This is a genomic window from Streptococcus penaeicida, assembly GCF_002887775.1.
GTDB classification, from domain to species: domain Bacteria; phylum Bacillota; class Bacilli; order Lactobacillales; family Streptococcaceae; genus Streptococcus; species Streptococcus penaeicida.
Genome location: NZ_LOCM01000027.1, coordinates 1 through 57,671 on the forward strand (window position 1 = coordinate 1; position 57,671 = coordinate 57,671).

Here is a 57,671-nt window from a genome sequence, read left to right on the forward strand (position 1 = left end):
AGAATCTCTTCTTAGCTGGTTTCTAATCTTTTATAAATTTATAGATTTTTTTACAACTACTTCTTAGTCGTTTTCATTACGTTTCTTACCAGCAAGTCCTAATGCTGCTAAAATCGCTAGAGCTGCTGAACCATAAAGTCCTGTGTTTTCTGCTGCTCCTGTATGTGGAAGAGCTGTTGCACTAGCTTTTGGTGCTTCTGAAGCTTTAGATTGACTAGTTGAAGTTGATTGTGTATGAGATTGTGATTGAGATGTTGAAGTCGTTGTTGACTCTGAAGCACTTTCGCTTCCTGGTGTCGGTACTTCTTTAACAAATCCTGAATCTAAAGTAAGATCATTTGCGCCATGGATAGTTACAGTTACTGTTGCGCCATCTGAATCTTTAGAATCATCACCATTGTTTGAAACAGTTGGTTTGTAACCATTTGGTGTTTCAAAAGTTACAGTATAAGTTTCACCATCATTAAGACCTGTGAACTCATAGTAACCATTTGTATCAGTAGTTGTTGTCTTAGTTGTTCCATCTGGATTTGTAAGTGTTACTGTTACACCTGGAATTCCTGGTTCTCCACCATCTTGGATACCATCTTTGTTAGTATCTTCCCAGACATAGTCACCAATAGTGTATGATTCTTTGACAAAACCACTGTCAATTGTTGGGTTATCGTTACCTTTAACAGTTACTTTAACGACTTGACCATCTGAGTCTTTTGTATCATCACCTGTATTTGATGTTGTTGGTGTGTAGCCTTTTGGTGTTTCGAAGGTTACAGTATAATCACCATCAGGTAGATCTGTGAATTCATAATGACCATTTGTATCAGTGGTTGTTGTCTTAGTTGAGCCATCTGGATTTGTAAGTGTTACTGTTACGCCTGGAATACCTGGTTCACCACCATCTTGGATACCATCTTTATTAGTATCTTCCCAAACAGTATCACCGATAGTATGAAGATCTTTAACAAATCCTGAGTCTAAAGTAAGATCATCCGCGCCATGGATAGTTACAGTTACTGTTGCGCCATCTGAGTCTTTAGAATCATCGCCATTGTTTGAAACAGTTGGTTTATAACCATTTGGTGTTTGGAAATCTACTGTGTAAGTATCACCATCATTAAGACCTGTGAACTCATAGTAACCATTTGAATCAGTAGTTGTTGTCTTAGTTGTTCCATCTGGATTTGTAAGAGTTACTGTTACACCTGAGATTCCTGGTTCACCAGCATCTTGGATACCATCTTTGTTAGTATCTTCCCATACATAGTCACCGATATTATAAACTTTTGGTGTTTCTGAGCCTGTATTTGAAGATGATTCACTTAATGATGTACTTGTTGATGTTGACGTACTTTGAGAGTTTGAAATTGATGTAGAATCTGATACTGATGTTGAATCAGATACGCTTGTTGATGTGCTTACTGAATCTGAAACACTTGTTGATGTTGAGATTGAGTTTGACAAGCTTGTTGAATCGCTATCTGATCCTGAATTTTGTGATGCTGATGTACTTGTTGAATCAGAGAGACTTGTTGAAGTACTTACTGAATCTGATAATGATGTCGAATCAGAAATTGATGTTGAAGTACTTGTTGACTCTGAAACAGATGTAGAGTTTGATAATGATGTCGATGTGCTTGTTGAGTCAGAAACACTTGTTGACGTGCTTACTGAGTTTGATAAGCTTGTTGAATCGCTATCAGAACCTGAATTTTGTGATGCTGATGTACTTGTTGAATCAGAGAGACTTGTTGAAGTACTTACTGAATCTGATAATGATGTCGAATCAGAAATTGATGTTGAAGTACTTGTTGACTCTGAAACAGATGTAGAGTCTGATAATGATGTCGATGTGCTTGTTGAGTCAGAAACACTTGTTGACGTGCTTACTGAGTTTGATAAGCTTGTTGAATCAGAGAGACTTGTTGAAGTACTTACTGAATCAGAGAGACTTGTTGAAGTACTTACTGAATCAGAGAGACTTGTTGAAGTACTTACTGAATCTGATACTGATGTCGAATCAGAAATTGATGTTGAAGTACTTGTTGACTCTGAAATTGACGTAGAATCAGAAATTGATGTTGAAGTACTTGTTGACTCTGAAATTGACGTAGAATCAGAAATTGATGTTGAAGTACTTGTTGACTCTGAAACTGACGTAGAGTCTGATAATGAATTCACTTCAGAGGTACTAGTGCTTGTAGAGTTTGATTCAGAGGTACTTACTGAGATTGAAGTTGTTGAATCAACTACAAATCCAGTATCCAATGTCATATCATCTGCACCTTGAATAGTTACTGTTACACTAGCTCCATCTGAATCAAGTGCATCAGTAGTTGCGCCTGTATTTGAGATTGTTGGTAAGTACCCAGTGGGTGTTTCAAAACTTACTGTATATGTTTCACCATCTGTGAGTCCAGTAAATTCATAGTAACCAGTCGCATCTGTACGAACAGCTTTAGTAGACCCGTCAGGGTAAGTTAAAGTTACTAACACATCAGCTAAACCGGTCGTGCCACCTTCATTTTGAATACCATCATTGTTTGTATCAACCCAAACATAGTTACCAATTTTATATGATAAAGTACCCGAACCACCTGAAGTGTCTGAATTGAACTGAAGTCCATTAGTATATTCAGCTCTGACACCAGAAGTAATGATTGTACCAGTTTGAATAACTGGATCCGGACTAATAGTGTCATAATTACTTACAACTCTAATTACATAGGCACTTGAATCTGAGCTAAGAGTTGGATCTAAATAAAAATTAGCTTCATTAGTCCCAGAAGGTTCCAAGGTTACTGGCATTTTTGTTAAAGCACTATAATCAATACTTTCCATACTGTCTGGTAAATTATATCCAGTAGGTACTCGATAAACTTCAATGACAGTATTTCCATCAATTACATTTGCAGTAGGTGCGTTTAGATCAGTTGTCAAGTTAAACATCGGATAACTCATTGTATAGTTATCTTGGTTAACATAAAAAGTTTGTTCAATTTGTCCAGTCGTTTCATTTACAGAAGTGAAACTTGAACGAATTTCAGCAGGAGCATTAATCTCTGGTGTTGAATAGACAACATTATAGTTTGCAGTAGAACTTGTCGTACCAACTGTGTATGTTACTGGTACAGATGTATTATTTTCTAAAACGACATCACGATTAATATACTTTTCTAGATGTAAGACTGCTTTTACATTCTCATATTTATCTACATAACTTGTAAAAGTATATGTAATTAATTTTGTAGTTGGATCATATGTACCTGTTGCAATTACTTCACCAGAAGCATCTGTGATATCAATTGGAGTGTATACTTCGCCAGTATAGGCTAAATCGTTAGTTTTTACAGTATCTGAAAATTGAACTGTAAATTGATCACCCGCAGTTGCCGCATCAACAACATTAAAACTAATATCAAATGCGATTGCTTCCCCGTCAGTAGGCATTACTGTCCCATCACCGGCGGAACCAGCAATAAAATTACCATTGATATCATAAGCACCCAAATCTGTTTGAGTAACAGTAACATTTGTGATAGCTTCGTTAACAGCTAAACCACTTGTGGTTGCTGCCGCAACTGGTGCTGTTGTGGTATTAGAAGTTTTTGGAGCTAAAGCTTGTGAATTTAAAGCGGCACTTGATTGGCTAGCAGATGTGCTTGTTGCTAAAGATTCTGAGCTACTTGTTGATAAAGAAACAGAATTACTTTGACTTTCAGATTCAGATTGACTGATTGAAGCTGAAGTACTTTGTGAAGCCAGTGTTGTGTCTGATGCACTAGCTGAAGCGACTACAGTTGAATCAACTTGTGTTGTTCCAGTAGTTGCTACTTCTGAAGTTACTGGTAAAGTACTTGTTGTTTCTGCTGCATAAGCTGTTTGCGTTACTGCAGCGCCACCGATTAGTGCACCTGCTGCAGCTGCACCTTTAAACAAATGGGCAGACGAAAAGCCTACTTCAAGATTCAGTTCAGTATCTAAAACACCTTCTTCTGTTTTAGCACCTCTAAATAAATGAAGTAAGCCAAATGAATTAAGGGTTGTTTTAACCCAGTTTTTACCCGACTTGTGTAATTTTACACGTGATTTAGACTCGGTTTGGATATAATCCGAGTTAATTTGTTTTTTCGACATTTTTTGTCCTCTCTCTCTCACCTTAAATGAACATAGTTTTTATTCTCCACTAAAAAAACTATCTTAAATATAAAAGGTAATTTCATTTTATGATAAGAATTTATAAAAGTCAATCAATATAGATTAAAAAGAAAAACTGTATTTCCACAGTTTCCCTTATTTCATTAAAATAACCTGTATAAAGTGTTAAGCAATCCCATAATAACACTGATAACTATGACCGAACCCAGTAAAACATAAGCGTAATTTCGGACATCATTTTTCTTCTTTTCAGGCAGTTTCTGTCGTGATTTTTTTAATCTTTTCTCAATATCATCCTCCAAAAATGATAAATTCTTTTTATCATCCATCAGCCAATAACCTCCTTGTATCTTTCCGGACTTGTATGATTGGCAAAGGCTAATTGACGTTTCACAAGTTCTTTATAATGATTTTGATCTTTTAATTTAGCCATAGCTACCATCATTTCAGTCACTTGATTTGGACTAAAAATATTTTCAGGCAAAGTATAAAGTTTCTCGTGTTGCGTATTATTAAAAGCAAAAATTGGCATCTGATGCTCGAAAGCAAGACGATTAGCATTCAAAATCTCATTGCCGTGATTAATATCCAAATAGACAGCACAATGTGCCCAAAGATCCTTAATCGTCGTTTGCGATACATTCGGATAAAGCGAAACATTATCACGTTGACCAATAGCCTGTAATTTAGGCGACATCTCCGTTAAGGCTCCAATGTGGAATTGAAGATCAGGCAAGTTAGTAGCTAAATTTTCAATTTGTTCAATCTGATCACTATTGGTGAAAATCAAGGCATGCGCTGACCATTCTTTTTCAGCAGACAGAGGATATAAATATCCCAAAGAATCCACTTTGTCATGCTGGCCATGATTCAGATCAAGAAAAACTTGATAATCATTAGGATCAGGAATAATGACTTGATTGCTGCGATTAACCGTACCATTCAAAATAGCCTGCATATTGCCTGGAATTGAACCTCGGAATGGCTCTTGCCAGACTAAAATATCATGGCCAGGCTTATCCAAATTAATTGAAACTTGGAAAGGAAGGGCGAGAGAGTTATAGATGATTTTATCCAAATCAAACCCTCGTTTTTGCAAGTAATAAATGACAAATTCTAATTTCCCTTTAAAGATTTTGATTTTGCCACCTTCATTTAAAATAATGTCATTGGTCACAAAGTTTTCAACGATTTTCTCTTTACCTTCTTGGTCATAATAAGTCTTAATTACTTCTTCCTGATTGACATTATAAACGCTTTGAGCATAAAGACGACCATTTTTATTATAGAACTCAACCAAACGGACTTTTCCAGAACGGTCTAACCATTCAACTGCTCTAACCAAGCGTTTATGAGTTGGTTCAGCATAAAAGATATTGGCCCGTTTGATATCGTGATCAACAATTTCTCCATTGGAATTATTGGATTGGATTTCCCAAAAATTAGGAGCTTTTATTTGGTTAAAGAAGCGTGCTCTTGTTTCTTCAACATCTTCGTCACCCATAAAATAGGCATAAGGTGTTGTCACAGAGGCTGGTAAAAAACCATTCTCATTCAAAATAACAGTTGGATGTGTATAACCTGACATGACTAATGAGTAATGCAAGTCTTGAGCAGCTTGGTTGTATGTATCAAATATATTAAGCATGAGCAAACTCCTTTAAAAACTCTTTCCAGTCATTAGCAATTTCTTGACTTAAGAATTTCTCTGCAATTTGGTAGGAATGGTCTTGCCATTCTTTGATGTCAAAATCTTGATACATGGATACAATTGCGTCTGCAAATTGACGGACAATGTGATCCACTTGATCTGATTCATCTTTAGGAATTAAAATACCATTTTTCTCATGGTCAACAAAAGTGATATTTCCATAAGGAACGTCAAAACCGATAATTGGCAAGCCAGAGCCGACCGCTTCCATTAAGGTTAAGCCAAAGCCTTCGCTGGTTGAGCCAGCAAGATAGGCATCGTAATCTTGATAAATAGTGGTCAAATCAGCATGTCCCATTAAACGAATATAGTCTTGAGCATGATGTGTCTTAATTAATTCTGTCAGTTTAGCTTCTTCGCCACCCTTACCATAGATATCAAATTGCAGTTCTGGAAGGACTTTTTTAGCTTCAACAACGGCAAGGACCAACCAGTCAATATGTTTTTCACTGGCTAGACGTGATGCTGTCATCAGAGAGAAAGCCTTACGCTGCTCAGGACGATAAAGGTGATCAAGTGACCCTACTGGAATGGTCAGAACGCGAGGAGAACCCCCCTGATATTTCGCAAATTGTTCCTGAAGTGTTTGAGTTTGAGCATCCGTCGAGCAAATAAAGAAATCGATTTGATCAGCATGCGAGAACTCATACTCATAATAATTATTCCAGAGAATAAAATCATCATCTGTGGAATTCTTGCTGTAATGCTCCGCATGGACAACACTACCCATTTTGGCTTTGCCTCTTTCTTCCAAAGCAGCCTGACCAATCTCACTTGAGCGATCCAATATGACAATATCATCTTCCCCAAAGTTGAGAGACTTAATAAAATAGGTTAAAAGCTCACGTCTTGATAAGAAAATCTGATCTGGAAAACGGTAAATCTGGTTATCACCATCGACAATTTCGTCAAAAGCTGTGCTACCATCTTCGTTAAAGTAGCGTCTTTGGTAAAGATGTGCCTTGTTGTCTTTTGGCGTGAAATACTCAGTGCAGTAGCGGGTATAATTATAGTAATCCTTACGAATCAAACAACCGTTGACGACAAACTCTGCCCGGTCAACAAAATCCTTACTTTCATCAGTCAAATAGCAAGTCACAAATTGTTTGTTATTATCATAGAAGTAGCGACGGATTTTTCCTGAAATTTCTTCCTTTTCAATTTTGTAAGGAATAGACTTTTGCACATCTTGTAAAGTGTAACTAGTCGGTGCTAATTTGATATCCGTAAAATAATGATAAAGCCAGATAACTTCATCGTCTTCAAAGCCGATATTTTTAGTCAAATGCTGCACATTTTCATTTAAAATTAAATCGGTGAAAACAAAAATCCCTTTCTCACCAATCATTCTCAGGAGTTTGGCCCGATAGATTTGAGCATACTCAACACCTGAGCTGGCCCATCCAATCCCCATATTAATATTATAAAGCGTCATTATTTCTCTCCTCTAATCTTCAGCTCTAGGCAAAGTAGGCAACTAACTCGCCTTTAGGGTTATAGGCTAGCATACTTAAGGCAAGGTTACGAATAATACTTTCTTTAACCCGAAGTTCCAGCTCTTGGAAGGTGAGCAAGGCTTCGCGGTGAAATTCGTAGGTTGTATTCCTTTGGGCAGAATTACGACTGGCCACTAAAATCCGAAACTGTTGCAAATAATCAACTTGTTCAATCCAAGCCTGGTCAATAGCCTTAAGAATGGCCATCCTTTGGAAATTAATATAGTCTTTCTTATCTCCAAACTGCACCTCCTTGTCTTCCATTTCTTTTAAGAAGATACGGCGAAGAGCCTTTTTCATAGAATCCTGACTATCATAATCAATCTCATGGTCATCAAACTGATAGGACAGGTTATCAAAGACATAGCGACTCAATTTTTCCTCGGTCATTTCCTTCTCTTGATTGAGGAAATTGGTCAAGACTTCATCTAATATTTCTAATAAATTAACATCTTCCAGCTTCTCTTGTTCAATCAACTGATTCCGTAAACTATAAATCATCTCCCGTTGCACCTGGATACTCTCATCCATCTCAACCGAATTCTGACGGGCTTGGCGACCATGACTATCACTAGCTTCCTGAGCTTGATTCAAAATGCGGTGGTAGCGACTAGATTTCAAAAGTTTTGGATTTTCAGGCTCCATTTTGGGTAATTGCTTGCGCAGATAATCAAGCAACCAGGCTGGTCCCCATTTAATGAGTAAGGCATCTTCTAGGGACGCAAAGAATTGACTCATTCCAGGGTCACCTTGACGGCCTGAACGGCCTCGCATCTGTAAGTCAATGCGTTTAGACGGCATCCGCTCTGTACCAATTACCGCTAAACCACCCAAGTCGACAACACCCTTGCCAAGCTTGATATCTGTTCCCCGACCGGCAATTGCCGTAACGACCGTTACATTGCCTTTTTGGCCAGCTTCAGCAATCATCTCTGCTTCTTTTGCTGTATTGTAGGCATTGAGGACGCTATGGGCAATCCCCTCTTTTAAGAGTAAGTGAGAATAGATCTCTGACATCTCAACTGTTGCCGTAACCAGCAAAATAGGTTGCCCTGTGGCGTGAACTTTTTTCAAAAATGCCATTGAAGCAACAATTTTTTCAGGCAAGCTGGTATAGATTAAATCTTTATGGTCAATTCTCTGGATCGGACGGTTGGTAGGAATAGTGATAACCGGCATATCGTAGGTTTCGATAAATTCATCATCAGCAACGCGACCTGTACCAGTCATTCCACTTAATTTATCAAATAATTTAAAAAGATTCTGATAGGTAACACTGGCCATTGCCCTGGTTTCCGGAGTCCGCTCAACAGCTTCTTTGGTTTCAATAGCCTGATGCTGACCAGCTTGTAACTTAGTCCCTTCTAAGCTTCGTCCACTAATAGCGTCGAGAAGAATGATTTCATCGTTTTCAACAATATAGCCTTCTTCACGTTCATACAAGTGGTGGGCTTTTAGGCTAAAATAATATGTCTGACAATTTCTGTATGCTTAGCATCAAATAAATGATCAAGACCAAAGAATTTTTCCGCCTCAGCAATACCCTTGTTGGTTAACCAAACATTTGCCCGTTCATCATCAAACTTATAGTCACGGTCTTCTTCTAAAGTTGTGATAAAGGTATTGGCAACGTTATAGTAGTTGGATTGAACCCGAGGAGAACCAGAAATAATCAGCGGTGTCTGGGCACTATCTAGAAGCACTTCATCAACCTCATCGACAATGGCATAATTAAAATCACGAAGAAACTGCTTAGCTGCCGAATCCGCCAAATTCTGAATCAGGTAATCAAAGCCTAGAGTTGAATGTGTCGTATAAACAATATCTGAAGCATAGATTGCTCTTTTTTCAGGAACAGAGAGCTTTTCTAACGGGTCTTCTGGCACACCTAGTGCTACTGTTAAGCCCATCCAACGATAGACATCTCCCATCTCTGTACCATCACGTCTCGAAAGGTAAGAGTTGGTTGTGACCAGCATGACACCTTTACCTGACAAGGCATTTAAGTAAAGAGGCATGGTCGCAGTAAGTGTTTTTCCTTCTCCAGTGCGCATTTCAGCAATAAATCCCTGGTGTAGAGCAATAGCTCCCATGACCTGAACATCATAAGGGAACATACCTAAAATACGTCGATCCGCTTCTCTGACCGCAGCAAAAGCCTCAGGCAATAGATCATCTAAGGTCTCTCCATTCTCTAAACGGTCTTTAAATTCTTGCGTTTTAGCTTGCAAGTCTTTATCGGTCAACTTAGCCATCATCTCTTGATAGCTATTGACTTTGTTTAAAGTTTTTTTGATAGCCCTTAAACGGAGGCTATTAATACTAAATTTTTCGCTTAAGCTCCCCAAAGTAAGCTCCTTTTATTATTTTTCTTGAAATTGTGCCAGATAGTGGTTTTTGGCCAAAAGACCCTCTACCAAAGAATCTTTCTTTTGATGAATCGCTTCCGCAGTTGAAAGTGAGGGATTGTTTTGAAGTAGCTCCTTCACCCATTCCAAAGCTAATTCTGATGTTTCAATGCTTGCTCTCAGCTTTTGATCAAATGTCACGGGGCCAGTCAGGCTGGATGAACCCTTTTCAAAAGCATTTTCCAAAAGAATAGCCACGCGGTCAGACTTAGGACCACTGCCAATAAATTGAAGCCCTTGGTCCAGTGCCTCTGGAGCGTGTTTGTGAATGGCTTTCGCGACATAATCCACGAAGGTGTCCGTCAAGTAAGCCAATTGATCAAGCCTTGTTAAACCAACGATTAAACTTGGGCCAACCTTTTTGAGATAAGATTCTGTAAAAGGCATCACTTGTCCTTCTTGATTTTCAAGGAGGAAAACCTTTAATGGTGCACTTTCCGCTTTATTTTCAAGCCCTGACAAGACAAAGTAAGACTGGCTTAAATGGTCTTCCATTTCTTTGGCATAAAGTAAAATACTATCGAAAACAAAACTTTGACTACCAGCATTAATTAAATCAATCTTATAGCTGTAGCAATCCTTAGGCAAGGAAAATTCAGCTGAATCCTCTTTAATAATTTTATAGGCGACAACTTCTTTACGACGATTAAAAAAGGTTAATCTTAGATAAGGTTGGTGTCCCGTAACTGTTTCCAAGTTTAATTTTAAACAGTAATCTTGCCCACGCTTTAGTAGTGGTAGCCTGGGAATATCCCGACGGTCCTGATAATTGACCTCAGAAAGCCAAGTATGGATAACAGTTCCAATAGGTAAAAATTCTTGGTGGAAGGAAACCCGTCCATCCTTTAGAAAGTCTAGGTCAACACCATACAGGTAACTGGCATCACTGAGCAGGCCCCAATTAATTAGACTGATATCTCTCATTTGTGTCTGCATTATGATTTCCTCCCAAAGTCTAAACTCATGATTCGGGCATATTGATTTAAGAACCATTGGTTAATGGAAGCACTATTATCATTATGGCGTCCCTCAATTCCCTTGGAAATGACTTTAATATTTTTACCCTGTGACCAGTCTAAGAAGTCATAATAAGCATTATTATCATAATCATCATGTTTCATATAGGCCATGGCAAAGAGAGTTTTAGAGAAATCAGCCTTTTCGATAGCTTTCCAGAATTTCTGGTTAACTTCTTCCATCGATTCTTTCGTTAACTGATTAGTCAAAGAGTGGACCATATCAAATGCTGTTCCAAATTCATCTGGTCGGATTTGAAAACCGTTTTTAGCTATGGTTCCTAAAGAGAACAATGGTTTACCAATGATAACAGCATGTGGTTCTAATTGGCTGGCATAATAAGATGCGCCAAAAGTTCCCATTGATAGGCCTGAGAGAATCATTTGTTTCTTGTTGAATCCTAAATACTCCAGTTTGTCTTCAATAAAATCCGTCACTTGATTTTCCAATTGATCACTGCCCATATAGAAGGAGCCCCCTTCTAAACGCGGGTCGCCAATCAAGATAAAAGGCGACTTCATTTTGGACATCATCCAGTAACCCTCAAAACCTTCAGCAGTCCGATATCCTGAGAAGTAAACATTTAATGGTGGTTTTAGGTCTCCTGGGCTAAAGTAGGCAATTAATTCTTGCCGTTGATCGTCCACCAGCCTTTGGCCCCCTGCAATATACTCTCCATATGCGTTACGAGCTCGTCTTTGGTGTAGTGGACCCAGTTTTAAAGTACCATTGCCTTTGGCATAAAGAACAAAAGAAAGGTAATGCTCTTTTTCTTTTGAGGGAATGGTGACCTGTTTTTCCATGTCAATTTCGGTAAAGGTATAGGAATCATCTAAATCTGAGCTACCGCCGATAAAACGATAGGCTTTAAGAAGTAGATTGACCTCTCCCTCTTTCAAATATTCCAACCAAAAGTCTAGTGTTTGACCTGGTCGGGATGAAATATTGTAGCGCCAGGTTAAGAGGGGCTTAAAGTCTTCCCCAAAATCGCCTTCAAGATGGATAAAGCTATTGCCCTGATAGCTGACTTTGCCTTTGAAATCCTCATAAATATTGACATAGCGGTTGTCTGCTTTGGCTCCTTCTTGTCCGGAGAAAAAGTCATGTCCCAATTGTGGAATCAAATGTTCTGGGTTTGACATATCCATTGGTTTAGCTACCCTTGAGATGAAGAGGCTTTCTGGGCCTCCCAATCACCTAAGTTCTTATTGTAGAAAACGGAGTAGGGTGTCGCAAAATAAAAGAGATCATCGAAACTTTCTTCATAAGTCGTCTCATCTGTAAATAGTATCAGTGAGAAAGCACGAACTTTTTTCCCCTTCTCATCAAAGAGCAAGTGACGATAATTATCTGGACGTCCATAAGACCATTCCATATGTTCTGGAATATCATATTTTTGACTCCAGTCTTCTTGTCCAATTTGAAGGACTCTTACATCAACTTCTGTCATCTGTTATTTGTCCTTCCCCTTGATTTTTCCATTTATCAATTAATGCTGGACCCGTATTTTCAGCGATTTTCTCAATCGAATAGACTAAGGAACGGTTCCAATGGCTTAATCCCTTGAAGAAGTATGACAAGCCTTTTTCGATACCCTTAATATCTTCCACGATGTAGCCGTTCTCTTTATGGGTCACATAATCTGTCTGAACTTGGTTAATTTGTGGAATACCCGATGAAATAGCCGCAATCTGGTGATACAAGTCCGGTTTCATCCCCATGTCAACAATAATCCGACTGGTTTTAAAGGCCGCGATGACATCATTTTCTTCTTTAATGATTAAGAATTTAGCGCGTGGCTCTTCTTCTTCAACCACTTTATCTGGCAATTGATCTTCTTCCGGAATTTCTTCCTTAGGAACATAATGCTCCGTCATTTCTTCAAGCATGTTTTCAATCATCTGATTGCGATCACCATAACGTTGATAGCTTCCTAGCGTCAAGGTAATCAAATCATTTTTGCGCATTTCCTTAAAAATAACCTTACAAATAGCTTTTAATTCAGCATCATCAAGATTGTCCACAAAAAGGTAGACTTCTAATTCTTTCTGACGAATACTTAAACCTAATTCAAAGCGGGTATCAAATGGAGACACCTGAATGATGTTCGGAAAGTTTCCTTCTTCTGCAAGTAATCGCAGAGCCTGGGTCGTTTTTTTGATCATCAGAGACCAAGAATTCTGCTTGCGAAAAGAGTTCCTTCTCGGCTGCGCTAGCAGAATCAAGGTCTTGACGCTCTTGATAAAAGGAAAAGATTTTAGGCTGTTTCGTTTCTTTGAAAAAGTCGTTGTGTTGTTTGTGAGCAGCAATGACTAACCTATCGTCTGCAGGCAGTTGACTGATTTCAGCTTCTAGCGTTTCGGAAATCAGCTCTTCCCAATTAGCATAAGCTAATTTTTTTAGCGGTGTTCCTGCTTCAGGGTTGACGCTAATTCTGTCAGCGGCAGCTGGGTCTAAATGCTCTCGTAAGCACCATTGGCCCGCCTGATTGAAATAATCCTGATGATCTGCTTGGCCATTTTCAAAAACTAAAAGACTAGATAAAAAGCCTCGATCATCAAAAACCAGCTCTTCTTTTAAGGACTTACCATCTTTTTCATAGCGGAGGATTCGGAAGAGATGCCCATTTGTGGCAAATTGGATTTTGGCATAAGGTCTTTCATGGCGCAAAGCCGTTACTGTAAATGGTGAGTAGATGAAACTTGTCCCCTGAGGCCAATCTAATTTGCGCCAATCCAACGGAAAGGATTGTAGATCCTGAAAATTCTGCAAATGGTCGAATAAGGACCAGACGGGAACTTCAAGCAGACCCTTTTGGTGTAAGAAGGATCTTAAGTTTGGTGCATAATGAAGAACCATGACCCGAACTGGCTCTTGGTTTTCATAAAAAACACGGATTTGGTTAACACTATCATCAAATTGTAGAAATTGATTGACGTGCGTCCATTCTTGTGTATCGTCAAACCAAACACGGTCTTTGCGATACCAAGCAGGAATAAAATGGTACATAATGTTCTCTCTCAATTATAAAATATCATGGTATTGTTTGTTTATACGTAACATATCGACTTGATCAAAGATTGTAAATAATAAAGTAGACAAAATCAAAATGGTTCCTGGTAAAGTTGAAATCGTCGAATCAATTTTATAGATATGTCCAAGAACTAGAGGGATACCAATGATAAAGCAGGTGTAAAAACCACCTAAAAAACCAACTTGTTTAACAATGCGATTAAGGAATTTAAAAGTCGGTTTGCCAGGTTTAATTCCATGAATATAGTCTCCCATTTCTTGAAGACTTTCGGTTAACTTATCTGGTTTCACATTAACCAGCGCAAAGCCTATGGTTAAAAGGAATAAAATCACTAAATAAACACTTAAACCAATGGTTTTTGATAAAGTAAGATTTGAAACTAAGTAAGATAAGGTTTTATTGTCTGGATATAACATCTGTAGGCCCGAGAATAAGTATTGAGGTAAAACCAATAAAGTCATCCCGTACATAATCGCCATCCCACCCGCAACATTCATTTTGATTGGGATATAAGATTTATGGGCGAAGTCATTATGAATCATAACCCTTTCTAAGGGTATCCGATATTCCGCTCTCTCTAGGAAAATAGTGACCACTAAAGCAATAATCGCAAAGGCAACAATAACGCCATAGACCCACAAGTGCTGGTTCATGTGACCGTCTTTACTAATAGCCTTTGACAAACGAGCTGGTAGGGAAGAAATTAAACCCACCAGAATGATAATTGAAGAGGACCCAATTCCAAACATCATGTTTAAATTGGCCAACCACATAATAATAAAACATCCTGCAATGGAAAGGAAAGCGACAATCATTAGAAAACCAATCCGTTCAAATGGCAGAATCCAAGTTTGAAACTTCATGAAACTGAGCAACCCTAAGGACTGGATAATACTAATAATAATCATGATGATTTTACGCCAGCGGTCTGAAACGACCATAGACATTTTTTGTAAATTCAATCGTTTACTCGTTGAGAAAAAGCCCCAGAGAATCATGGTCGACATCCAAGGGCCTAGCCCAATGTAAAAACAGAAATTTGTGAAAAATCACCACCTGATACTAGACTTGCAATGTTCATTAATTCTCGGTTAATGCCACCGAATGCTGAAGCATCCACATCGACTAAAGGAAGTGGAATATGTCTACCAATCAGATAGACCAGGATGATGAGAAAAGTGGTCGCCACCTTTTTCTTTAAAGGTGACTGAACCATTTGCCTTTTGGCTTGCATATTAGAACCCCAATTCTAATTTTTTGATTTTTATATATACGTCTCTATTGTAACATAAAGGCGACTATTGTTCGTCTAATTTATCCAAAAAGAGTTGAAAATTAGAAATGCTTTGGTTTTAAAATTATACAAAAAAATGACGACTTTAAAAGTTAAAAAAAGCCGTCATTTTGACGGCTTAAAAAGACTCTCTTACTAAAATCAGTCTTAAAAATTTCAAAATTTATAGTAATGAGGAAAACTGTCTACTTGACTTCTAATCTGATAATAGGGAAGAAACTCCGTTTCATCTATCTCCATAAGCTCAGTAGGCAAAAAAAGGGATGCCAACAGCTTTATGGCTGTTGAGCATCTCCTTTGTATTCTTGGTTAATGAGGAAAACTCCGTTTTCCTTATCTGCCACTTCAGTTGACAAATGGTTGACTTCAATAGCTTAAAATCTGGTTGTAAGGAAGAAACTCCGTTTCTTCTATATCCAACCTCCGTAGGTGATAAAACTGAAATGAGTAGCTTCATAGCTTATTGTAATGAGGAAACCTCCGTTTTCCTTATCCAAAACCCTCAGTCGGGCAAAACTGTCTACTAGACTTCAAATCTTGTAGTAAGGAAGAAACTCCGTTTCTTCTATCTCCATACGCTCAGTAGGCAAAAAAAGGGATGCCAACAGCTTTATGGCTGTTGAGCATCTCCTTTTTTTAGCCTACTGACCCCTCCATCTCATACGATATTAAGCGATTGAGTTCGACGGCGTATTCCATTGGTAATTCTTTGGTGAAGGGTTCGACGAAGCCCATGACGATCATTTCGGTTGCTTCTCCTTCTGTTAAGCCACGGCTCATGAGGTAATAGAGTTGTTCTTCTGAAATTTTTGATACTTTGGCTTCGTGTTCTAATGCTACTTGCGAATTGTGGATTTCATTGAATGGGATGGTATCCGATTTGGAGATGTCATCCATCAAAATAGTGTCACATTCAATATGGGAAACCGACTTTTTCGAATTTTTATTGAAGGTAACTTGTCCACGGTAGTCTACTTTTCCGCCACCTTTGGCAATTGATTTAGAGACGATTGATGATGATGTATGTGGTGCGTTATGAATCATTTTTGCACCTGTGTCTTGATGTTGACCCGCATTAGCAAAGGCTATTGACAACATGGTTCCACGCGCCCCTGGTCCATCTAAATAAACAGATGGGTACTTCATGGTTGTTTTAGCTCCTAAGTTGCCATCAATCCATTCAACCGTAGCATCCTGCAAGGCACGCGCCCGTTTGGTAACCAAATTATAGACATTGTCAGACCAGTTTTGGATAGTAGTATAGCGCATATAAGCCCCATCCAGCGCAAAAATCTCAACAATAGCTGCATGAAGACTGTTACTTGAATACGTTGGCGCCGTACAGCCTCAACATAATGGACACTAGCACCCTCGTCAACGATAATCAGCGTCCGCTCAAACTGCCCCGTATTCTCATTGTTGATCCGGAAATAAGTTTGCAAAGGAATATCCACCTTAACACCCTTAGGCACATAAATAAAGGTACCACCAGACCACACTGCTGAATTTAAAGCAGCTAGTTTATTATCCGTTGGGGGAACTAACTTTGCAAAATATTGTTTAAAGAGGTCAGGGTACTCCTTCAAAGCAGAATCCGTATCAGTAAAGACGATGCCCAACTTCTCGAATTCATCTTTCATGTTATGATAAACCACTTCAGATTCATATTGTGCAGAAGCTCCCGCTAAATAAGCACGTTCTGCCTGGGGAATTCCAATACGTTCAAAGGTTTCTTTGATTTTCTCCGGAACATCATCCCATGAACGAGCTGGTTTGTCAGAGGCTTTTTGATAATAAATAATATCATCAAAATTGATATTTGACAAATCTGCACCCCAAGTCTGCATGGGCATTTTATTGAAGGTTTCTAAAGATTTTAAACGAAACTCCAACATCCATTCTGGTTCACCTTTAGCAGCTGAAAGTTCTCTGACAACAGCTTCACTCAAACCTTTACCAGTAGAGTAAATCGGCTCAACATCATCATGAAAACCAAATTGGTAATCTCCTAAATCAATAGGAGTTGGTTCTACCTTTTCATTTGTTTCAGACATATCTATTCCTTTTCTTTCTATCTTACTTTGCTTCTTCTTGGTGACGTTTAATAGCTTTTTCTAAGGCGTGCCATGCTAAGGTCGAACATTTTATCCTTTGAGGAAATTTGGAAACACCCGCTAACAGCTCCGCTTCTCCTAATTCTTTCTGTTTAGGATTGTCTTGACCTTGGACCATCTCTGAGAAGATTTCAACCAATTCCAAAGCTTCAGCCTGAGTCTTCCCCTTAACAGCATCCGTCATCATACTAGAAGAAGCTGTTGAAATTGTGCAACCATCTCCCGCAAAAGCAATATCTGCAATTCGGTCACCCTCAAATTTGACACTTAAGGAAATGACATCACCACAGGTCGGGTTATTCAAAACAACAGACTCTACCCCTTCAATCGTACCATGATTGTGGGGATTTTTAGAATGGTCAGCCACAACCGCCATATAAAGACTATTCAGTCTAGAGAGTGCCATCAAAAAACTCCTTCGTTTTCAGAATCGCGTCAATCAAACAATCGCAATCCTCTTTTGAATTGTAAATGTAAAAACTTGCCCTAACAGCCGAGGAAATCTCCAGATGTCTCAAGAGTGGCTGTGCACAATGATGACCCGCCCTAACAGCAATCCCTTCGTAGTCCAAAGCTGTCGCGACGTCATGAGGGTGAATCCCATCTAAATTAAAGGCAAAAACCGCAGCATGCGCCTCTGGCTGACGCGGACCATACAGGGTTAGACCCTCCACGGCCAACAATTTAGGCAAGAGATAATCCACTAGCTCCTGCTGGTGCACCGCAATAGTGTCCATACCTATTTCATTAAGGTAGGAAATCGCCGCACCCAACCCTATGGCTCCCGCAATATTTGGCGTACCGGCTTCAAACTTCCAAGGCAATTCCTTCCAAGAAGCTTCTTGTTCGTAGACGAAATCAATCATTTCACCGCCAAATTCAAGGGGCTCCATCTGATTGAGCCATTTCTCTTTACCGTATAAGACACCAATCCCGGTTGGACCCATCATTTTATGACCTGAGAAGGCATAAAAATCACAATCTAAGTCCTGAACATCAATGGCCATATGCGGAACCGCCTGAGCGCCATCAACTATCATTAGCGCCCCCTTTTCATGGGCTAAGGCAGCGATTTCCTTGATAGGATTTTGACAGCCTAAAACATTTGAAACATGTGCAAGACTGACTATTTTCGTTTTATCAGTCAGCTTAGTCCTCAAATCATCCATGTCTAAAGCATGCTCTTTAAGATAAACATAAACCAGTTCCGCCCCAGTCGCTTGACAAACTTGTTGCCAAGGAATGATATTGGCATGGTGTTCCATGATAGAAATAAGGATTTGGTCTCCTGGTTTGAGAATGCTTTTAGCAAATCCTGCCAGCCAGTTGAGTCCAGTAGTAGTCCCTCTGGTAAAAAGAACTTCCTTACTAGATTTGGCATTAATAAAATCACGGACCAAAGCGCGACTGGCTTCATAGTCACGTGTCGCTCGTTCAGCTAAGGTATGAACACCCCGATGAACATTGGCGTTATCCTGATGATAATAGGCCATTATCCGGTCTAGTACTACTTGCGGTTTTTGAGTCGTCGCAGCATTATCCAAATAAACCAAGGCTTCATCATTAACCTCTTGCTCTAATATAGGAAATGCTTTTTTGATGGCTAAACTATCAATCATTCCGACTCCTTTTTATCTTAATTTCTAGCGGCTAATTTCTGATCTAATACATCGATAATGCTATCACGAACTTCTTTGACAGGAATTTCTGTAATAACAGCTCCTAAGAACCCTCGGATAACAAGTCTTTCAGCCGTATCTTTATCCAAACCACGACTCATGAGATAATACATATCTTCAGGGTCTACTTGACCAATTGAAGCTGCATGTCCCGCAGTCACTTCATTTTCATCAATCAATAAAATTGGGTTGGCATCACTTCTTGCCTTATCTGAAAGCATTAAAACACGGCTTTCTTGTTGAGCATCAGCTCCTTTAGCACCCTTAATAATGTGTCCGATTCCATTAAAGGTCAAAGTGCCACGTTCCAAAATAACCCCGTGTTGAAGAATATGACCCACAGAATTCTTACCGTAATTGGTAACTCGTGTATCAACCCCTTGCACTTGACGGCCACTTGAAGCAGCGACAACTTTTAAATCAGCATGACTGCCATCACCAAACAAGTCACTATCAAAGTCAGCAACCACATTACCTTCGTTCATCACACTTAAAGACCAATCAATCATAGCATTGTTAGACAAACGACCACGACGGCTAATATAGGTTGTCACTGATTCACCAAGGCGGTCAATCGCAGAAAACTTAACACGACTACCTTCTTGAGCAAGAATTTCAACACTGATATTGGCACTGGCTTTTTGACTGCCTTGACCAAATGATTCAAAACGTTCTAAGTAAGAAAATTGACTTTCCTTGCCAGCAATAATTAAGACATGCTTATTAAAGGGCACTTCACTATCACTATCTTGTAAAAAGATAGCTTCTAAGGGCCTTTCAATTTCCACAAAATCCGGAACATAAAGGACAGCTGCACTATTAAAATAAGCCGTGTGGTAAGCACTTAATTTATCCTGGTCATCTGCCACGGCAGTTCCAAAATAAGTTTCGATGATTTCTGGAATTTCTTCAAGGGCTGAATAAAAATCAGTGAAGACAACTCCCTTGTCATGCAAATCCATAGGTAACTGTTCGAAAACGGTTTGAGTTCCATTTTGAACCAAGGTTGGATTATCGCCTAAGGCAATAAAATCAGGGACATTTCCCGTCATAGGACTTTCAGAAATGCTACCATCTCCTAGGTTCCAACGGTGATATTTCACCCGTTCAATTCTTGGTAATTCCAGTTGATCAATTAATGTAAAAGCCTTTTGGCGTCTTTCTTGCAACCATGCCGGCTCTGCTTTTCCCTGAGAAAAAGCCAAAATATTTTCTAATGTCATAATGATGTATCCTCTTTCTCTCTATAATAACTAGACTCTTTTAGCAAGACATCATTAGACTTCTTCTTTGTAATCAATTCCTAGCTCTTCGGCAATACCAGCATAACCTTCTTTTTCAAGTCGAGCGGCTAATTCAGCGTCCCCCGAAAGAACAATACGGCCATCCATCATGACATGAACACGGTCAGGGGTAATGTAGTTCAAAAGACGTTGGTAATGGGTAATAATCATGGCACCAAAATCTTTTTGACGCATTTCATTGACCCCTTTTGATACCACTTTTAGGGCGTCAATATCAAGACCAGAGTCGATTTCATCTAATAAAGCAAACTTAGGTTCAAGCATCAACAATTGAAGGATTTCATTACGTTTTTTCTCACCACCAGAGAAACCTTCATTGAGGTAGCGCTCTGCCATTTCTTCTTTCATGCCCAAGAGTTCCATTTTTTGGTCCAATTTAGTAATGAAATCACGAACCGAAATTTTATCTTCATCAGCTTTACCAGCATTCATGGCAGCACGCATAAATTCAGCGTTGGTAATACCAGGAATTTCTGATGGGTATTGCATGGCCAAGAAAAGTCCCATCCGGCACGTTCATCAACTTCTAAATCAAGAACGTTAACGCCATCAAAAAGAACTTGACCTTCAGTCAACTTCATAGTTAGGATTGCCCATAATGGCAGCTGATAAGGTGGATTTCCCAGTTCCATTTGGTCCCATGATAGCCGCAATTTCACCTGTTTTAAGGGTTAGATTAACCCCTTTTAAAATCTCTTTATCATCAATTGAGACATGGAGATTTTTAATTTCGAGAATAGACATGATTTACCTCATTTTTCTATATTTTTCTCTCTTGCTAGTAAGCAAGTAGACGCAAAAAAGCTATTTTAATATTTACATAAATTATAACAAAAAAAGCCATCTTAGGCTTTATTTCTGTTCGGAAGTCAGTCTTTCTGCTTCCTTTTTTCCAATTGTTGACGGCGAAACTCACTATTACCGATAAATTTTAGTAAATTAAAGAGTGGTGTCCGTTTTTCACCCCAAATTTCCAATCCTTCAATCAAGACCTCTAGTCCGAATAAGAGACCAAACATGAGCAGAACCCCACCGATACGACTCGAAACATTCAATAAGAGGGAAATCAATGAGAAGAGCATGGCAATACCATATACCACAAGCACAGCACCACGATGAGTGAAGCCCATTGAAAGCAAACGGTGGTGTAAATGCATTTTGTCAGGTTCGTAAAATTTTTTTCCTGATAGGCTCCTTCGGATAATCGCTACCGCAGTATCCATAATTGGTACCCCGAGAATGATAACCGGGGTGACAACAACAACCGCAGTTGCATTCTTCAGACCTTGCAATGACAAGACACCAATCATAAACCCGATGAAAAGAGCTCCGGTATCTCCCAGATAAATCATTGCTGGGTGATAATTATAAGGGAAAAAACCTACAATTGAAGCAATTAAAATCAAAATGGTGACCGTTAAAAAGAAGTCTGGCTGAGGCAAGAAGAAGTAGGATACAATAGCCATGGTTAAAAGGCTAATGATTGACACTCCAGAAACTAGGCCATCCAAGCCATCAATTAAATTGATAGCATTGGTAATAGAAACTATCCAAAGTATAGTTAAGATGAAAGTGACAATCGGCCCAAAGAAAACCAATGGTCCACCAAAAGGTACTTTGAAACTATCAAATCGGAACTCAGTGAATGCCCAAATAATAAAAGCACCAAAAAAAATGCCGAGCATTTTTAATTTGGGACTGATTTCAAATAAATCATCTATATAGCCTGTCACAGTAATCATCAAAGCCGCCATGACAACTGGAAAAATATAAACAAAATAGCTTTGTTTATCTATTAATATCGTTTCTGAAACTTTAGGCATCAAAATGAGAGTTGTGATGAAAAAGGAAATGAAGATTGCTAGTCCACCACTACTTGGCATGGTTACCTTATTTACCCTTCTGGCGTTTGGTTCATCTACTGCTCCAACTTTAAAAGCTAGTAGACGAACCAGTGGGGTTAAGAACAAGGAAATCAGTAAGGCCCCTATTAGGATCAGAACATAATCAAATGTAAATGGAAACATTCTTTTACACCAATTCAATCTCTTTCAATTGTTCTACTGCTTGATCTTCAAGTAAGAGTGTCGCATGTTCTTGTAGATAGGCTCTCGTTTTCGTTCCAGGTAAAGCATGTTCAATCAAGCGAGCGTAGGTAATATTAGCAAAGTAAGGCGCTTGATTTTGCACATCAATCAAAATAGTCATGTGGTAACGATTGGCATCTTTATATAATTCAGAAGCTTCAATTGGGAAGTCAACTGTTTTTGCAAAGTGCACTGTTTCTTCAATAGAAAGAAAATCAAAAACATAATGAACATAATCCAAAGGCTCAATCGTTTCATCAACCATTTCTTCAGAGTCGTTACTTGCATTTGGTTGATTCTCTTCCACAGCTTCTTCTAACATCTCTTCAATTTTTTCCAATTTTTCATGAGCATTGACATCGCCTTTTTCCATCATACTTTTTTCAATAGTTTTGAAAAAATCTTCTGGAGACATCTGCGAAACATCTCCTAAATCAGCCAAGTCTTCAAAATCAATTTCTTTAGAAAGTTCTGATTTTGTCACGAAGACATCTAGGCGGTCTTTACGAGGTGTCACTCTGAAACTCAACATGCCACTATCTTTAAAGTTTTCTGGAAGATCTAATTCATCCATAACATTATAGAAGAATTCTTCAGTTTTTTCTTGAGGAATCAAGAAATCTTTCAACTCCATCCCTCTTTCTTCTAAATCATCCATACTAATTGTAATTTTTAGCGTCGTTTCGCTGATTTGTTTCATTTCCATAGTATATACCTCGCACGCGTAGTCATTCTATTATACTCGAAAAGCAGGAATTTCGCAATTTTGTGATTGATTCCAAGTTGGAACAAGAATTTTCACTCATTTTCCATAAAATTTAGGGATACCAAGAGAAAGAAAAAGCCTTCCGAAGAAGGCCTAGATTTAAACAAATAGAGTAATAAAGAAGTAAACAATTAGGAGACTTCCCAAGACAATACGATATTTCCCAAAAATGGTAAAGTCATGTTTCTTAACATAATCTGTCAAGAATTTAATAGCTAGAAGACTGACAAGAAAAGCTGTCAAGCTTGCAACCAATAAGATTAAGAATTGTGAAAAAGCCAAATGGTTGCCATCAAGGAAGAACTTCACAGCTTTTAAACCACTATAGCCAAACATGGTTGGAATGGCTAAAAAGAAAGTAAAATCAGCAGCAACCGGTCGACTTGTTCCCAAAATAATGGCGCCTAAAATTGTCGCACCAGAGCGACTTGTTCCTGGAACAATACTTAATACTTGGAAGCAACCTATGAGAAAGGCTGTTTTATATGACATTTTAGCTAAATCAGTGACTTGCGGAGCAACTGTTTCATTCCGTTTTTCAATCCAAAGAAATGCAAAACCATAAAGAATTAGCATCAAAGCAACAACAATAAAATTATAGAAGTGGGCTTCCATCCAATTATCCAACAATAAACCAAAGATAGCTGATGGAATACAGGCTATCACAACTTTCAACCATAGTTGCCATGTTAATTGCACCTCACGCTCCGTCTTACCAGGTTGGAAGGGGTTTAAGCGATTGAAATAAATGACAATTACGGCAATAATAGCCCCAAGCTGAATAACGATATTAAACATGTCCATAAAAGACTTGTCTTGCTGCATTTTTACAAATTCTTGAACAAGGATCAAATGTCCTGTACTAGAAATGGGTAACCATTCCGTAATACCTTCAATAATCCCGAAAAAGATAGCTTTTAATATTTCAAAAAATAACATAATTACTCCTCATTTTCAATAGAACTATTGTAACAGAATCTATCTGAAAATGTTAGTTTTGTGAATAAAAAATATTAGAGAATCTAGTTGGTACCATACCTAGCTTAAAAGGCACCCCCACCGCCGCCTCCGCCACCGCCGGAGAAGCCACCACCTGAAAAACCACCTGAACTACTTCCCGACGAAACGCTAAAGTGACTAGCATTTGCCGCTGCCATACTTGAGCTGGTCAAATTATTAGTCATCCCATACATAAAGGGATGAATCTGAGAGTATTGATGACCCAAGTTCTTATCTTCCAATTGAATACCATGAAGAATCATATATTTCTCAACCTGATCAGCAAAACCAAACATACTAGCATAAACCAGCATTCTATTCCAAACAACCAAGCTTTCAACTTCTGCTTTTTCAAAATGGTCAATGTCTTTAAGCATCTGAATAAAAGCATCCCAAGGCTGACGGGCAACTTGACCTTCTTGAGTTATGACCCCTTGTAAAATATCACCAGTCGGTTTTTTATTGATTTTAAAAATACATACGATAGCAATTAAGGCAAGTACAATATCGATAATCAAATGACGACCACCAGCTACTGCCATCACATAAAAGCCAAGGCAAATAAGGACGCCAACAACGCCAACTAAGAAGAGATTAGCCAAACCAAGATAGACTTTTTCTTTACCATTCATGGGACGGTAATAATTATCACTTTCTGTGCCAATACTAATTTTAACCGAATCCGTCAGATTCCGGAAGGCACGGTTAAGTTTGTCTAAATGCTCCTGGCCACGCGCATTCATCTGGCGTTGCAACTCTTGACCTGAGTATTGCTTTTTGAGCTTACGCTCAATTCCAGAATCAAAGAAATAATCTGCAAATAATTGGTTTGGTTTTAGCTTTTTCTCATCCCCAAAAGCCATGCGGACGAAGGATTTTTCAAAATCAGCCAAATGACTCTCATCTAATAATGTCAGGTAATAGCCGTCACTTTCTTTTTCCATGATAATCGCTTTGCGATCAACCAGGTCAAGCAAGGTAGCCTGAATGAGATTTTCAAAAGAAATGTCATCATCCTTGAAAGTTGACTGACTAGGGTTTAGCTTGTGAAGATTTAAATGGAATATCTTTTCGGCAATAATTAGTGGGGATTGGTCGCCCGGCAAGGCATAAAGACGTTGATCTTTTTTATTGCTGTATTTATAAACAGAATTTTTAAAGAGGAACCAACAAAGAGCTGCAAGAGCAAACAAGATAGCTACTATAATATAGACGTAATAATTGACAATATTATGGGCTAATTTAGTGTTTTTAGCAATGTTGGTTTCAGTTGTTTTGAAGCTCGATAAATAATTTTGGTCCAGAGCTGTTCCAGAGATGATAGCACTATCCCAATAACCATGTAATTCTAAAACACCATTTACCTCTGAAGCCTTAATATTAATTTTGTCTTTATTTTTTACATGAGCACCTGATGAAAAGTAGCCACGATGCATGTACATTTCTTGCTCTTGACTAGACTTTTGACTATCAATGGTGAAATGAACCTGATCAATGGACTTATCCCAATCAGATATTGGTTTCCAATTTAAGACAGCAATATCCTTATACTTGTATAAAATATTTGTCAGTTTCCATTTAACAATAAGTTTAACTTTGTCAGAAGAATCTCCAGCGTTGTAGACCTTTAAGCGATAACCATCGCCAAGATCTTCTAAAAAAGTGCTAACCTCTACTTTTTGATCATTTCTATAGGCTTCCACTTGTGGCTCAGCTTGAATAGTAAAACCACTAGGCATATTGCCAGCTTTCCCAAGACTGACGTACTGACCGCCATAACTGGTGCTAAAGATATAGGTAACTTCTTGAGTAAAGTCAGCACTATTATCCTCATTGATATGTAGATGACCTTCATAAAGCGGTATACGATAATCTACTTCACCAGCAAAAACAGTGCCGGTCAAAAAAGATATGATCAAAACTAAGCTCAATAAGAAGCGTTTTATAGTCATGCGATTACCCTACTTTCTAGCTCATATTTTATCACAAAAAATAAGGTAAATAAAAGAATTACTGGATTATAAAATTCTTATTTTTAATCAATCATTTGTATATTTTTCCATCTTTAAACAAAAATGATTGAAATCACTATCCATTTGCTGTAAAATAGTTGGATATATTATGAAAGTTGGAGTTTTTCTATGAAAAAGCTATTACTGAGCTGCTTCGTTGCCTGTCTATTTCTTTTTGGAAATGTCAGCCAAGCTCAAGCAGATTCCTATTTACGTGTCGGAATGGAAGCCGCATATGCACCATTCAACTGGACACAAGATACAAATGCCAATGGTGCAGTTCCAATCGAGGGCACCAATCAATTTGCCAATGGTTATGACGTTCAAGTTGCTAAAAAAGTTGCCAAGTCACTAAATAAGAAACTATTGGTTGTCAAAACATCATGGACTGGACTTATTCCGGCCTTAACTTCTGGTAAAATCGATATGATTGCGGCAGGGATGAGTCCTACAGAAGAACGCAAAAAAGAGATTGCTTTTTCGGATGCTTATTATACAAGTGAGCCAGTTCTCGTTGTTAAAGCAGACAGCAAATTCGCTAAAGCTAAATCTTTAGAAGATCTTTCTGGGGCAAAAATCACTGCTCAACAAGGGGTTTGGCACGTTAACCTGATTTCTCAAATTAAAGGAGTAAAGGCACAAACACCTATGGGAGACTTCTCACAAATGCGCCAGGCCCTATCTTCTTCTGTCATTGATGCTTATATCTCCGAGAGACCAGAAGCCATGACCGCAGAAAATGCCAATAGTTCATTTAAAATGGTCTCTTTGAAAAAAGGATTCACCGTTAATGCTTCAGATGCTGCCATAGCGGTTGGTATGCGCCAGGATGACAATCGTATTAATCAGGTTAACACTGTTCTTTCCTCTTTAAAAAACAAAGACCGTGTGGCTTTGATGGACAAGATGGTCAGCTTGCAACCAAAAGAAAAGAAATCAACCGATGCGGCTAAACCTTCTTTCTTTAACCAAATGTGGAACATCGCCAAAACCAATTGGAAACAATTCCTACGGGGTACTGGTTTAACCCTTCTTATCTCGACAATTGGTACAATTGTTGGTTTGATCATCGGACTTCTTATTGGAATCTACCGTACTGCTCCAACAGCAAAAAATAAAGCTATGGCTATCCTACAAAAACTCTTTGGTTGGTTCCTAAATGTCTATATCGAGGTTTTCCGTGGCACACCAATGATTGTTCAATCAATGGTTATCTATTACGGTACAGCACAAGCATTTGGTATTTCCATCGATCGTACCCTTGCAGCCATCTTTATTGTTTCTATCAATACGGGTGCTTATATGACTGAAATTGTTCGTGGTGGTATTTTTGCCGTTGACAAAGGTCAGTTTGAAGCTGCAACTGCACTAGGTTTTACACATGGTCAGACCATGCGTAAAATTGTACTCCCTCAAGTTATACGTAACATCTTACCTGCAACCGGAAACGAGTTTGTCATTAATATTAAAGATACATCCGTATTGAACGTTATTTCAGTAGTTGAACTTTACTTCTCAGGAAACACAGTTGCAACTCAAAATTACCAATACTTCCAAACTTTCTCTGTAATTGCCGTCATCTACTTTATCTTAACCTTCACAGTTACTAGAATACTACGTTATGTAGAGCGTCGTCTAGATGATGATAACTATACAACGATTGCAAGAGAAATGCCTTTAGAGGAGGCTACTAATGTCTAATCCTATTATTGAAATCAAACATTTAAAAAAATCCTATGGCCAAAACGAAGTTTTAAAAGATATCTCCCTTACCGTTCACAAAGGTGAGGTTATCTCCATCATTGGTTCCTCAGGTTCAGGAAAGTCGACACTTCTGCGCTCCATTAATCTTTTAGAAGAGCCAAGCGACGGACAAGTCTTATTCCATGGCGAAAACGTACTTGATGACAATTACAATTTGAGCCATTATCGCGAAAAATTAGGCATGGTTTTCCAATCCTTTAATCTTTTTGAAAATCTAAACGTTTTGGAAAATGCCATTGTCGCCCAGACAACAGTTCTGAAGCGAAATCGTACAGAAGCTGAAAAAATTGCTAAAGAAAACCTTAATACTGTCGGTATGACTGAACAATATTGGCAAGCCAAACCAAAACAGCTTTCAGGAGGACAAAAACAAAGAGTTGCAATTGCTCGAGCTCTTTCTGTCAATCCCGAAGCCATGCTCTTTGACGAACCAACTTCAGCTCTTGACCCAGAAATGGTTGGCGAAGTATTAAAAACCATGCAGGACTTAGCAAAATCAGGTTTAACTATGATTATCGTTACCCATGAAATGGATTTTGCTCAAGAGGTTTCCAATCGTGTCATCTTTATGGATAAAGGTGTTATCGCTGAGGAAGGGACACCTCAAGAAATTTTTGAAAATCCAAAGGAAGAAAGAACAAAAGAGTTCTTACAGCGCTTCTTAAAATAGAGAGATTCTATTCCTTTTACAGAAATATCAACCAAATAATGAGGGCTAGGAATAAAATCCTAGCTTTCATTTTATCACAAAACACTTTACCGGTTAAGTATTTTATGATATACTAGCCTTTGTTAACGTTAATAATTTATCAATAGGAGGTAACTATGGCCGAAAAAACTGACTTGGCGTCAGCTTACCGCAGACTAGAAAGTCCAAACATAAAAACAAAAAAACGTGCTCTAAAAATTATTCATGAGCATAAGAGAACTGGGAAGAAATAAATCGACCCATCTATAAAGTCAGACACAAAAAGCCTTGAGACAATTCCCTCCGTCTCAAGGCTTTTTCTTATTTAACTTTTAAAGCTGATAACACTTGTGTTCTGATATCATCCACACCATTTGGAGTATTTGGTAAGAATAAGGTTTGGTTTCCTTTAGAAGCAAAAGTATTTAAGGTATCCAAATATTGGTTAGTCAAGAGAATTGACATGATTTGTTCCTCATTCAGACTAATGTTAGCTTCTTTCAATTCTTGGATAGATTCAGCTAAACCATCGACAATGGCTTTACGTTGTTGAGCAATACCAACCCCGTGTAGACGATCTTTTTCCGCTTCCGCTGACGCCGCAGTAACAATTTTAATTTTATCCGCTTCTGCTAACTCTTGGGCTGCCACACGTTTACGTTGAGCCGCATTTATCTCATTCATCGACTGTTTTACTTCAGCATCTGGCTCAACTTTAGTAATCAAGGTTTTAACAATAATGTAACCGTAAGTTGACATTTCTTCAGCCACTTGGTGTTGAACTTCTAGGGCAATTTCATCTTTTTTCTCAAAGAGTTCATCTAGAGTTAATTTAGGAACTGAAGAACGAAGAGCATCTTCAATGTATGATTTGATTTGAGCTTCTGGTTTCATCAATTTATAGTAAGCATCAGTGACATTATTTTCGTTAACGCGGTATTGTGTTGCAATATTTAAGGTAACAAAAACGTTATCTTTTGTCTTGGTTTCGACAATAATTTCAGTTTGCAATAAGCGTAATTGAACTCTTGCTGCAATTTTATCAATACCAAAGGGCAATCTTAAATGGATACCACTTTGAGAAGTTGCTTGGTATTTCCCAAAGCGTTCGACAATAGCAACAGTTTGTTGTTTAACAACATAAAGCGTGCTAGCGATGATAGATAGGACAAGAACAACTAAGAAAACAAATAATATGAGTGAAATTAACATATTTCTCCTTTTTAAGTAGAGCTAGCGATGTCACACCTTACAGGCCTTGCTGCATCTTGACTTATTGATATAAGACAATTATAATCAATTTCTTATTTTTGTCAAATATATTGCCATCAAAAAATAAGATTTTTTTGTCGAAAAAAAGTAAGGTTTTCACCTTACTTTTCGCTTATTCGACACTCATGAGATATGGATAAACTGGTTGATCTCCTTGATGGATTTCAACTTCAACATCCTCATATTTTTCTTCGATATAGTCAGCAACTTCTTCTGCAAGTGCTGAATCGCCATCTTCGCCGACGAAGATTGTCACAATTTCACTATCGTCATCTAGCATGTGATCAAATGTTGATTTCATAGCAGTCTCAACTGTTGGGTCAGAAACTAAAATTTTTCCATCGACCATTCCTAGGTAGTCATGTTCATGAATTTCTAAACCATCAATAGTTGTATCTCTAACAGCTAAAGTTAATGAACCACTAGTTACATCAGAAAGACTCGCTGTCATATCAGCAACATTTTCTTCTAATGATTTACTTGCATCAAAAGCGAGTAAGCTAGTGAAGCCTTGTGGTACCGTTTTTGTCTCAACAACTGCTGCTGGAATATCAACAACATCTGCAGCTGATTGGGCAGCCATAAAGATATTTTTATTATTTGGTAAAATAATAACATTTTTAGCGTTAACTGATTCAATAGCTTTAACAATATCTTCAGTAGAAGGGTTCATGGTTTGACCACCAGAAATAATGTAGTCAACACCTTGGGCAGTGAAGATATCAGCTAAGCCTTGACCTGCTACAACTGCAATTATACCATATTCTTTAGCTTCTTCTTTAGGTTGACTAGAATTAGTCTTCTCAACTTGAGCATCATGCTGATTACGCATATTATCAACTTTAACTTTTACTAAAGCACCATATTTAAGACCTTCTTGCATTACAAGACCTGGATCTTCTGTATGGACATGGACTTTAACAATCTCATCATCATTGACAACCATTAAAGAATCACCGAGATTGCTTAAGTAACCTTGGAATTCTTCATAATTGAATTCTTTGACATAAGTTGGACCTTGACGCAAACCAACCATGATTTCAGTACAGTAACCGTAAGTAATATCTTCAGTTGCTACATGACCTACAACGGCTTTATGATGCTCTGCATTAATCATTTCTGACATATTAGCAGGAGTTGCTTTAAAATCTTCGGAAGCAATATAGTCGCCATTTAAGGCAGACATAAAGCCTTCATAAATAAAGACAAGACCTTGTCCACCAGAGTCAACAACACCTACTTCTTTTAATACTGGAAGTAAGTCAGGCGTTTTAGCTAAAGCTTTTTTAGCACCTTTAAGTGCTGAAGCCATAACTTCAACAGCATCGTTTGTTGATTCTGCTTTTTTCAAAGCCGCACTAGCAGCGCCACGAGATACTGTTAAAATAGTACCTTCAACTGGTTTCATTACAGCTTTATAAGCCACTTCAACGCCAGCTTGGAAAGCTTGTGCCAAATCTTGACCATCTAATTCAACTTTACCTTTGATGCTTTGACCAAATCCACGGAAAATTTGTGACGTAATAACGCCTGAGTTTCCACGTGCTCCCATTAAAAGCCCTTTGGATAGAATTTGCCCAACTTCACCAACAGTATCTGCTGGTTTGTTAGCAACTTCTTTGGCACCATTATCCATTGTCATTCCCATATTTGTACCGGTATCTCCATCTGGTACAGGGAAAACATTTAAGGAATTAACATATTCTGCTTGCTTACCGAGACGCGTTGCCGCGGCTTGTATCATTTCTTGAAACAAGCTTGCTGTAATATTTGACACTAGTTTTCTCCTACGACCTTAATATTTTGCACATACACATTAACCATATCAGCTGTCAAACCTAGTTGACTTTCAAGGTTAAACTTCACCCGTTCTTGGATGTTTTTAGAAACTTCACTGATTTTCACACCGTAACTCATTACAGTATAAACATCAACAGAAAGACCCATATCTGTTGATTTCACAACTACACCTTTAGCGTAGTTTTCTTTGCGAAGTAGTGATTGGAAGTTGTCTTTAATAGCACTTTTACTTGCCATCCCAACAACGCCAAAGATTTCCGTTGCTGAACCACCAACGACAGTTGCAATAACGTCGTCAGATAGTTCAATGAGACCATCATTTGTATTAATTTTTACAGTCATATTTACTACCTCAAAAAGTTTTTATCACTTAATTATATCTAAAATTAGACCATTTGTCACGTAAACCACCGTATACCTCTAAAATCAGGCATTTTAATAGAAAAAAATAGCGCTAGCCATTGCGATAGCTCCAAAACCAAGAAAAAGAAAAAAAGCCCTAAGGCTTATTTCAATTATACGCGTTCAACTTTACCAGATTTAAGCGCACGAGCTGAAGCCCAAACTTTTTTAGGTTTACCATCAACAAGAATAGTAACTTTTTGAAGATTTGGTTTAACTGTACGTTTAGTTTGATTCATAGCGTGTGAACGGTTGTTACCAGATACGGTTTTACGACCTGTGAAATAACATACTTTTGCCATTTTATCAGTTTCCTCCTAGGTAGAATGTGTTTACGATGTGCTAGCACCACATACCAAACTATTCTATCATAAGGGCATGTAATTGGCAAGCTTTTTTTCTTAGACAATTTGTCTCAATTTGCATTAATCTTCCATGGCTATTACTAGAGATTCATAGAGACTTTGAACCGTTCCATCATTTAAAACTTCAGTAATATGATCTTCCATACCGTCACGAAATTCATAAGTATAGGCCACTCCACTTGGATTTACAACTCCAAATTTTTTGTGTTCTCTATGTGGGTGGGCGATGGTCAAAGATATCTTTCTTTCAACGTCGATTGGAACTGTATATTTAAAGAGAATGTCCCTTTGACTGGTTTTCCCAACCAAATAACCTGATTGGGAAAAAAGCTCCATCAACGCTTCCATTTCCTTATCCGTCATACTTGCCTCCTTGATTGGCTAACTCTTCTTTTTCAAGTTCAAATAGCATCAAATATATTAATTGAATACATAGTTCAGATTTTCCAACATTATCCGTAGTCCCAGCCAAGTAAACATCCAATTGTGGACAATAAAATGCAAAAGCACCTGAAATACCAGAATGACCAATAAAACTCAACCTAGCTTCTTTATTAAACTGACCTAGCGACAACTTCATATGACCACCACCATATTCAACTGGCGCGTAATCACCTTGCAAAGGATAATAATCTTGCATTTCCTGCCAATGGTCTTTATTAAATAGATCGCCTTGGATGAATGCCCTGATAAAAGTCATTGTGTCAGCAGTGGTCGACACGCCCCCACCAGCCCCTTGGGCGCTAGCAACAATTTTGGGACGATAAAGATAGTCTTTACCTGTATATAATGGAGGAATCATACCATATTCACTGCTGACAAGGTAAGAGCGATTTAGCCCTAAGGGTTCCATTATAAAGCGATCAATACAGTCATCAAGCGAAAGATGATGAATTTTCTCAATAATTTCTCCCAACAACATGAAATTGATATCCGCATAATGAGCCTGATCGCTACTAGGTAAAAAATGTGCATCACTTTGTCTAACCCAATCAAGCATATCATCAAATGTATATGAAAAATCAGCTTCAGCAATTTTCTGACGAAGATAAATAGGTTCCTCAAAAAAGATATTGGCTAGCCCACTTCTTTGAAACAAGAGATCCTTAATTGTAATATATTGCGTCTGATCTTTTCCCATATAGTGATTCAACTGGGACAGCTTTTCTTTTTCGATGAAATCGGTTACAATATTATTGTAGGATATTTTACCCTGATCGATTAATTGCAAAATGAGGGTAGTTACCCACATTTTAGTGACACTAGCCAATAAAAAAGGCGTCTGATCGGTCATGGGACCGTGTTCAAATTGAGCAACTTCTTGCCCATTTCCTTTTTCTATGGAAATAATTGCTTTAGGGAGTTGATTTTTTTCAACAAAACCCTGAAAAAGCTTTTGTAAATTTTCTTTAGACACTACAAGACCTCCCTATAAGACTTTCTCATCATCGGAAAGATATAAACAACTAACTAAGGATACTAGACATGGATATAAGACAACTTTCTTATTTTTTAACAATAGCAAAAACACAAAATTATTCGCACGCTTCAAAGATTCTGTTTGTCTCCCAACCAGCTTTAAAACAGGCTATCTCAAAAATGGAAGAAGAATTCAATACCCAACTCTTCATTTACAATAACCACCGCTTAAATTTAACCGATTCCGGTCAAAAACTTTTGGAAAGAGGCGAACCAATTGTAAAAGAATTTAACGAATTGGTTTTTGATATGCAAAATCTAGCTGAGCTCGAAAGAGAATCTCTAACTATTGGTGTTACTTTCTTGACCATGCTCCAATACATGGACCAAATTTCACGTTTCATTCGTAAAAATCCCAATGTTGACTTACGCATCATTCAAGAAGGATCCATGAAATTACAGCATTTATTGGTTAAAGAAAAAATTGATATTGGCATCCTATCATTCCCACAAATTGAGCATGATATTATTATTGATTCTGTTGCTATCAATCATTCCAGCTACACAGCTTGCCTAGTCGTTCCGAAAAATCATCCCTTATCTGGACTTGATAAAGTAACATTTAAGGATATAAAAGGCTATAACATTGCAAGCTTGAGTGATAATTTTGCATTAGGTGAATTAACTAAAAAGAGATGTCGTGAATTAGGTTACATCAATCAAGTTATTCTAACTCATGATGATTTTGAAATTCTTTTACATAGTCTAAAGAAATTAGACGCTATTACCGTTCTCCCTCGAGAATTTGAGGAGTTAAGCCCTGTTCAAGATTTAGTCTGGATTCCAATCCACGATATCAACAATCTCTATAAACAAGGCTTAGCCTACCGCAAAAACATGTCAGGTAATTCAACTACCGTTAAGAAATTTATCGAAGCTATTAAAAATTAGTTTTCATCCGGAAAGTCTAATACTTGGTAAGTTTCGTTTTCTCGAAGAACACGCAAACCACCTAATGCTAAGGCTTCCAATTCAAATTCACCTGGATAAGCTTTGAATGGGCCAATAAAGGCAACCTTTTCAGCTACTTTTTGACGCAGTCTTTCTGAATAGGCCATACCACCAGTGATGCTTACCATATCTATAGGTCCATTAATGCTTACAGCTAAACTAGCGATAGTTTTAGCGATTCCAAGGGCCATAGCATCAAATGCTAAGGCTGCAGATTCATCACCGGCTTGAATAGCCGCTTCAACTTCACGCAAATCAGCTGTTTTACATAATGATTGTAAACCGGCTTTTTTTCTGACCAAAACATTAAAGTTATCAAGACCCATTTCTTTAACCAACTTAACAGTCGTCTTGATTGGAAGTCCGCCAGATCTTTCAGCAGAGAACATAATTTCATCATCTGAAACAAAATCAACCACTTGACCTTTTTCGTGAGCACTTGCACTTGAACCACCGCCCAGATGAGCAATAATGATATTGATATCTTTATAATCTTTACCAAGATCTTCCGCTACTTTACGGGCAACCGCACGCATATTTAAATGGTGACCAGTTGAAGTCCGTTCAACTCCTTTAATACCAGTGATTCGAGAAACTGGTCGCATAGAATCAACAGTAACTGGATCATAAACATAAGCTGCTTTGCCTTGACCATATTTTTCCATAAGGGCCTTAGCTAATTTAGCACCCATATTTGAAGGATGTTCCAATACAGGATGGTTTTCCAAATGATTAATAAGGGCATCATTAGCTAAGATAGCACCTGGTTTAACTGGGCCAATTAAGCCACCACGACCAACAGCTAATTCAATAGCTTCAACACCATGTTTTTCAATCACTTTTTCAATATCTGCTAAACGCATTTCAAATTGATCAAAGACTTTAGTATAACGCTCTAAATCTTTTGAATGATAAGTGATTTCTTCTTTCCAAACTTGTTCTTTATCTTGGTACATAGCTACTTTTGTCGATGTTGCACCTGGATTAACAACAATTACTCTATCCATATTCTATTCCTATTCCTTTTCCCTGATTATTTATTGCTTGTCATGATAATTTGAGAAAGCAAGATTGAGGCATACTTCTCTTCAAAGCTTGAGCTTCTTGAAGTGATAATAACTGGAACTTGAGCTCCCATGATAAGACCAGCCATCTCTGAACCACCAAATAAGGTCAAAGATTTTGATGCGATATTACCAGTTACAATATCTGGAGCAAATAAGATATCGGCATCCCCTTGAATTCTGCCAGAGTATTCCTTTTCTTTTGCGCTTTCAGGCGATAGCGATAAATCAATAGACAAAGGTCCTTCAACAGTGAATTCTTTATTATCTTGATACTCTTGCGTCAATTCTGTTTCCATAACAGATGATGGGAGTTTTGGAATCAAGGTTTCAGCGGCAGAAAGTAATGACACTTTAACATGATCAATATGTAATGAAGACATAACTTCTACAGCATTTGTAATCACAACTTTAGCAGTTTCTTTATCTGGTTGGAGAACAAGTCCACCATCAGTGATTGCGATTAACTTGTTGAGGCTAGGCATTGATAAGACAGCAACGTGAGAAAGCGTATCAGCTTTACGGATACCTGTTTCTTTGTTGACAACTTCTTTAAGGACTTTACCAGTTGAGATATGACCCTTAAGGATTGCATCTCCTTTACCTGAACGAACCAATTCAACCCCTTTGAAGGCTGCTTCTTGATCATCAGCGACTGCTACAATCTCGTAAGACTCTTTTGGAATATCAAAGCCTTTTAATTTCTCTTCTAATTTCGCGTGATCATCGATTAAATAAGCAAAAATCCGTTTTTCACTAACAGCACGTTCAATACAAGCTAAAACCTCTTCATCTGCGGCTTTAATGGCAACCAGGTTGATTGGTTTTACAACTTCTTTAATTTCGGGTCTTGCTTCAAATAATTTATCAATTAACAATGACATGTTTTTTCCTCCTATAATAAAGGGACTGTCTTCACCTAAGTTGAAAAGCAGCCCCTAAAGTCATTAGATATCGAGTTTATAATCTTCAGGTGTAACCAAATGAAGAACGTTCATAAAGAGGTGTTTAAAGATAAATCCAAATGCTACTGGGCCACCGACGAATACAAGTAAAGCACTTAGAATATTCATAAGAGACCAGCCACCTTTTGCTAGGTTCAAGTGGTTAATTGGGCCTACAAGTCCACTAAATCCAAAGCCCGCACTCATTGGAGTTCCTTGAATGTTGAAGAAATAAGCTAGAGCACCACAAGCTGCAGCAGAGCAGATGATTGGCAATAAGGTTTTTGGATTTTTAACCCATACTGGCATTGAAATTTTTGGTGAACCAAGGAAGTGAGCTAAGGCTGTACCATGTGAGTTAACTGACCAACCAAGAATGGCGAAACCAAAACCAGTTGCACAGATACCAACGTTAGCAGCACCTGAACCAAGACCAGCTAGAGAAATGGCAAGGGCAATACCTACGGTTGTGATTGGTGACACGATAAGGAAACCAAAGACAATGGCTAAGAGGATACACATGATTAATGGTTGTAAGTTAAGCAATTGAGCTGTTCCCATACCAATGAATTTAGTAATCATTGAAACATATGGTAAGGTGAAGCGACCAATCAGACCAACAACTAACATCATGAGTGGTGGAATGACCAAAATAGTATAAGCTTTTAGACCGTTACCTACCCAGAGGATAATAGCAGCACCAATAGCAGCTGTTAACATCATATTGATAATGTCACCAGTACCAGCCATCATAATCATGCCATCTTTTGCCGAAATAGCACCGGAAGCAAAGAGTGTTGCCAAGCCAAGAGCTGCCGACTGGATTGGATTAAACTTGAAGTTCATTCCGACCATAATCCCGCAAACCAAGCCCATGGTTGAGTTTGACATGCCTAACCCCCAGGCTAATGGTGCTAAGAATGGCATTGATGGAATCAAGGATTTCACTAGTTCAGATAGTAAAGCTCCAGGGATAAGAACGACTACTGCCCCTAAAGCAATACCATTCAAAATGTTCATTGCAAATGCTTTTGCAGTTAATTTATTTTCCATAATTTTTCCTCTATTGGTGGATACCATGTCCAAGTAAGATTTCACTTGCATCCATAATTGTCTCAGCTAAGCTTGGGTGATTGTGGATGGTTAAAGTGATATCTTCAGCTGTCAATAAGTTTTCAATTGCCAAAGTAATTTCAGCGATTAACTCACTAACACCAGATCCTACAAGTTGGGCACCAATAATTCTATTGTCTTTTTTATCTGAAATTAAGCGAACAAAGCCTTCAGGATTTGCCATTGAAAGAGCACGACCGTTGCTTGCAAATCTAAATGTTGCAACTTTAGCATCAATACCAGCTTCTTTAGCAGCAGCTTTGGTCATACCTACTGTTGCAATTTCTGGTTGTGTATATGCAACTGTTGGGATAACAAGATAGTCCGCAGCAACACCCTCAACTTGAGCAATAGCTTCAGCAGCAACTTTAGCTTCGAAAGAAGCTTTATGTGCTAAGGCAGGACCAGCTGTGATATCACCAATCGCGTAAATATGTTTAACCTGAGTTTGCATTTGTTCATTAACTGGAATCAGACCTCTCTCATCCAAGTCTAAACCAGCAAGTTCAATGGAAACATTATCAGTGTTTGGACGACGGCCAACAAGGACCGCAACTTTATCAGCAGTGATTTTCTCTTCTTTATCTCCATTTTGGTAGAATAGATCAATCCCTTGAGCTGTTTTTTCGTAACGAGAAGCTTTAGCACCCGTAATAATGGTCATGCCAAGCTGCGCTGCTTGATCAAGAACTGGTTTCACTAAATCAGCCTCGAACCCACCTAATACACGGTCCATTCCTTCAAGAATAGTCACATGGCTACCAAGGTTGGCATAAGCCATAGCTAATTCCATACCAATATAACCACCACCAATGATAGCTAATTCTTTTGGTACTTCTTGCAAGTTGAGGAGACCTGTTGAATCAAGAATGTCTTCTCCGAATGGGAAAGCTTTCAATTCAATTGGACGACTACCTAAAGCTAAAATCACGTTTTTAAAGCGGTAGCCTTCACCCAAACCATCTTCCGGTGTCACAAAAACGGTATCTTTGGAAACAAAGTGCGCTTCCCCTTTAACAATAGTCACTTTATTCTTTTTCAATAGAGTTTCAACGCCCATTGTTAATTTAGAAACAACTTGACTGTTTTTCCATTCTTGTGCTTTTGCAAAATCTAAGCTTGTTTCGCCAAAACTGATGCCGTAAGGAGATTCCATTTTACTGTGGGCATAGTCATGACCAACTTGAATCAAGGCTTTTGATGGAATACAGCCAACGTTCAAGCAAGCACCACCAATGTTGCCTTTTTCAATAATGACAACTTTTTGACCCAGTTGGGCAGCGCGAATCGCTGCCACATAACCACCAGGTCCTGAACCAATAACAATAGTTTCTACTTCATTTGTAAATCCGCCTACTACCATGCCATTACCCCTCTGCCAATAATAAATCTGGATCGCTTAGGTAAGATTTAAGCAAGTTGATAGCTTGTTGTGCGTAAACACCGTCAATTGCGCGATGATCGAAAGCAAATGAAATTTTCATAACATTCTTCAATACTGGGGTACCTTCTTCGTCAGGCATAAAGATTTTATCGATACGACCAACGTTTAAGATAGCAATTTCTGGCAAGTTAATGATTGGAGTTGACCAAACACCTGCTGTTGCTGCAGCACCAACGTTTGTTACTGAAATAGAACCTTTGCCCATATCAGCTGTTCCAAGTTTACCATCACGCGCTTTTTGTGAAATTTCAGAGATTTCTTGCGCGATATCAAAGAGGCTCTTACGTTCAGCGTTACGAATCATTGGTACCATTAAGCCACGAGGTGTGTCTGTAGCAACACCGATATTGTAGTATTGGTGATGGCTGATTTCGTTTTTATCCATATCGATAGATACGTTTAAGTCTGGGAAGCGTTTCAACATAGCAACTAAAGCTTTAACCAAGTATGGTGTGAAGGTTAATTTAATACCTTTTTCAGCTGCGATGACTTTCATCTTGTTGCGGTGAGCGACAAGGGCATCAACTTCTGCTTGGTCGAAGACGGTAACTTGTGCCACTTCGCTAGAGCTTTTAGCCAAAACATCAGCAATCGTGCGGCGAATTGATGGCATTTTTTCTACCACTTCCGCAAACTCTTCATTTGTTGCTTTTGGAGCAGCTACTGCTTTTTCTTCAGCAACTTCTTCATGCACTTCTGGTGCTTGTTCTTGAACTTGTGCTACCTGTGCAGCTCCGCCATTCGCCAAGAAAGCATCGACATCTTCGATAGTGATTTTGCCATTGCTTCCACTGCCGTTTACTAAGCGTAAATCAACATCTTTTGAGCGTGCATATTTGCGAACACGTGGAACAGCTAGGAGACGAACATCAACTGAAGGGTCTACTTGAGCAACCGCTACTTGTTTTGGTGCTTCTGTTTTTTCTTCAACTGGTGCTTCTTCTTTTGGAGCTTCAGCTGCAGCTGGAGCTTTACTTGCTGCTGAGTTATCTCCGCCAGCCAAGTATGCTTTTAATTCTTCTTCAGTTTCAACTATGTCAGCGATTGGTTGACCAACGATTCCAGTATCTCCTGCTTCAACATAAATTTTTGCAAGATAACCAGAAATTGGGCTTGGAAGTTCAACGACTGCTTTATCACTTTCGATTTCAAGTAGGGTAGTATCTTCAACAACTTTGTCCCCAACTTTTGCAGTCCATGACATGATGACACTTTCGTGAGTTCCTTCACCAGCATCTGGTAAAATATATTGGTACATGCTAACTCCTCCCTAAAATTCTACAGTTTCTTTTGCTTTTGCTACGATATCTTCAACACTTGGCATCCAATCTTCTTCAGCAAGACCAAATGGGAAGATTGTATCTGGAGCAGTAACGCGTCCAAGAGGAGCATCTAAGTCCATGAAGTTACGTTCACTGATTTCAGACATGATTTGTCCAGCAGTACCAGCTTGGCGTTGTGCTTCTTGAAGAACAACTGCGCGATGTGTTTTAGCAACAGAAGCTTGGATAGTTTCATAGTCAACTGGTGATACAGTACGTAAGTCTACAACTTCTGCACTGATACCTTCTTTTTCAAGTTGGTCAGCAGCTTGAAGTGCTAATTGAACCATTAAACCGTAACCGATTAAAGTAACGTCAGAACCTTCACGAACAACATTTGCTTTATCAAGAGGAACAGTATAGTAGCCTTCTGGAACTTCATCTTTAACAGTACGGTAAAGACGTAAATGTTCTAGGAAGAATACTGGATCTTCAGATTCAATGGCAGCAATCATTAATCCTTTTGCATCATAAGCAGATGAAGGGATAACAACACGAAGTCCTGGAATTTGAGCTAAGAATCCTTCTAAACTGTCTGAGTGTAATTCAGGGGTATGAACACCACCACCATAAGGAGCACGGATAGTAATTTGAGCACCACGAGTTCCACCAGAACGGTAACGTTGACGAGGAATTTGAGCAATTAATGCATCCATAGCTTCAACGATGAAACCTGAGAATTGCATTTCTGGAATTGGTAGGAAGCCTTCTTGAGCAAGACCAACAGACATTTGAAGAATTCCAGATTCAGCAAGTGGTGTATCAAAAACGCGATTTTCACCGAATTCTTCTTGCATTCCTGCAGTGATACGGAAAACCCCACCATTTTTACCAACGTCTTCACCAAAAATCAAGGCGTTGTCGTGTTTTTTCATTACTTCATGCAAACCTTCAGTAACGGCTTGTGCTAATGTAAGAACTGGCATATTAGTTTTCCTCCTTTGCACTATAGTAAGCAATTTGTTCTTGGATATTTTGTGGTTGATCTTTATACATGAATTCTAAGAATTCAGTGATACGTTGTGGTTCAGTTTTAGCCATTTCAGCAAGAGCATCTTTAGCTTGAGTTTTCACTTCTTCATAGATAGCATCTGCTTTTTCTTGACTCCAAAGACCTTTTTCAGTTAGGTAATTGCCTAAACGGATAAGTGGATCTTTTTTAAGCCATGCTTCAACTTCTTCATCAGCACGGTAACGTTTTGGATCGTCTGACATTGTATGAGGACCAAAGCGGTAAGTCATGTTTTCGATTACAACTGGACCATTTTCAATTGCGTATTCACGCGCTTTTTTAACTGTGTAATAAACTGCAACAGGGTCCATTCCATCAATACGGACAGCTGGGATACCAGCAGCTACTGCTTTTTGAGCCAATGTTTGAGCTTTTGTTTGATGTGAAGTTGGTACAGAAATTCCGTAACCGTTATTTTGAACAACAGCAACAAGATTTGCTTTGAAAACACCAGCGAAGTTAAGAGCTTCGTAGAAATCACCTTGTGAAGTTGCAGAGTCTCCACATAATGAAAGGGCAATTTGTTTTTCACCTTTCATACGTTTAGCAATACCATTACCTAAAGCTTGAATAGTAGTACCACCAACGATAACGTTAGGAGAATACATGTTCAAATCTTCTGGGTATTGGTTAGCTACATAGTGACCTTTGTACCACAAGAAAGCTTGTGATAATTTCATACCAAATTTAACACCAGGGAATACGTCACGGTAAGTTGGTGCGAAAACGTCATTTTTATCTAGAGCTAAAACAGCACCATATTGGCTGGCTTCTTGACCGCCACCAGGAGCATAGTTGCTCAAAGCACCTTGTCTGTTCAATAGGATAACACGCTCATCGATGGCGCGACCCCAAGTAATGGTTTCCATTAATTCAACCAACTCTTCATCAGACAATTGGGCCATCGCATCTTCATCAACGACATTTCCAACCTCATCGAGAATTTGGTACATTGGGAATTTTTCATCATATGATGAAACAAGTTCCGTAAAGTTAAGTTCACTAATTTTCATGTTAACTACCTTCCTTTCGAGATTATGATAGCGCTTTCTATGGCCGGCGTAAACTTCCAAAATCTTATAGCACTATAAGTAAATGTTCAAAAAAAGACTAAAGTACCATATTTTTGCATAAGACCCTCTCTTTTTCTTTGATTTTTGGAAAATTGGTAACCCATTATGCTATTTGTGATGTATAATAGTATCAGTCTATAAAAGGCGAATTTTACATATTTTATATAACAGAATTCATTTTTACCCTAAAAATTTATAAATATTAAGAAAAAATTTTTGCAAAAAAAGACCCACACCAAGTGTGAGGTGCATTTAACTTTTTCTATGAATTATGCTATATTTGTTCACAATCAAAGATTGTTTCACAGAGACTGCAATCAGTTTTCACTTATCAATCGAACATAAAAAAAACCCTCAAAGAGGGCTTTCATTATTTTAGGAATCTAAATTATGCTTTGTTAGCTGATCCGAAAACGTCGATACGTTCTTCAACTGCAGCTTGAACAGCTTTCATACCTGGAGCCAAGAATTTACGTGGGTCAAATAATTTTTTACCATCGTATTCTGCTTCGTTTGCATCGTAGTTACGAGCAAATTCGCGAGTTGCATTTGAGAATGCAATTTGGCTTTCAGTGTTAACGTTAACTTTAGCAACACCAAGTTTGATAGCTGCTTTAATTTGATCGTCAGGGATACCAGAACCACCGTGTAAAACGATTGGGAAGCCAGGAACAGCTGCCGCTAATTTTTCTAAGTGGTCAAGAGCGAGACCTTCCCAGTTTGCAGGGTATGGACCATGGATGTTACCAATACCAGCAGCAAGGAAATCAATTCCAGTTTCAACCATTGCTTTAGCATCTTCGATTGGAGCAAGTTCACCTTTACCGATGATACCGTCTTCTTCACCACCGATTGTTCCAACTTCAGCTTCAACTGAAACGCCTTTAGCGTGTGCTAATTCAACAACTTCTTTAGTTTTAGCAAGGTTTTCTTCAACTGGAAGGTGAGAACCGTCGAACATGATTGAAGAGTAACCAACTTCGATACATTCCAAAGCATCTTCATAATGACCGTGGTCAAGGTGAATAGCTACAGGAACAGTAATTCCCATTGATTCTACAAGGTTAGAAATAAGTGATTGACACACTTTATAACCACCCATGTATTTCGCAGCACCCATTGAAGTTTGGATAAGAACTGGAGCTTTTTTAGCTTCTGCTGCACGCAAGATAGCTTGAGTCCATTCTAAGTTGTTAGTGTTGAATCCACCAACAGCATAGCCGTTTTCACGAGCTGCTTGTACAAATTTTTCTGCTGAAACGATTGCCATTTGTTAGGCCTCCTCTAATTTTTCGGGTAATCCCGTTTACAATCTACATTCTAGCATAATTCACATGAAATTTCTAGTACTTGCAAACGTGTAAAACGTTTTCTAACTTCTAAAATGATAGATTTTTATAAAAATTTTCACCTTTTAAACAACAAAAAAGCGAGCCCAAAGCTCACTTACTTTATGCGGAGAGAGGGACTTGAACCCTCACGACCTAAAGCGGTCACAGGATCCTTAGTCCTGCGCGTCTGCCAATTCCGCCATCCCCGCTACTCATTAGCAACATCAATTATTATATCAACTATGAGTATTTCTGTCAATGCTAGTTTTGATATTTTTTCAAAAAGTTTGCAATTTCTTTTTCGTAGCCTTTTTTGTCAACTTCATAGGCTTTTGCATGCTTAGCCCCTTTAACAATCAGTATTTCTTTAGGGCCAGCCGTCGCCTTATAATTATCATAGACCATGTCAGTTGGAACAAAATCATCCTTATCTCCGTGAATAAAGAGAACTGGTAACTTGTTCTTCTTCAACTGATTAACAGAACTTGCTTCACCATAGGTAAACCCGGCCCGCATCTTAGAAATGGCTGATACTTCATATAGGATTGGAAATGTAGGTAAGTTGTACATATCCTTAGCCTGATATTTCAATTCTTCCCAAACACTGCTATAACCACAATCCTCAATAATATTGACCACTTGTTTTGGTAATTGTTCACCACTGGCCATCATTACAGTCGCAGCTCCCATGGAAAGACCAAAATAGGAAATCTGACTCTGAGAATCTTCCTTAACAAGTTGCTTGGTCCAGGCAATCAGATTCAAACGATCATTCCATCCATAACCAATAATATTGCCTTCACTTTTACCGTGAGCTTCGTTATCAGGAATCAAAACATTGTAACCTAAATCATGGAATAGCATAGCGTAGGGTTTCATCCCTTCTTTACTATTCAAGAAACCATGGACGACAATAGCCGTTTTATGAGATGGCTGCTCAGCAGGAAGGTACCAAGCAACCTGCTTCTTATCTCTGTTAGTTAAGCGTCTTGTCTCAACTTTTAAAGCATCAAAGGCTTGTTCACTAGCATATAAAGGATTCTCCTTGGTCCTTTTTTCATTGCTAATAAAAGACTTCTCTTCTCTAATCTGAGCGACATGGAAAAAGTAAAAACTTGCTCCTACACTGATAGTTGTTAAAAGTAAGAGTAGAATCATAAAATACTTTGATAATCGAGTTATTTTCATATCAAACATTTTACCTTATTTGCACAAAAAAAGAAAGGGGCCAGCCCTTCTTTTTCAACTATTTTAAAGAAGTACACTACTAAAGATAGGAACCACCACGGTAACGATAACTCCTACGATAACAAGTGCGATAGAACCCATAGATTCTTCCACCTGTCCAAAATCTTTGGCTGCCGAAACTCCAAGTGCATGCCCCGCAGTTCCTAAAGCAAGACCACGCGCAATTGGATCATTAATCTTAAAGAGCTTAATGAGTGGCTTAGCCAATGCATAAATAATAACCCCATTTAAGATACAAGCTAGAGATGTCAATTCCGCTGAACCACCAATAGCAAGTGATGTTGGCATAGCAATCGCTGTTGTCGCTGCTTGAGGAAGCATTGACGCAGTCACAACCTTACCTAATTGAAGGATTGTTGAAATCACATAGATACCATAAACAGCAACCACACTACCTAACGTAATACCACCAAGAATTTGAATCCAGTATTTTTTCAAAACCTCTTTTTTACGGTAAAGGGGAATAGCAAAGCAAATAGTAGCCGGTTCAAGGAAGAAAGCAATGATTTGACCACCTTTATTATATTGGTCGAAAGTAATGCCAGTGGCTTTTAAAGTTGCAATACCGAGAATCATGGCAACGAAAAGAGGTGCAAAGAGGAAGAATCCATTAGTCTTTTTGAACAAGATTTGACCGATGAAGAAGGTACCGACTGATAATAATACACCGAAAATTGGAGAAACTTTTAATAATTCAATGAATGCTTCCATCTTTGTTACTTCCTTTCATTATTTAGCAAATACGTTGTTGTTAGCCATTAATTTGGCTTGTGGTTGGTGAGTTTGAGCAAAATCACGACCATTGTTAAGTACAGTTCCAGCATTAAGTTGTAAGACTAATTGAGTCATCCAACCAGTAGCAACTAAAAGAATTAATGTTGAAGCAAAAATTAAAACCATATCTAATACAAAGTTTGCTTGAAGTAGACCAAGTGATTTAACAACTGACACACCTGCAGGTACGAAGAATAAACCAATGTTGTTAACTAAAGCATCGCCAACTGTTTCAACCTGTTCGAGTTTGATGACATTAAATGAAAGAGCTAAGAACATGAGCACCAAACCAATAACGGATGCTGGCATCACAAATGGTAGGAGACTTTCAATCACTTTTGAGATGAGTACGATAGAACCGATTAGTACGCTTTGATAGATAACTGAGTAAGATTTTTTCATGATTTCGACTCCTTTTGTTTTCCTTTTTTTCTTGTTTGATTGTCTTTATTATAGACAAAAAAGAGCCCTAAAGGCTCTTTTTGGAGTGAAACGCTTTCAAGCTGGTATGAAATGCTTTTTCCCAGTCTTAAGTTGCAGTTTAAAGTCCTAATTGCTGTTTAAAGACCTTAATATAAGACCTAGACACTGGAACCTTGCCCTTATTGGACATAGTGACTTGATAGGTTTGGTTAAACCAAGGTTGAATTTCCTTGATTTCTTCTTGATTAATAATGTAAGCCCGATGAACCTTCAAAAAGCGGTCGGAAGTCAAGTTTTTCTCAATAGCCGACAAGCTAGTGTGGCTAGTATAAGCTCCCTTTTTCGTGTAAACCGTTGTCTCCTTACCTTGTACCTCACAATAGAGAATATCGGTAAAAGGTAGGAGATAAATACGTTCATCCGTCTCAACTGTCAAGCGCTCAACAGCCTTCTCAACTGTCTTAGCCTGTCCTTGTCCCCGGTTTTGAATTTCCAAAGCAGCCTGGGCTTTCTCAACAGCCTTTTGAATCCGTGATTGTTCAAAAGGTTTGAGAATATAATCCAATGCATTCACTTCAAAGGCCTCCACAGCATGATTGTCATAAGCTGTCGCGAAAATAATCAGCGGCGCATGGGGTACCTTGGTCAAGCGTTTGGCCAAATCTAAACCATTCTCATCCGTTAAATGAATATCTAAGAAAAGGAGATCAGGCTGCTCCGCTAAAATCAATTCAAAGGCATCATCAATCGATTCCCCTTCAAAAATCTCTTCAACTTGCTCGGTTTGCTGCAAGAGGTAGTTTAATTCCATACGAGCCAAGGGCTCATCATCAATAATAGCAACTTTCATTCTGCCTCTCCTTCTATACTGTGATAGGGAATAGTAACGTCAAAACAAGCCCCTTGATCACTTGACGAAATTTTGAACTGTGAAGCATCCCCAAAAAGACTACGTAAGCGACGGTTAAGGTTTTCAATAGCAGAACCTGTTCCGCCTGATGAAGAAATCACTTCCTTACCCAATTTTGGTAATAAGTCAGGGGCAATCCCTTTGCCATTGTCCTTAACCTGAAGGTGTAATAACTTATCTTCTTGGCTAATGCTAATGGTCACATGATTATCTTTTTTACGACCCGTAAAAGCATGCTTCAAGGCATTTTCCACCAATATCTGAATAATAAAAGGTGGAATAGCAGCCTGATAGAGTTCTTGCGGAATGGCTATATGAATACTAAAGCGATTCGGAAAACGGGCTTGTTCAATAGATAAATAAGCATTTAAATGATTAATTTCTTCTTCAACCGAAATCACATTATGCCGCGTGCTATTAATATTTGCACGGAAGTAATTGCCTAACTGTAAAAGTAAGTGACGAGCTTTTTCTCTATCAATTCGCATCAAAGCTGAAATAGTATTAATGGCGTTGAAGAGGAAATGAGGATTCACTTGCGCCTGCAAGGATTTAATTTCCGCATCTTTTAAGAGACCTTGTTCGATAGCCATTTGTCCCAATTCTAATTGAGAAGAAAAAATATTACCCAAACCTTGAGCCAATTCTTCTTCAACATAAGACAATTTGTCAGCATCTGTAAAGTAGAGCTTAAAGGTACCAGCGACTTTTCCTTTAACAAATAAAGGAACCACAATAGCCGCCTCCAAAGGACAGTTAGCCACATGACAACCTATTTCATGCTTATGCCTTGCTACATGAATTTTCCCCGTCTCAATCACTTCTTTAGACAAATCCGTGATAATTTTCTTTGCCGGAATATGATGATCACTAGCAGCACCAACATGGGCTAAAATCGAGGTCCGGTTGGTTACTGAAACAGCTGAAACCCGCATAAATTTTTGGATTTCAATGGCTGCCTTGTGGGCAGATGCTGGCGTGAGACCTTGACGGAAATAAGGCAAAGTCGTATTGGTCAGTGCTAAAACATCATGGGTTTGAATGGCCTTCATACTTTCTTCTTGAGCCAGAGTACCAAGAATGATCGATAGAAATATCCCCGTGCCTAAGGCATTAACAAAGACCATAGGAATGGCAATGGTTTGAATTAATTCTACCGCTTGTGTCTTGTCCGGCGAGAAAATATAAATACAAAGCATCTGGATAATCTCCATCAATGCTCCGCATAAACTCCCCTGCCAGACTGGTGGATAGCTTTTTTTTGCGCAAGCTCATTTGCCCAAGTATACCCGAGAAAATCCCAATCAAAACGGAAGAAATAAAATAGGTATATGGTGCATTTCCTCCTTGAAGCCAACGGACGGTTCCGGAAATCAGCCCAACGAAAAAGCCGACAAAGGGACCACCTATCAGACCCGACATGCCGATGGTCAGAGTCCGAGTATTAGCGATTGAGGTATGGGAAGACAGACTGACAAGGCCCCCGTTGCCAATATCGAATGGAGCATTAACCAAGACTCCTGTAAAATTACTAATAATGGCAAATGCAGAAAAGGTCAAAATCAAGACCCAGCGAGCTCGCCTGGAGTCCCGCTCATACATCATGCGCTTATAAAAAGGGCTAATCATTAACAGATTAGCCAGTAGGATAATTAGCCCCACACGTTCCAGGAGGGGTAATAATAGTGTTATCATAGCTTAACCTCTGTAAGTTATATTATAACACTGTTTTGAAAACTCTTACAAGTTTCAAGTAAAAATGTAGAAAATCATTTACTATTTTCAACAGCTGCAGTCACAAAAGCTGTATAAAGCTCTTCCGCATGGTTTGGACGGCTATGCAATTCAGGGTGGTATTGGGCAGCCACAAAGAATTTTTTATCAGGAAGTTCAACAATTTCCATCAAACGGTTATCCGGTGAAACACCAGAGAAAACAAAGCCTGCTGCTTCAAATTCTGGGCGGAACTTATTGTTAAATTCATATCGGTGACGGTGACGTCGTTGCACCACTTCTTGATTGTTGTAGGCTGCTGCGGCTTTTGATCCGACCTTTAATTTACATGGGTAGAGACCTAGACGGAGTGTTCCGCCCATATCTTCAATATCAATTTGATCACGCATGATATCAATAATTGGGTATGGTGTTGCAGGGTCAAGCTCAGCTGAATTTGCCCCTTCCATATTAAGGACGTGTCTAGCATATTCGACACAGGTTAATTGCATGCCTAAACAGATACCAAGCATTGGCACATCTTGTTCACGGGCATAACGAATAGCTTGAATTTTACCTTCCGTTCCCCGTTGACCAAAGCCACCAGGAACAATAATCCCGTCAGCTTCACCAAGCAAGTCAGCCACATTTTCAGCAGTTAGATCGTTGGCATTAACCCAATTTAAGTCAATAGCTGAATCATTTTCAAAGCCTGAATGTTTCAAGGCCTCAACAACTGAAAGATAGGCATCGGGTAATTCAACATACTTACCAACCAATGCAATTTTTGTTGTTTTCTTAAGGTTCATAACCTTATCAACCATGGCTGTCCATTCGGTCATATCTGCTTCTGGCACATCTAATTTCAAATGGTCACAAACAATTTGATCCATCCCTTGCGCTTGAAGGTTTAAAGGAATTTGATATAAGTGTTCCACATCCATTGACTCAATAACAGCTTCAGGTTGTACGTCACAGAATTGAGCCAACTTATTCTTAATACTTTGTTCAACAGGTTCCTCAGTCCGAATAACCAACATATTTGGCTGGATACCTAAACCACGTAGTTCCTTAACAGAGTGTTGTGTTGGCTTAGTTTTCATTTCACCAGCTGCTTTTAAATAAGGTAAAAGCGTTGTATGGATATACATGACATTATCAGAACCGACATCTGCTTTCATTTGACGAAGGGCTTCTAAGAACGGCAAGCTTTCAATATCCCCAACTGTACCACCAACTTCAGTGATAATAACATCAGAGTCCGTTGTTGTAGCCGCGCGTTTAATTTTTTCTTTTAAGGCATCGGTAATATGTGGAATAACTTGAACCGTAGCCCCTAAGTATTCCCCTTTACGTTCCTTACGCAAGACTTCGCTGTAGATTTTACCAGTTGTCACGTTTGAATACTTATTTAAGTTAATATCAATAAAACGTTCATAATGACCAAGGTCAAGGTCAGTCTCAGCACCATCATCAGTGACATAAACTTCTCCGTGTTGGTATGGACTCATTGTCCCTGGATCAATATTGATATAAGGATCGAACTTTTGAATGGTTACTTTTAACCCACGATTTTTCAAAAGTCGTCCTAAACTTGCCGCTACAATCCCTTTACCAATTGATGATACAACGCCACCAGTTACAAAAATGTACTTTGTCATTCAAACTCCTTAAGTTTTTAAATACTCACTTTCACCTTGAACACTCCACTTGCCATGTTGGGGGAAACATTCTTTGAGAATGGTCAGCTACAAAAGCACCAAGATGAAGAAAAAACAAAAATAGCCCCCTATTGCTAGGGAGCCTTAATCGACCTCTTAAAGAGGTGCCCGAATAATAATATAAACTATATTCAGAACTTTGTCAAATATTATTAGGCAAAAATTTTCAACCTTTTAGATGTCTGAAAATGAAAGCTTTTACAAAGAAGGGTTATTCTTCTTCTTCCTCGTCTTCATCATCTTCTTCGTTGATTTCAACTTCTTCAATGTCATCTTCTGGAATAATTTCATTTAATTCTGAATCATAAGATTCCACTTCTGATTTTTCATCTTCTGGATCTTCTTCATCATATTCAATTTCTTCTGTTTCTTCAGTGAAGTCTTCATCTTCTGGATCATCATCACTGTAGTCGATTGCGTCTTCATCACCATCCATAAAGGCATTAACACGTTTTTTCTTACGTTTTGGTGCACCGTCTTCTTCATCTTCTAGGGTAATGATTTCTTCATCAATTTCATCAATAGCATACCAAGAGCGTAAGCCCCATTTGTTGTCGCCAAGCGGAATAAATGAACCATCTGTATTTAAGTCTGTGTAGAAAAATGGTAAGGCGTGACGGATATCAGCGTCTGATTTTCCTAAAAATGTTTGAATATCATTAACTAAATCACTAAAGTACACTTCATTGTCGCGACCTCGTTCTTCTAAAATAGCACGCGCCACTTCAATCATTGAAAGTTCACTTTTTTCTTGTCCCGCAAATATGTCTAATTTCAAGGCAGTTCTCCTTATTTTATCATTCCTTACTATTTTACGCTAATTTTACAGATTCGTCAAAGCTTTTATCGGTTAAACAGTGGCTTTTCCGCTAATCTCAACAATCTTTTCATAAATGGCTTGCATATTTTCCAAAATAAAATCAGCCTGACTTTGATCCACCAACATCCTATTTTCTTGATAAGCTAAAACTGGTATTTCAGCCGCTTTTCCTGCCGCGATTCCGGAAGGTGAATCTTCAATCACTAAGGCTTGATCAGGCGCGATGTCCAAAATTTCTAAGACATGGAGGTAAATAGCTGGGTTGGGTTTACTTTCAACAAAATCTTCTCCAGAAACGATTAAATTAAAATCTTGCAAAATGCCACAAGCATCAAGAACTTTGAGAATTTCCTTTTTAGGGCTAGAAGATGCGACAGCCAGTTTTATATCATGTTGCTTAGCAAAATTAATGATTTTCACAATGTCTTTACGGAAAAGCTTGCGAGCAGTTTGAGCATTGTATTTTTGCTCATCGATTTTGTGTAGGTTGCTAACAATTTCTTGATCTGTGATATCTGATTCACTCAAGTAACGAATACGATCCCACAAATCCCTACCTGATCGGCCAACTAAGGCTGAAAAATCTTCCAAGGTTAGGTTCTCCGGTGTCTTGGAAATTGACTTAATATAATCGCTCTGGAGCTGAAAATCTAAATACTCAGTGTCAACAATGACCCCATCCATATCAAAAATAATTGCTTTTAACATTTAATCCTCCTTAAATCAAGAAAGAGTCTGAAATATAATATTTCAGACTCTCTTGTCAATTATCCTAAAAGGATAGGCTTATTTCACTTTAGCTGTTTCAGTGATAACTTCAACTGCTTTTTTCATTGCAATATCATGTTTCAACATATCAGCTGAAAGAAGTGAACGAACTTGGTCTACAGGCATATTGTATTCTGTAGCAAGATCATTGATTTCTTTTTCGATTTCTTCATCAGTAGCTTCAAAACCTTCAGCTTTAGCAATAGCTTCGATAACAAGGTTAGTTTTAACACGTTTGTCAGCTTCTGCCTCGTATTGTTTGTGAAGATCTTCTTGGCTTGTTCCAGTTAATTGGAAGTACATTTCTGGAGAAATACCTTGGCGTTGCATATTACCCATGAATTCGTTCATTGAGCGGTGAACTTCGTCGTGAACCATTTCTTCTGGTAATTCAACGATTTCAGCGTTGTCAACTGCCAATTCGATAGCTGCACCTTCAACGGCGTCATCGTAAGCAATTTCTTTAGCTGCTTCAAGTTCTTTACGGTATTTAGCTTTTAATTCATCAAGAGTTTCCACTTCTTCATCAATATCTTTTGCTAATTCATCATCAAGTTCTGGAACTTCTTTAGCTTTAACTTCGTGAACAGTTGTTACGAATTTAGCGTCTTTACCAGCAAGGTCTTCAGCTTGATATTCTTCAGGGAAAGTAACGTTAACGTCTTTAGTTTCACCAGCTTTAGTCCCAACTAATTGCTCTTCAAAACCTGGGATGAATTGACCTGAACCAAGTTCAAGTGAGAAGTTATCACCTTTACCACCGTCAAATTCAACTCCGTCAACAGAACCAACAAAGTCGATAACAACAGTATCGCCTAATTCAGCAGCATCTTCTTTAACAACAAGTTCTGCTAAGTTTTTACGTTCGCGTTCGATTTTTTCGTCTACTTCTTCATCTGTAACTTCTTTTGATGCTTCAACTTCTACGGTTAAGTCTTTGTAGTCACCAAGTTTAACTTCAGGTTTAGTAACAACTTCTGCAGCGATTTCCCAATCTTTACCTTTTTCCATAGAAACAACGTCAATTTTTGGTTGAGCAACAACTTCAAGGTCAAGTTCAGCTAAAGCAGCTTCATAAGCTGAAGGTAAAATAATATTTAAAGCATCTTCGTAAAGAACTTCTTCACCAAATTTTTGGTTGAAGACTGGACGAGGCATATGACCTTTACGGAAACCTGGAACATTCAAATCTTTTTTAATTTTGTTGAAAGCTTGATCAAGAGCTGGTTTGATTTGATCTTGACCAATTGTAAATGTAATAACGCCACGGTTAGTAGCTTTGTTTTCAAATGATGTAGACATTAAGTCATTTCTCCTTAAAATAATTTAGATACAGTTCATTTTACCACAAAATAAAGCGATTTTAAAGTTTTTTGGCAGGAAAAACATGCTCAAGATTCAATAAAAAGACAATTAAGGCCTAGCCATTTCCAATTAAGTCAAATTTTGATAAACTAGCAACATGAGAAAGGAATTATCATGACTTTTTTACTAAATTATATTAACCATCTTCATTTGGAAGAACTCTTATTTAACTTAGTTTCCAAATGCCTATCCCTAGTCTTATTACTTATCTTTTTTGCCCTGATTAAAAGGGTTGCCAACACCTTTTTGGAAAAAGCGATTTTTAAATCCCTAAGCCTTTCAAGGCAAAGTCAAGCACGTAAAAATACCCTGACTAAATTAATCCACAATCTGATCAATTACATGCTCTACTTTCTCCTCCTATACTGGGTGCTCAGTCTGCTTAACATCCCCGTCTCTAGCCTCTTAGCTGGAGCAGGAATTGCCGGAGTAGCTATTGGTCTTGGCGCACAAGGTTTTCTATCCGACGTTGTTAATGGTTTCTTCATCCTCTTTGAAAATCAATTTGAAGTCGGTGATACCGTTAATATAGCAAGTATTGATGGTAATATTTCAAGTGTCGGTATTCGGACAACCCAAGTTCGTGACTTTGATGGCACCCTTCATTTCATCCCCAATCGCAACATCACCGTCGTCAGCAATAAATCGCGTGGCAACATGCGGGCCCTCATCGAAATCCCACTTTATTCCACAACCAACCTGGAACAAGTGACGGAAATTATCACTGCCGTAAACCAGAAAGAACTTGCCAACTACCCTCAAATCATTGATAAACCAACCATCCTAGGACCACAAGTCACACCAAACGGACAATTCTCCTTCAAAGTTGCTATTTTTACGGAAAATGGCCAGCAATACACTATTTACCATACCTTCTATCAAAAGTACCAAGAGGCCCTTTTGAAAGAAGGCATCGCCCTACCAACCAGCAATACACTACAAAACACACTAAAATAAAACTCAAAAAGAGGTGGTCAATTTTGTCCACCTCTTTTTGAGTCCATTTAATTTTTCCGGATAGAATCAGTGGCGTACAAAGCCCGAGCCCCGCCAATCAATTTAGGCCGACTGGCAAGAGCCGTCACATGAGCAGCCCCTAACTCCCGCTTGACAGGAATCAGCGGGACTTGAACACGTTTAACATGCATGCCAATAAAGGTGTCGCCAATGTCAAGACCCGCATGAGCAACAACTTCTTCAACCTCCACAGGCTGTTTCATAAATTTAAAAGCAGCCAATTGCCCACTGCCACCAGCATGCAGACTTGGCAAAACATTGACAATCTCATAGCCCTTAGCTTCTGCCACCTCTTCTTCAAGCACTAGTGCTCGATTGAGATGTTCACAACCTTGAACAGCCAAGTGAACACCCCGAGCAGAAACCTCATCTAAAATCGTTTTGACCACAACCTCACCAATCTCAAGACTGGATTCTTTACCAATCAAACCACCCTGGACCTCACTTGAAGAAAGGCCAAGAACAAAAACTTGTCCAGCTTTAATGTTACTGCGTTCTAAGACATCCTGAATAATCAAGCGCGTTTCATCTTCTAAAACTTTTAAATCAATCATCAAAAACCTACTTTCTAGTCTTTATTGATTACCTTAGCAAGGCTGAGATAGGTCAAGTAACCCACAATCATTCCTAAGAAGTTTTGACCAACATTGCCCATTATACCCGCGACAGCCGCCCCAAATCCGTACATGGGGATAGTCGCTAGGAAATAAATGCCGACCATCAAAAGGGAAGACAAGAGGAGGCCCAAATAGCGACTTTTACCTCTTAAACCGGCAAAATAGCCTTGACTGCCGTGGGCGATTAAACTAAAGAACATCCAGTTAGGGTAGCCCGATAGTAAATCAATCAGGAAGCCCGAAAGCCCACCGACAATCATCCCTTCCTTCTTGCCCAAATAAAAGGCAGTGAAGTAGATGCCTGCGTCCAACAAAGTAAGGAAACCCGTTGGTGTGCCAATTGAAACGAACTTACCTAAAATGATGGTCAAAGCCGTCAAAATGGACAAAAGTGTCATTGTTTGTAATTTTTTATTTGTCATAATTTTGTTTTACTCCATAATCATCGGCATGTTCAATAGCTTTAAAAACAAAAGCTTTAGCCTCTTTAACAGCCTCAAAAGCCGACCTACCCTCAACCAGAGACGAGGCAATACATGAAGCGAAAGTGCAACCCGCCCCAATATTATTGCGCGTCAAAATCGGCGAGGTCAAAAACTGAAACTCCTGTCCATCGTAGAAAAGATCAACTGCCTGGTCCTGGCTAAGGCGATTTCCCCCCTTGATAACCACCGTTTTAGCCCCCAAGTCATGCAGGATAACAGCCGCTGTTTTCATGTCCGCCTTAGTCTTAATCTCCATTTGGGACAATAGCTCAGCTTCTACCAAGTTGGGCGTAATGACAGTCGCATAGGGGAAAAATTTAAGCAATTCATCCCTGAGGGCCGAGACCTCTAAATCATGCTTTTCCTTACAAACCAAGACTGGGTCCAGAAGAATAGGAATGTCAGAACGAGCTCTGACAAAGGCTAAAGCCTCTTCTGCCACTTCAAGATTAGGAAGTAAGCCTAACTTAATGCCCGCAAAAGGAATATCTTTTAAACTATCAAGCTGAGCTTTAAAGATATTTTGATCGGTCGCGAAAACTTCAAAGCCATTTTCTGTCACTGCCGTCAAACACGTGACAGCCAAAAAACCATGCAACTTGTGCTGATGAAAGGTGGCTAAATCTGCGTAAAGACCGCCCCCACTATAAATATCATTGCCGGAGATGGCCAAAATATAATTAGTCTTCATATATAATCTCCTTCAAATAAAGGCCATTACCGGCAGCTGTCGGACCTGCTAGTTGGCGGTCTTTAGCTTCCAAGATAATTCTGACCTGCTCAACCGGCATTCTCTGGTTACCAATCTTCAATAGTGTGCCAACCATGTTACGGACCTGTTTATAGAGGAATCCATTCCCCGTAAAAGTGAAAACTAAGAATTGTCTCTCTTCATCATAAGATACTTTTGCCTGGTAAAGAGTCCGAACCTTGTTTTCAATAGTTGTTCCAGCAGCCGTAAAGCCTGTGAAATCATGTGTCCCAACCAAGTCCTTAATGGCTTCCTCAATCAGCGGAATCTCTAAGGGGTATGGATAATGGGTCGCATAATTACGCATCATCGGATTCTTTGGTCGACCAATGTCAACTAAAAATTCATAGGTCTTAAGATGTTTATTATAGCGAGCATGAAAGGTCTCATCGACAGCCTCAACGCTAATCACATCAATATCATCAGGCGTTTGCGTATCCAAGGCAAAACGGAGCTTCTCTATGTCACGTTCTTGCTCCAAATCAAAATGAATAACCTGTCCGTAAGCATGAACACCAGCATCAGTCCGGCCAGCTCCCTGAATAGTTATCATTTTCCCATTATTTAATCGACTTAAGGTTTTTTCAAATTCTTCCTGAACGGTACGGGCTTTGGTTTGTCTTTGAAAACCAGAAAACTGACTACCATCATAAGAAATAATCGCTTTATATCTAATCATGTACCTATTCTACCACTTTTTAAGCTGAAGAATCATCTTTCTAACTCATCTGTCCCCATACAGTTTGTTAGACCGTGAATCACCACAAAATGCCTACTGACAAAAGCAAGCAATTCTGATATAATTGTTGCTAATATTCAAAACAAAGGGGATACCTAAATGAAAGTTACCAAATTTGGAGGTAGTTCATTAGCCAGTGCTGAACAACTAAAGAAAGTTTTAGATATTATAAAATCAGACAAAGACCGAAAATTTGTCGTTGTCTCTGCACCGGGCAAGG

50 protein-coding genes, 1 tRNA gene and 4 pseudogenes (1 of these 55 running past the window's edge) are annotated in these 57,671 nt (G+C 38.7%); 6 read left to right on the forward strand and 49 right to left on the reverse strand.

Going from position 1 to position 57,671, the window contains the following annotated elements:
* Nucleotides 1-63 precede the first annotated feature (63 nt).
* The 21 genes and pseudogenes from AT575_RS07030 to AT575_RS07120 all read right to left on the reverse strand — a co-directional run bounded on the left by AT575_RS07030 (nucleotide 64) and on the right by AT575_RS07120 (nucleotide 26,016).
* Nucleotides 64-4,134: an accessory Sec-dependent serine-rich glycoprotein adhesin gene (locus AT575_RS07030; RefSeq protein ID WP_102777742.1), complete on the reverse strand. Its 4,071-nt coding sequence runs from the start codon at nucleotides 4,132-4,134 to the stop codon at nucleotides 64-66.
* Nucleotides 4,135-4,298: 164 nt separating this feature from the next.
* Entirely contained in the window at nucleotides 4,299-4,484 is a 186-nt protein-coding gene (locus tag AT575_RS07035; RefSeq protein ID WP_102777743.1) for a hypothetical protein, read from the reverse strand.
* Complete coding sequence (gtfB, locus tag AT575_RS07040; protein ID WP_102777744.1) at nucleotides 4,484-5,803, reverse strand: accessory Sec system glycosylation chaperone GtfB; 1,320 nt, start codon at nucleotides 5,801-5,803, stop codon at nucleotides 4,484-4,486. The genes AT575_RS07035 and gtfB overlap by 1 nt, the downstream gene beginning before the upstream one ends.
* A complete protein-coding gene (gtfA, locus tag AT575_RS07045; RefSeq protein WP_102777745.1) occupies nucleotides 5,796-7,301 on the reverse strand; it encodes an accessory Sec system glycosyltransferase GtfA in 1,506 nt (501 codons plus the stop codon). Before gtfA ends, gtfB begins: the two co-directional genes overlap by 8 nt.
* 25 nt (nucleotides 7,302-7,326) lie before the next feature.
* A pseudogene (gene secA2, locus AT575_RS07050) lies at nucleotides 7,327-9,710 on the reverse strand (accessory Sec system translocase SecA2).
* A 15-nt stretch (nucleotides 9,711-9,725) separates the two neighbouring features.
* Nucleotides 9,726-10,706, reverse strand: coding sequence for an accessory Sec system protein Asp3 (asp3, locus tag AT575_RS07055; RefSeq protein ID WP_102777746.1), 981 nt, complete (start codon nucleotides 10,704-10,706; stop codon nucleotides 9,726-9,728).
* On the reverse strand, nucleotides 10,706-11,980 hold the full coding sequence (gene asp2 / locus AT575_RS07060; RefSeq protein ID WP_425444828.1) for an accessory Sec system protein Asp2: 1,275 nt from the start codon (nucleotides 11,978-11,980) through the stop codon (nucleotides 10,706-10,708). Before asp2 ends, asp3 begins: the two co-directional genes overlap by 1 nt.
* On the reverse strand, nucleotides 11,944-12,237 hold the full coding sequence (locus AT575_RS11095) for an accessory Sec system protein Asp2 (protein WP_425444829.1): 294 nt from the start codon (nucleotides 12,235-12,237) through the stop codon (nucleotides 11,944-11,946). The genes asp2 and AT575_RS11095 overlap by 37 nt, the downstream gene beginning before the upstream one ends.
* Nucleotides 12,224-12,883 (reverse strand): accessory Sec system protein Asp1, encoded by a 660-nt coding sequence (gene asp1, locus AT575_RS11000; protein WP_281254361.1) that lies wholly within the window; start codon nucleotides 12,881-12,883, stop codon nucleotides 12,224-12,226. The genes AT575_RS11095 and asp1 (AT575_RS11000) overlap by 14 nt, the downstream gene beginning before the upstream one ends.
* Nucleotides 12,870-13,796, reverse strand: a complete 927-nt coding sequence (gene asp1, locus AT575_RS11005; RefSeq protein WP_281254362.1) for an accessory Sec system protein Asp1 — start codon at nucleotides 13,794-13,796, stop codon at nucleotides 12,870-12,872. Before asp1 (AT575_RS11005) ends, asp1 (AT575_RS11000) begins: the two co-directional genes overlap by 14 nt.
* A gap of 15 nt (nucleotides 13,797-13,811) precedes the next feature.
* On the reverse strand, nucleotides 13,812-14,819 hold the full coding sequence (locus AT575_RS07070; RefSeq protein ID WP_245871511.1) for an accessory Sec system protein translocase subunit SecY2: 1,008 nt from the start codon (nucleotides 14,817-14,819) through the stop codon (nucleotides 13,812-13,814).
* 17 nt (nucleotides 14,820-14,836) lie between these two features.
* Entirely contained in the window at nucleotides 14,837-15,055 is a 219-nt protein-coding gene (locus tag AT575_RS10860) for a hypothetical protein (RefSeq protein WP_245871512.1), read from the reverse strand.
* Between the two features lie 696 nt (nucleotides 15,056-15,751).
* Nucleotides 15,752-17,169, reverse strand: a pseudogene (gene sufB, locus AT575_RS07080) (Fe-S cluster assembly protein SufB).
* Between the two features lie 22 nt (nucleotides 17,170-17,191).
* Nucleotides 17,192-17,635, reverse strand: coding sequence for a Fe-S cluster assembly sulfur transfer protein SufU (gene sufU, locus AT575_RS07085; protein ID WP_102777748.1), 444 nt, complete (start codon nucleotides 17,633-17,635; stop codon nucleotides 17,192-17,194).
* Nucleotides 17,622-18,848 carry a cysteine desulfurase gene (locus AT575_RS07090; RefSeq protein WP_102777749.1) on the reverse strand — a complete coding sequence of 409 codons (1,227 nt, stop codon included), beginning with the start codon at nucleotides 18,846-18,848 and terminating at the stop codon, nucleotides 17,622-17,624. The genes sufU and AT575_RS07090 overlap by 14 nt, the downstream gene beginning before the upstream one ends.
* 17 nt (nucleotides 18,849-18,865) lie before the next feature.
* Entirely contained in the window at nucleotides 18,866-20,131 is a 1,266-nt protein-coding gene (gene sufD, locus AT575_RS07095; RefSeq protein WP_102777750.1) for a Fe-S cluster assembly protein SufD, read from the reverse strand.
* Between the two features lie 54 nt (nucleotides 20,132-20,185).
* Nucleotides 20,186-20,956 (reverse strand): annotated as a pseudogene (gene sufC, locus AT575_RS07100) (Fe-S cluster assembly ATPase SufC).
* Nucleotides 20,957-21,081: 125 nt separating this feature from the next.
* Complete coding sequence (locus AT575_RS07105; protein WP_102777751.1) at nucleotides 21,082-22,239, reverse strand: glycosyltransferase family 4 protein; 1,158 nt, start codon at nucleotides 22,237-22,239, stop codon at nucleotides 21,082-21,084.
* A 4-nt stretch (nucleotides 22,240-22,243) separates the two neighbouring features.
* The gene (gene mecA / locus AT575_RS07110; RefSeq protein ID WP_102777752.1) at nucleotides 22,244-23,005 is read right to left on the reverse strand and encodes an adaptor protein MecA; all 762 of its coding nucleotides are present in this window, start codon (nucleotides 23,003-23,005) and stop codon (nucleotides 22,244-22,246) included.
* A 159-nt stretch (nucleotides 23,006-23,164) separates the two neighbouring features.
* Entirely contained in the window at nucleotides 23,165-24,004 is an 840-nt protein-coding gene (locus AT575_RS07115; protein ID WP_102777753.1) for an undecaprenyl-diphosphate phosphatase, read from the reverse strand.
* A 104-nt stretch (nucleotides 24,005-24,108) separates the two neighbouring features.
* Nucleotides 24,109-26,016 (reverse strand): DUF2207 domain-containing protein, encoded by a 1,908-nt coding sequence (locus AT575_RS07120; RefSeq protein WP_102777754.1) that lies wholly within the window; start codon nucleotides 26,014-26,016, stop codon nucleotides 24,109-24,111.
* Between the two features lie 189 nt (nucleotides 26,017-26,205).
* Between AT575_RS07120 and AT575_RS07125 the strand changes: the two genes are divergently transcribed.
* From AT575_RS07125 to AT575_RS07135, 3 genes are all read left to right on the forward strand, one after another.
* The gene (locus AT575_RS07125) at nucleotides 26,206-27,777 is read left to right on the forward strand and encodes an ABC transporter substrate-binding protein/permease (RefSeq protein WP_102777755.1); all 1,572 of its coding nucleotides are present in this window, start codon (nucleotides 26,206-26,208) and stop codon (nucleotides 27,775-27,777) included.
* Nucleotides 27,770-28,510, forward strand: coding sequence for an amino acid ABC transporter ATP-binding protein (locus AT575_RS07130; RefSeq protein ID WP_102777756.1), 741 nt, complete (start codon nucleotides 27,770-27,772; stop codon nucleotides 28,508-28,510). Before AT575_RS07125 ends, AT575_RS07130 begins: the two co-directional genes overlap by 8 nt.
* Before the next feature lie 155 nt (nucleotides 28,511-28,665).
* Nucleotides 28,666-28,782: a putative metal homeostasis protein gene (locus AT575_RS07135; protein WP_102777757.1), complete on the forward strand. Its 117-nt coding sequence runs from the start codon at nucleotides 28,666-28,668 to the stop codon at nucleotides 28,780-28,782.
* A 67-nt stretch (nucleotides 28,783-28,849) separates the two neighbouring features.
* Here AT575_RS07135 and AT575_RS07140 read toward each other — a convergent pair whose 3' ends face one another.
* From AT575_RS07140 to AT575_RS07165, 6 genes are all read right to left on the reverse strand, one after another.
* Nucleotides 28,850-29,740 carry an SPFH domain-containing protein gene (locus AT575_RS07140; protein ID WP_102777758.1) on the reverse strand — a complete coding sequence of 297 codons (891 nt, stop codon included), beginning with the start codon at nucleotides 29,738-29,740 and terminating at the stop codon, nucleotides 28,850-28,852.
* 172 nt (nucleotides 29,741-29,912) lie between these two features.
* On the reverse strand, nucleotides 29,913-31,577 hold the full coding sequence (locus AT575_RS07145; protein ID WP_102777759.1) for a DAK2 domain-containing protein: 1,665 nt from the start codon (nucleotides 31,575-31,577) through the stop codon (nucleotides 29,913-29,915).
* On the reverse strand, nucleotides 31,577-31,942 hold the full coding sequence (locus AT575_RS07150; protein ID WP_102777760.1) for an Asp23/Gls24 family envelope stress response protein: 366 nt from the start codon (nucleotides 31,940-31,942) through the stop codon (nucleotides 31,577-31,579). Before AT575_RS07150 ends, AT575_RS07145 begins: the two co-directional genes overlap by 1 nt.
* A gap of 173 nt (nucleotides 31,943-32,115) precedes the next feature.
* Entirely contained in the window at nucleotides 32,116-32,304 is a 189-nt protein-coding gene (rpmB, locus tag AT575_RS07155; RefSeq protein WP_003025909.1) for a 50S ribosomal protein L28, read from the reverse strand.
* Between the two features lie 123 nt (nucleotides 32,305-32,427).
* The gene (locus tag AT575_RS07160; protein WP_102777761.1) at nucleotides 32,428-32,730 is read right to left on the reverse strand and encodes a hypothetical protein; all 303 of its coding nucleotides are present in this window, start codon (nucleotides 32,728-32,730) and stop codon (nucleotides 32,428-32,430) included.
* Nucleotides 32,720-33,784, reverse strand: a complete 1,065-nt coding sequence (locus AT575_RS07165; protein ID WP_102777762.1) for a serine hydrolase domain-containing protein — start codon at nucleotides 33,782-33,784, stop codon at nucleotides 32,720-32,722. The genes AT575_RS07160 and AT575_RS07165 overlap by 11 nt, the downstream gene beginning before the upstream one ends.
* A gap of 68 nt (nucleotides 33,785-33,852) precedes the next feature.
* Between AT575_RS07165 and AT575_RS07170 the strand changes: the two genes are divergently transcribed.
* Nucleotides 33,853-34,737 carry a LysR family transcriptional regulator gene (locus AT575_RS07170; protein ID WP_102777763.1) on the forward strand — a complete coding sequence of 295 codons (885 nt, stop codon included), beginning with the start codon at nucleotides 33,853-33,855 and terminating at the stop codon, nucleotides 34,735-34,737.
* On the opposite strand, the gene buk is transcribed toward AT575_RS07170, so the two are convergent.
* The 18 genes and pseudogenes from buk to tig form a co-directional block, all read right to left on the reverse strand.
* The gene (buk, locus tag AT575_RS07175; RefSeq protein WP_102777764.1) at nucleotides 34,734-35,804 is read right to left on the reverse strand and encodes a butyrate kinase; all 1,071 of its coding nucleotides are present in this window, start codon (nucleotides 35,802-35,804) and stop codon (nucleotides 34,734-34,736) included. The genes AT575_RS07170 and buk overlap by 4 nt on opposite strands.
* Nucleotides 35,805-35,830: 26 nt before the next feature.
* Nucleotides 35,831-36,745, reverse strand: coding sequence for a phosphate acyltransferase (locus AT575_RS07180; RefSeq protein WP_102777765.1), 915 nt, complete (start codon nucleotides 36,743-36,745; stop codon nucleotides 35,831-35,833).
* 63 nt (nucleotides 36,746-36,808) lie between these two features.
* Entirely contained in the window at nucleotides 36,809-37,858 is a 1,050-nt protein-coding gene (locus AT575_RS07185) for a PTS sugar transporter subunit IIC (RefSeq protein WP_102777766.1), read from the reverse strand.
* Nucleotides 37,859-37,868: 10 nt separating this feature from the next.
* Nucleotides 37,869-39,281 (reverse strand): dihydrolipoyl dehydrogenase, encoded by a 1,413-nt coding sequence (gene lpdA / locus AT575_RS07190; protein WP_102777767.1) that lies wholly within the window; start codon nucleotides 39,279-39,281, stop codon nucleotides 37,869-37,871.
* Between the two features lie 4 nt (nucleotides 39,282-39,285).
* Nucleotides 39,286-40,620: a dihydrolipoamide acetyltransferase family protein gene (locus AT575_RS07195; protein ID WP_102777768.1), complete on the reverse strand. Its 1,335-nt coding sequence runs from the start codon at nucleotides 40,618-40,620 to the stop codon at nucleotides 39,286-39,288.
* Nucleotides 40,621-40,632: 12 nt separating this feature from the next.
* Nucleotides 40,633-41,610 (reverse strand): alpha-ketoacid dehydrogenase subunit beta, encoded by a 978-nt coding sequence (locus AT575_RS07200; protein ID WP_102777769.1) that lies wholly within the window; start codon nucleotides 41,608-41,610, stop codon nucleotides 40,633-40,635.
* Between the two features lies 1 nt (nucleotide 41,611).
* Entirely contained in the window at nucleotides 41,612-42,709 is a 1,098-nt protein-coding gene (locus AT575_RS07205; RefSeq protein ID WP_102777770.1) for a thiamine pyrophosphate-dependent dehydrogenase E1 component subunit alpha, read from the reverse strand.
* A gap of 448 nt (nucleotides 42,710-43,157) precedes the next feature.
* Nucleotides 43,158-44,039 carry a class II fructose-bisphosphate aldolase gene (locus AT575_RS07210; protein WP_003083177.1) on the reverse strand — a complete coding sequence of 294 codons (882 nt, stop codon included), beginning with the start codon at nucleotides 44,037-44,039 and terminating at the stop codon, nucleotides 43,158-43,160.
* 184 nt (nucleotides 44,040-44,223) lie between these two features.
* A tRNA-Leu gene (locus AT575_RS07215) sits at nucleotides 44,224-44,309 on the reverse strand.
* A gap of 52 nt (nucleotides 44,310-44,361) precedes the next feature.
* Nucleotides 44,362-45,288: an alpha/beta hydrolase gene (locus tag AT575_RS07220; protein WP_102777783.1), complete on the reverse strand. Its 927-nt coding sequence runs from the start codon at nucleotides 45,286-45,288 to the stop codon at nucleotides 44,362-44,364.
* Nucleotides 45,289-45,351: 63 nt separating this feature from the next.
* On the reverse strand, nucleotides 45,352-46,059 hold the full coding sequence (lrgB, locus tag AT575_RS07225; RefSeq protein WP_102777771.1) for an antiholin-like protein LrgB: 708 nt from the start codon (nucleotides 46,057-46,059) through the stop codon (nucleotides 45,352-45,354).
* An 18-nt stretch (nucleotides 46,060-46,077) separates the two neighbouring features.
* A complete protein-coding gene (gene lrgA, locus AT575_RS07230; RefSeq protein ID WP_102777772.1) occupies nucleotides 46,078-46,524 on the reverse strand; it encodes an antiholin-like murein hydrolase modulator LrgA in 447 nt (148 codons plus the stop codon).
* A gap of 139 nt (nucleotides 46,525-46,663) precedes the next feature.
* On the reverse strand, nucleotides 46,664-47,395 hold the full coding sequence (locus AT575_RS07235) for a LytR/AlgR family response regulator transcription factor (protein ID WP_102777773.1): 732 nt from the start codon (nucleotides 47,393-47,395) through the stop codon (nucleotides 46,664-46,666).
* Nucleotides 47,392-49,150: pseudogene (locus tag AT575_RS07240) on the reverse strand (LytS/YhcK type 5TM receptor domain-containing protein). The gene AT575_RS07235 and the pseudogene AT575_RS07240 overlap by 4 nt, the downstream one beginning before the upstream one ends.
* Before the next feature lie 74 nt (nucleotides 49,151-49,224).
* Nucleotides 49,225-50,829 carry a CTP synthase gene (locus AT575_RS07245; protein WP_102777774.1) on the reverse strand — a complete coding sequence of 535 codons (1,605 nt, stop codon included), beginning with the start codon at nucleotides 50,827-50,829 and terminating at the stop codon, nucleotides 49,225-49,227.
* A 271-nt stretch (nucleotides 50,830-51,100) separates the two neighbouring features.
* Nucleotides 51,101-51,667, reverse strand: coding sequence for a DNA-directed RNA polymerase subunit delta (gene rpoE, locus AT575_RS07250; protein ID WP_102777775.1), 567 nt, complete (start codon nucleotides 51,665-51,667; stop codon nucleotides 51,101-51,103).
* Nucleotides 51,668-51,739: 72 nt separating this feature from the next.
* On the reverse strand, nucleotides 51,740-52,417 hold the full coding sequence (locus AT575_RS07255) for an HAD family hydrolase (RefSeq protein ID WP_102777776.1): 678 nt from the start codon (nucleotides 52,415-52,417) through the stop codon (nucleotides 51,740-51,742).
* Nucleotides 52,418-52,495: 78 nt separating this feature from the next.
* Nucleotides 52,496-53,779 (reverse strand): trigger factor, encoded by a 1,284-nt coding sequence (tig, locus tag AT575_RS07260; protein WP_102777777.1) that lies wholly within the window; start codon nucleotides 53,777-53,779, stop codon nucleotides 52,496-52,498.
* A 177-nt stretch (nucleotides 53,780-53,956) separates the two neighbouring features.
* Here tig and AT575_RS07265 point away from each other — a divergent pair, with 177 nt between their 5' ends.
* Entirely contained in the window at nucleotides 53,957-54,799 is an 843-nt protein-coding gene (locus AT575_RS07265) for a mechanosensitive ion channel family protein (protein WP_102777778.1), read from the forward strand.
* A 47-nt stretch (nucleotides 54,800-54,846) separates the two neighbouring features.
* Here the strand turns inward: AT575_RS07265 and AT575_RS07270 are convergent, their stop codons facing one another.
* The 4 genes from AT575_RS07270 to truA are packed head-to-tail and all read right to left on the reverse strand — an operon-like array spanning nucleotide 54,847 to nucleotide 57,391.
* Nucleotides 54,847-55,410 (reverse strand): TIGR01440 family protein, encoded by a 564-nt coding sequence (locus AT575_RS07270; protein WP_102777784.1) that lies wholly within the window; start codon nucleotides 55,408-55,410, stop codon nucleotides 54,847-54,849.
* Between the two features lie 17 nt (nucleotides 55,411-55,427).
* Nucleotides 55,428-55,898 (reverse strand): ECF transporter S component, encoded by a 471-nt coding sequence (locus tag AT575_RS07275; protein WP_102777779.1) that lies wholly within the window; start codon nucleotides 55,896-55,898, stop codon nucleotides 55,428-55,430.
* The gene (locus tag AT575_RS07280) at nucleotides 55,888-56,652 is read right to left on the reverse strand and encodes a bifunctional hydroxymethylpyrimidine kinase/phosphomethylpyrimidine kinase (protein WP_102777780.1); all 765 of its coding nucleotides are present in this window, start codon (nucleotides 56,650-56,652) and stop codon (nucleotides 55,888-55,890) included. The genes AT575_RS07275 and AT575_RS07280 overlap by 11 nt, the downstream gene beginning before the upstream one ends.
* Nucleotides 56,642-57,391: a tRNA pseudouridine(38-40) synthase TruA gene (gene truA / locus AT575_RS07285; RefSeq protein ID WP_102777781.1), complete on the reverse strand. Its 750-nt coding sequence runs from the start codon at nucleotides 57,389-57,391 to the stop codon at nucleotides 56,642-56,644. The genes AT575_RS07280 and truA overlap by 11 nt, the downstream gene beginning before the upstream one ends.
* A 159-nt stretch (nucleotides 57,392-57,550) precedes the next feature.
* Here truA and AT575_RS07290 point away from each other — a divergent pair, with 159 nt between their 5' ends.
* Nucleotides 57,551-57,671: the 5' end (the start) of an aspartate kinase gene (locus tag AT575_RS07290; RefSeq protein WP_102777782.1), read on the forward strand. 1,226 nt of this gene lie beyond the right edge of the window; only the first 121 of its 1,347 coding nucleotides appear in the window; it begins with the start codon at nucleotides 57,551-57,553; the stop codon falls past the right edge of the window.

Coding starts and splice junctions, on each gene's coding strand:
- AT575_RS07030 (WP_102777742.1), bottom strand. CDS start 4,134: ATGTCGAAAAAACAAATTAACTCGGATTATATCCAAACCGAGTCTAAA.
- AT575_RS07035 (WP_102777743.1), bottom strand. CDS start 4,484: ATGGATGATAAAAAGAATTTATCATTTTTGGAGGATGATATTGAGAAA.
- gtfB (WP_102777744.1), bottom strand. CDS start 5,803: ATGCTTAATATATTTGATACATACAACCAAGCTGCTCAAGACTTGCAT.
- gtfA (WP_102777745.1), bottom strand. CDS start 7,301: ATGACGCTTTATAATATTAATATGGGGATTGGATGGGCCAGCTCAGGT.
- asp3 (WP_102777746.1), bottom strand. CDS start 10,706: ATGCAGACACAAATGAGAGATATCAGTCTAATTAATTGGGGCCTGCTC.
- AT575_RS11095 (WP_425444829.1), bottom strand. CDS start 12,237: ATGACAGAAGTTGATGTAAGAGTCCTTCAAATTGGACAAGAAGACTGG.
- asp1 (WP_281254362.1), bottom strand. CDS start 13,796: ATGTACCATTTTATTCCTGCTTGGTATCGCAAAGACCGTGTTTGGTTT.
- AT575_RS07070 (WP_245871511.1), bottom strand. CDS start 14,819: ATGATTCTCTGGGGCTTTTTCTCAACGAGTAAACGATTGAATTTACAA.
- AT575_RS10860 (WP_245871512.1), bottom strand. CDS start 15,055: ATGCAAGCCAAAAGGCAAATGGTTCAGTCACCTTTAAAGAAAAAGGTG.
- sufU (WP_102777748.1), bottom strand. CDS start 17,635: ATGGCACTCTCTAGACTGAATAGTCTTTATATGGCGGTTGTGGCTGAC.
- AT575_RS07090 (WP_102777749.1), bottom strand. CDS start 18,848: ATGATTGATAGTTTAGCCATCAAAAAAGCATTTCCTATATTAGAGCAA.
- sufD (WP_102777750.1), bottom strand. CDS start 20,131: ATGACATTAGAAAATATTTTGGCTTTTTCTCAGGGAAAAGCAGAGCCG.
- AT575_RS07105 (WP_102777751.1), bottom strand. CDS start 22,239: ATGTTTCCATTTACATTTGATTATGTTCTGATCCTAATAGGGGCCTTA.
- mecA (WP_102777752.1), bottom strand. CDS start 23,005: ATGGAAATGAAACAAATCAGCGAAACGACGCTAAAAATTACAATTAGT.
- AT575_RS07115 (WP_102777753.1), bottom strand. CDS start 24,004: ATGTTATTTTTTGAAATATTAAAAGCTATCTTTTTCGGGATTATTGAA.
- AT575_RS07120 (WP_102777754.1), bottom strand. CDS start 26,016: ATGACTATAAAACGCTTCTTATTGAGCTTAGTTTTGATCATATCTTTT.
- AT575_RS07125 (WP_102777755.1), top strand. CDS start 26,206: ATGAAAAAGCTATTACTGAGCTGCTTCGTTGCCTGTCTATTTCTTTTT.
- AT575_RS07130 (WP_102777756.1), top strand. CDS start 27,770: ATGTCTAATCCTATTATTGAAATCAAACATTTAAAAAAATCCTATGGC.
- AT575_RS07135 (WP_102777757.1), top strand. CDS start 28,666: ATGGCCGAAAAAACTGACTTGGCGTCAGCTTACCGCAGACTAGAAAGT.
- AT575_RS07140 (WP_102777758.1), bottom strand. CDS start 29,740: ATGTTAATTTCACTCATATTATTTGTTTTCTTAGTTGTTCTTGTCCTA.
- AT575_RS07150 (WP_102777760.1), bottom strand. CDS start 31,942: ATGACTGTAAAAATTAATACAAATGATGGTCTCATTGAACTATCTGAC.
- rpmB (WP_003025909.1), bottom strand. CDS start 32,304: ATGGCAAAAGTATGTTATTTCACAGGTCGTAAAACCGTATCTGGTAAC.
- AT575_RS07160 (WP_102777761.1), bottom strand. CDS start 32,730: ATGACGGATAAGGAAATGGAAGCGTTGATGGAGCTTTTTTCCCAATCA.
- AT575_RS07170 (WP_102777763.1), top strand. CDS start 33,853: ATGGATATAAGACAACTTTCTTATTTTTTAACAATAGCAAAAACACAA.
- buk (WP_102777764.1), bottom strand. CDS start 35,804: ATGGATAGAGTAATTGTTGTTAATCCAGGTGCAACATCGACAAAAGTA.
- AT575_RS07180 (WP_102777765.1), bottom strand. CDS start 36,745: ATGTCATTGTTAATTGATAAATTATTTGAAGCAAGACCCGAAATTAAA.
- AT575_RS07185 (WP_102777766.1), bottom strand. CDS start 37,858: ATGGAAAATAAATTAACTGCAAAAGCATTTGCAATGAACATTTTGAAT.
- lpdA (WP_102777767.1), bottom strand. CDS start 39,281: ATGGTAGTAGGCGGATTTACAAATGAAGTAGAAACTATTGTTATTGGT.
- AT575_RS07195 (WP_102777768.1), bottom strand. CDS start 40,620: ATGTACCAATATATTTTACCAGATGCTGGTGAAGGAACTCACGAAAGT.
- AT575_RS07200 (WP_102777769.1), bottom strand. CDS start 41,610: ATGCCAGTTCTTACATTAGCACAAGCCGTTACTGAAGGTTTGCATGAA.
- AT575_RS07205 (WP_102777770.1), bottom strand. CDS start 42,709: ATGAAAATTAGTGAACTTAACTTTACGGAACTTGTTTCATCATATGAT.
- AT575_RS07210 (WP_003083177.1), bottom strand. CDS start 44,039: ATGGCAATCGTTTCAGCAGAAAAATTTGTACAAGCAGCTCGTGAAAAC.
- AT575_RS07220 (WP_102777783.1), bottom strand. CDS start 45,288: ATGAAAATAACTCGATTATCAAAGTATTTTATGATTCTACTCTTACTT.
- lrgB (WP_102777771.1), bottom strand. CDS start 46,059: ATGGAAGCATTCATTGAATTATTAAAAGTTTCTCCAATTTTCGGTGTA.
- lrgA (WP_102777772.1), bottom strand. CDS start 46,524: ATGAAAAAATCTTACTCAGTTATCTATCAAAGCGTACTAATCGGTTCT.
- AT575_RS07235 (WP_102777773.1), bottom strand. CDS start 47,395: ATGAAAGTTGCTATTATTGATGATGAGCCCTTGGCTCGTATGGAATTA.
- AT575_RS07245 (WP_102777774.1), bottom strand. CDS start 50,829: ATGACAAAGTACATTTTTGTAACTGGTGGCGTTGTATCATCAATTGGT.
- AT575_RS07255 (WP_102777776.1), bottom strand. CDS start 52,417: ATGTTAAAAGCAATTATTTTTGATATGGATGGGGTCATTGTTGACACT.
- tig (WP_102777777.1), bottom strand. CDS start 53,779: ATGTCTACATCATTTGAAAACAAAGCTACTAACCGTGGCGTTATTACA.
- AT575_RS07265 (WP_102777778.1), top strand. CDS start 53,957: ATGACTTTTTTACTAAATTATATTAACCATCTTCATTTGGAAGAACTC.
- AT575_RS07275 (WP_102777779.1), bottom strand. CDS start 55,898: ATGACAAATAAAAAATTACAAACAATGACACTTTTGTCCATTTTGACG.
- AT575_RS07280 (WP_102777780.1), bottom strand. CDS start 56,652: ATGAAGACTAATTATATTTTGGCCATCTCCGGCAATGATATTTATAGT.
- truA (WP_102777781.1), bottom strand. CDS start 57,391: ATGATTAGATATAAAGCGATTATTTCTTATGATGGTAGTCAGTTTTCT.